Source organism: Pseudomonas sp. GL-R-26 (assembly GCF_019947365.1).
In the GTDB taxonomy this organism is placed as follows: domain Bacteria; phylum Pseudomonadota; class Gammaproteobacteria; order Pseudomonadales; family Pseudomonadaceae; genus Aquipseudomonas.
In genome coordinates this window covers 56,813-114,483 of record NZ_JAGYGI010000001.1, presented here as the reverse complement: position 1 = coordinate 114,483, position 57,671 = coordinate 56,813, and the positions used below count along the sequence as shown (strand labels likewise).

Here is a 57,671-nt window from a genome sequence, read left to right as displayed (position 1 = left end):
GGCCGGTGTTGCCTTGATCGTCGACGACAAACCCGAACTCGGCAAACTCAGGGTTGTAGCTGTTGACGGTCACGGCCTGGAACGACAGCTCCGACTTGGTGTAGCGCAGGTTCTGCCGGAACTGCCAGACATCGTTCAGGCGGTGTTCGAAGGCATAACCCAGCGCGTAGTAGGTGCGGTCGTAGAAGTCGTAGTTCGGATCACCCAGGTTCTTGTGGTGGGAGATATCGCCGAACGGCATGTCGATCTTGGTACCCTGGATCGGATAGAACTGACTGGTGATACCGGTATCGTCACGGGTGAATTGCGTGAGCAGGGTGAACCTGGTGTCGTCGTCGATGTTCCAGGTCAGGCTTGGTGCAATGTTGTAGCGCTTGTCATCGATGTGGTCGATGGGCGTGCCGCCGTCGCGCAGTACGCCGCTGAGGCTATACAGGAACTGGCCTTCGTCGTCGATTTTGCCGGTGCTGGCGAAGTTGATCTGACGATGATTGTCGCTGCCGTATTGCAGTTGGATCTCGCTGCTGGCTTCAGCGCTTGGGCGGCGGCTGACCATGTCCAGCAGGCCGCCCGGCGGTGTCTGGCCGTACACCGAGGAGGCCGGTCCGCGAAGCAGCGCCAGGCGGTCGAGGTTCCAGGTTTCCTGTTTCGGGTTGGAGTACACGCCTTTTGGCAGTGGCAGGCCGTCGAGGAATTGAGTCGGCTCGAAACCCCGCACGCGCAACCAGTCGGCGCGGGTGTCGCTGCCGAAGCTGCTGGAGGTGATGCCCGGCAAGTAGCGCACGGCATCGTCGAGGGTGTGCGCGTTGCGGTCGTCCATCTGCTCACGAGTGACGACCGAAATCGAACGCGGCGCCTCGACCAGGGCGGTGTCGGTCTTGGTGCCGGCGGCGGTGCGCTTGGCCAGGTAGCCCTGTACCGGGCCCCAGGCGCTTTCAGTGTCTTGCACGCCGATCACGCTGGTCGCCGGCAGGTCCATCACACCCTCGGGCACGGCCACCAGGGTGTAGGTGCCTACACTGCTCTGCTCCAGTTGCAGGCCGGTGCCACGCAGAGCTTCGCGCAGGGCGCCGGCTGCGTCGAACTGGCCTTTGACCGGCGCCGAGGTCTTGCCCGCCGCCAGGGACGGATTCAGCGAGAGTGCCAAACCGGCCTGGCTGGCGATCTGGTTCAGGGTGTTGGTCAGTGGCGCAGCCGGCAGGTTGTAGGCGCGGACGCTGGATGCTTGTTCAGCGGCGACCAGTTGGCTGCTGGCCAACGGGGTGCAAAGGGCAATGGCGACCGTCAGCAAACTGCGGCGCAACAGGGAGTCTAGCGAACGAGGCATACAGCGGCTCCTGAATGGAAACATTTCTCAATTGCCTATGTGCCGAACGAAAATCAAAAAGTGATAGGGCTGGATGAAAATAATTTCGATTCAGTAATTCAATTGGCATCGAGGAACTTCAGGCATGCGCATTTAGTGGCGAGGGGGCTTGTCGGATCGCCGCACCGTCCCGTCCGGCTGCGAAGCAGTCGTAAAATCAGCCAAAGCGGTTTAACTGGAAAATGCGGGGCCGCTTCGCGACCCAGCGGGAGCAAGCTCCCTCGCCACAAGGGGCTATGTGCGGGTTCAGGGCTTGGTATCAGCCTTGGCCACGACCTTTACCCACCATGGCGTGTGCTGTTCGATCTGCACCGGCAGGGTTGGCAGCAGGGCGTTGAGTGCCAGGTCGGTGTCGCGCAGCGGGAAGCTGCCAGTGATGCGCAGGTCGGCCACTTCCGGTGCGACCCCGACGTATCCGTTTCGATAGCGGCCGATTTCATGCACCAGATCTTCCAGCCGCGTGTTGTCCACCACCAGCATGCCGCGGGTCCAGGCATCTGCGCCGAGGCTGACGGCCAGAACCGGGCCCAGGCCGTTGTTGCGGATCAGCACCTGTTGACCTTCGCGCAGAATCTGTTCGTCAGGGTTGGACTCAGGGTGAACCGCCACCGCCGACTGCAATACGCTCAAGCGCGTTCCATCTTCCTCGCGCTTGACCAGAAACCGCGTACCCAGCGCGCGCATGCTGCCTTCGCGGGTTTCGACGATGAACGGCCGGGGATCGCCATGGCCGGTTTCAACCAGAATTTCGCCTTCCTGCAGCACGATGCGCCGCTGCTTTTCATCGAAACGCACATCCAGCGCGCTGTGGGTGTTGAGATTGACCAGCGTGCCGTCAGCCAGGCGCAGGGTGCGCTGCTCGCCAACGGCGGTGCGCTGGTCGGCCAGCCAATAGTCGATCGGCAGGTAACGATCCCCGGCGAACAGGGCCAGGCCGATCACTGCAACGATGCTGGCGACACCGTTACCAAGCTTGCGCACTCGCCGGCGAATACCTTCGCGCGATTGCAGCAAGGCCGTGCGGGCCGGGCCGCTGGCCACGCTGAAACGCTGGTCGAGCATACCCAGCTGGCGCCAGGCGCGGGCGTGCTCTTCGTGGGCCGCGTGCCACTTGGCGAATTCTTCGCGCTCTACCGGGTTGGCGGAGTCCATGGACAACTGCCAGGCAATCGCCGCGTCCAGCACGCTGGCCGATACCGGTTTGGAACTGACCGGGTTCATGTCGGCTCACCATACAGCGCGATATAGCACTGGCGGATGCCTTGGGCCAGGTACTGGCGCACCCGCGGCACCGAAACCCCCAGGCGCTCGGCGATGTCTGCGTGGCCGAGGCCATCGAGACGGTTGTAGAGGAACGCCGCCCGGGCCTTGCTGGAAAGCTTGCCGAGCAAACGTTCGATGTTTTTCAGGTCTTCGAGGATCATTTGCTGTTCTTCCGTCGACGGTTGCTCGGCTTCGGGAATCAGCATCAGCTCGGTGAGGTAAGCCTGTTCCAGCGCGGCGCGACGGAAATAATCGAACAGCAGGCCCTTGGCGATCGCCACCAGAAACGCCCGAGGCTCGCGCGGGACCTTCAGTTCCTCACGGCCCAGCAAACGCACGAAAGTGTCCTGGCTCAGGTCTTCGGCCCGCTGCGGGCAGGCGACGTTGCGTCGAAGCCAGGCCAATAGCCAACCGCGATGGTCGCGATATAACGCACCGACGAGCTCACTTTGAGGGCTTGGAACTGACGACACGCCGCATCACCGATTGGGAAATATTAACTAACGAGAATGGTTCGCGATTGTGGCAGAGGCGAGGGAGGTAAGCAATTGGCGTTGGTCGGGTGGGAACTTGGCGACGGCCCCTGTAGGCGCGAGCAGGCTCGCTCCTACAGTGATTGCTTATAGGTCAGAAGGACGGCGCCTGCTGCCGGCGCTTCCACTGATTCAAGCGCTGTTGCAGATTCAACGGGCTATGAATCTGTTGCTGTCGCGCACGGCTGAACAGGATCAGCATCAGTTCGGCGGTGGCCAGGGCGTCGGCGCTGGCGTGGTGGCGCTCGAAGACTTCGAGCTTGAACCAGTCGATCCAATCGTCCAGCCCGGCCTCGCGAATGTGCGCCTGGGGGCATAGCAGCGGCGCAATGTCCGCCACATCCAGAAACGGATGCTGCAATTTGAAACCCAGGTGATCTTTCAATGCACGGCCGAGCATGTGCTGGTCAAACGGCGCGTGAAAGGCCAGCACCGGACTGTCCCCGATGTACTCCATCAGGTCGAGCAATGCTTCTGTCGGTTCGCTGCCCGCCGCAATGGCGCTGGGGCCAATGCCGTGGATCAGCACGCTGGGGCCGAGTTTCACTTGCGGATATTGCAGGGTGCGTTCGAACTGCTGGCGAAAGTCGATGGCCCCGTCCTCGATCACCACCGCGCCGATGGACAACACGTGGTCCTTGCTCAGGTTCAAGCCGGTGGTTTCCAGGTCGAGCACCACCCAGCGTTGCTCGCGCAGGCTGCACTGCGCCAGATCGGCAGCCGTCGGTAATTGCTCCAGCCGATGTTGCAAGTGAACTGGGAGGGTGGGGCTCGGCGGGCGCAGCCACGAAAACAGGCTCATAACTGATACCGCAAGGTCAGGCTGCTTTGCAGGCGTTGTGCCTGGCGCAGGGACTCACGCAGGATGCGTCGGTCCAGATGATTGAGGCTGTCGGGATCGACCCGATTCGAATAGGGAAAATTCTCCCGGGTCTGTAGTTGGTGCTGCTGCATGCGGGTCTGCTGGATGAAGTGATAGGCCTCTTCGTACGCGGCGCCGTCCAGGGGATCGATGACCTCCTTGTCGACCAACTGGCGAAAACGCTCCAGCGTGTTGTTCGCTTCGATACCGTGGACCAGGGCCAGTAACCGGGCGCCGTCGACAAAGGGTGCCAGGCCCTGGATCTTCAGGTCCAGGGTGGCCTTCTCGCCATTTTTGCGCGCCAGCACGAACTCGCGGAAACGCCCTACGGGCGGGCGATTGCGCAGCGCATTCTCGGCCATCATGCGCTGGAACAAACGGTTGTCGCCGACCTGATCGAGAATGCCCCGACGCAACTGCTCGCAGCCTTGCTCGCTGCCCCAGACCACGCGTAAATCGAAATAGATGCTCGAGCCCAGCAGGTTCTCCGGGGTTGCCTCGCGGATAAACGCCGCAAAGCGCCGCGCCCATTCGGCCCGGGACAGGCACAGCTCGGGGTTGCCGGCCATGATATTGCCCTTGCACAAAGTGAAGCCGCACAGCGCCAGGCTCTGGTTGATCTGCTGGGCGATGGGCAACAGCTTGCCGCGAATCTCGGCGGCATGGGCCGCATCCCTGGCTTCGAACAGAATGCCGTTGTCCTGATCGGTGTGCAGGGTCTGCTCGCGCCGGCCTTCACTGCCGAAACACAGCCAGCTGAACGGCACGCCGGGGTCGCCTTTTTCGGCGAGGGTCAGTTCGATCACCCGGCACACGGTGTGGTCGTTGAGCAAGGTGATGATGTGGGTGATCTGCGTCGAAGACGCGCCGTGGGCCAGCATGCGCTCGACCAGTTGACCGATTTCGCCCCGCAGCGCCACCAGGTTTTCCACTTTCTGGGCATTGCGGATAGTGCGCGCCAGGTGCACCAGGTCGACCCGTTGCAGGGAAAACAGGTCGCGCTCGGAAACCACGCCGCACAAGCGCTGGTCCTTGACCAGGCAGACGTGGGCGATGTGACGCTCAGTCATGGCAATCGCCGCGTCGAAAGCACTGTGATCCGGCGACAGGAAAAACGGTGCCCGGGTCATGTGTCCTTCGATGGCCTCGTTGAAATCACTGCTGCCGTTGGCCACGGTCTGGCGCAGGTCGCGCAGGGTGAAAATCCCCAGTGGCGCCTTGAGTTCATCGACCACCACGATGCTGCCGACTTGCTGTTCATGCATCAACGTCACGGCTTCGCGCAACGGCGTCTGCGGGCTGCACGTTACCGGGTGGCGCATGGCCAATTCGCCCAGTCGGGTATTGAGCGAATATTGGGTGCCCAGGGTTTCCACGGCTTTTTGCTGCACTTGCTGGTTGACCTGATCCAGCAGGCTGCTGACGCAGCGCAGGGCGAAGTTGCGGAAGGTGTCCGATAGCGAAAACAGGCGGATGAACGCCGGCTTGTTCAGTTGCAGGCAGAAGGTGTCCTCGCCGGCCAGGTGCTCGGTGCGGGTCGCCCGTTCACCCAGCAACGCCGCGAGGGGGAAGCACTCGCCGGTGGTGATCTCGAAGACCGTTTCGGTGCCACCGTTTGCCGTATGCGGACGCTCGCCCACGACCCGGCCTTGCTTGACGATATAGAAATGCTCGACCGGCCCGTCGGCGGGTTTGATGATGCTCTCGCCGGGGGCGTAAAAACGCAGCTGACATTGCTCGACCAGATACGCCAGGTGAGCGTGTTCCATCTGGTTGAAGGGCGGGAAGCGCTGAAGGAATTGCAACGTGCCCTGGATGTTCTGCAACACCGCGGTTTTCCCTGCCTGTGTGAAGGCGTCCGCTTTACTCATAACCATTACCGCAGTCTTTTTTGAATTGTTGTAGTCGGATGACCCAGACATGGTCGACCCCTGTGGCCGGGGTGCCCATTGGACGTAAGTCTAGGTAGGCAGTTCGCACCCTGAAGTGTCGGAAGAAGCCTACGCAAGTGTGCGAAAAACCTCACGGCCCCCCTATTGGAAAATTATCCGACGGAGTGCACATTGATGGTCTGCTTAGCGATGTCTCACAACTGTGCTAGGGAATTGAACTGAACATGTAGAGAAAGCCATGTCCGACCACGATATTTTGAGCGACGCCGAGCGCGAAGCGCTGAGTGCCGTCATGCTGGAACCTGACCTGCCACCGCAACGGGTGCTGATCGTCGATGACGATAAAGACGCCCGGGACCTGCTGTCAGAGATTCTGGCACTGGACGGTATTCGCTGCCTGACCGCGGCCAGTGGCGAAGCGGCGCTCAAGATGCTGGAGGAAAAACCTTCGATCGGACTGGTGATTACCGACCTGCGCATGGGCCACATCGATGGGCTGGACCTGATCCGACAGGTGCGCGAGTCGGTACGGGCGGCGTTGCCGGTCATCATCGTCTCGGGCGATGCCGACGTGAAAGATGCGATCGCCGCGATGCATTTGAATGTGGTGGATTTTCTGCTCAAGCCGATTGATGCCGGCAAGCTGCTGGAACTGGTCAAGCATGAGCTTGGGATTGAGCCTTAGTCCAAGCCAGTTAACCGAGCCCAAAAAGAAAAAGCCCTGATCTTTCGATCAGGGCTTTTTCATGTCCGGCGCAGAGGCTCAGTTACAGGCCATTGGCAGCCTTGAACTCACGACGACGACGGTGCAGGACCGGCTCGGTGTAGCCGTTCGGCTGCTTCGTGCCTTCAACCACCAGTTCGACCGCCGCCTGGAAGGCGATGTTGCTGTCGAAGTTGGGGGCCAGCGGACGGTACAGCGCGTCGCCGGCGTTCTGACGGTCAACCACCGGCGCCATGCGCTTGAGGCTTTCCATGACCTGGTCTTCGGTGACGATGCCGTGACGCAGCCAGTTGGCGATGTGCTGGCTGGAAATACGCAGCGTTGCACGGTCTTCCATCAGGCCGACGTCGTTGATGTCCGGCACTTTCGAACAGCCGACGCCCTGGTCGATCCAGCGCACGACGTAACCGAGAATGCCCTGGGAGTTGTTGTCCAGTTCGTTCTTGATCTGTTCGGCGGTCCACTGCGGGTTCACCGCCAGCGGGATGGTCAGGATGTCGTCCACCGACGCATGGGCACGCTTGGCCAGTTCGGCCTGACGGGCGAACACGTCAACCTTGTGGTAGTGCAGCGCGTGCAGGGCAGCAGCGGTCGGCGATGGTACCCAGGCGGTGTTGGCGCCAGCCATCGGGTGAGCGATTTTCTGTTCGAGCATCGCCGCCATCAGGTCAGGCATGGCCCACATGCCTTTACCGATCTGCGCGCGACCTTGCAGGCCGGTGCTCAGACCGATATCGACATTGGAGTTCTCGTAGGCGCCGATCCATTTTTCCGCCTTCATGTCCGCCTTGCGCACCATCGGGCCGGCTTCCATGGAAGTGTGGATTTCATCGCCCGTGCGGTCGAGGAAACCGGTGTTGATGAACACCACGCGCTCGCTCGCCGCCTTGATGCAGGCCTTGAGGTTGATCGTGGTACGACGCTCCTCGTCCATGATCCCGACTTTGAGGGTGTTGCGCGGCAGGCCCAACACGTCTTCGATGCGACCGAACAGCTCGTTGGTGAACGCCGCTTCTTCAGGACCGTGCATCTTCGGCTTCACGATGTAGATGGAGCCGGTGCGGGTGTTTTTGCGCGAGGTGTTGCCGTTCAGGTTGTGCATCGATGCCAGGCAAGTCACCAGGCCATCGAGAATGCCTTCCGGTACTTCGTTACCGTCTTTGTCCAGAATCGCATCGATGGTCATCAGGTGACCGACGTTACGCACGAACAGCAACGAACGACCGTGCAGGCTCAGTTCACTGCCATCGACCGCGGTGTAGGTGCGGTCGGCGTTCATGGTGCGGGTAAAGGTCTGACCGCCTTTAGCGACGTTTTCCGACAGATCGCCCTTCATCAGGCCGAGCCAGTTGCGGTAGATCACCACTTTGTCATCGGCGTCGACGGCGGCAACCGAGTCTTCGCAGTCCATGATGGTGGTCAGCGCGGCTTCCATCAGGATGTCTTTGACGCCGGCCGCGTCGGTCTGACCGACCGGGGTGCTGGCGTCGACCTGGATTTCGAAATGCAGGCCGTTGTTTTTCAGCAGGATCGCAGTCGGTGCAGCGGCATCGCCCTGGAAGCCGATCAGTTGCGCGTCGTTGCGCAGGCCGGTGTTGCTGTCGCCTTTGAGGGCGACCACCAGTTTGCCGTCGACGATCTTGTAGCCGGTGGAATCGACGTGGGAGCCGGCCGCCAAAGGCGCGGCTTCGTCGAGGAAGGCACGGGCGAAAGCGATGACCTTGTCGCCGCGTACCTTGTTGTAGCCTTTGCCTTTTTCCGCGCCGTCGGCTTCGCTGATGGCGTCGGTGCCGTAGAGCGCATCGTACAGCGAGCCCCAGCGGGCGTTCGAGGCATTGAGCGCGAAGCGGGCGTTCATGACAGGCACCACGAGCTGTGGGCCGGCCATGCGGGCGATTTCTTCATCGACGTTTTGCGTCGTTGCCTGGAAATCGGCCGCTTCTGGCAGCAGATAACCGATGTCTTGCAGGAAGGCTTTATAGGCTTTCGGGTCGTGCACCTGGGCTGTCCCAAGAGCTCGACGCGCCTGGTGCCAGCCATCGATACGAGCCTGGAAATCATCGCGTTTGGCGAGTAGGGCTTTGTTCTTCGGCGCCAGGTCATGGATGACCTTGTCGGCACCGGCCCAGAACTTATCGGCGGTGAGGCCGGTACCGGGAATGGCTTCGTTGTTCACGAAGTCGAACAGGACTTTGGCGACCTGCAGGCCACCGACTTGAACGTGTTCAGTCATTGCTTGCCTCACTCTGCTCAGCTATTTCGCTTTTCAGCTCTTCAATTTAACAATGAAGCCTTTGGCCATTTAAACCACAAACCCCTCTACCAGTACATGCCCATGACAGGCGGCTGGGTTGGGACCAATCAACGGCTTGGGGCCTTGCTGACAGGGCTTTCAGGGTTGCGAACGTGCCTGCGGCAGACATCGATCCAGCGTTATGTAGTGCGCGCTGCGGCATACTACATGATGAATTGCGGTTGTGAAAATTAGACTAATTACGTCGTTCTGCGACCCCATGACGCATTGCGGTCACGTCGGGGAGCGTGATGTTCTCAAAAAACTATTAGATTGTTCCAGTTAAATATCAAAAGTTGTACACGATTTGTTGGGTCAGTCAGATCGGCGGTGCCTTCATTCGCGAGCAGGCTCGCTCCCACTAAGGCCCGCGCAACCCTTGTGGGCGCGAGCCTGCTCGCGAAGGCGCCTGACCTGTCGGCGCAGGTCCAACCCTTGCCTATACTTGGTTCTCTATAACAAAAGTCATGACAAGAGGGCTGTGCCATGGACCACCTCGTACTCACTGTTTTTGCTCCGGACAAGCCCGGGCAAGTCGAGCGCATTGCCCAATGCATTGCCGAGCACGGCGGCAACTGGCTGGAAAGCCGCATGTCGCGCATGGCGGGACAATTCGCCGGGATTCTTCGGGTTGGGGTGCCGGCCGAGGCCTACGACGAACTGGTCGATGCCTTGCAGGGCTTGTCCGCCCATGGCATTCGCGTGTTGATCGCTGAAAGCGGTATCGAACAATCCTGCACCTGGAAACCGATCGCCATGGAACTGGTGGGCAATGATCGCCCGGGGATCGTGCGTGACATCACGCGCTTGCTGAGCGAGCAGGGGGTGAGTCTGGAGCGGCTGGTCACCGAAGTGCGTCCGGCACCGATGAGCAGCGAGCCGTTGTTCCATGCCGAAGCGATTCTTGCGGTCCCGCTGACGCTGTCGCTGGACGTACTGCAATCGCGGCTGGAAACCCTGGCTGACGACCTGATGGTCGAGTTGGTGCTGCGCAGTGAACCCTGATCAGGTTATCCAAGTTAAACGTGCACCCGCCTGTGGATAACCTGTAGAGACACCCCGCCAGGCCACGCCGACCGGGGTTCTTCATGTTTTGATCAAAAAACAAGCAGTTTCAGATACTTGCACACAAACGGCGGGGATCACGCTGTGGATAACCTTGGGAAGGAATGATGCAGGCCACGGGAGACGTGGCCTGTAGGTGTTTGTATGTTTTTTGATCAGCTGCGGCGGCGCAAACTTATCCACGCATCGATGCTGTAAACCGCCAGGCCGGCCCAGATAAACATGAACGCTACCAAGGTGCTGGACGACAGGTGCTCGCCAAACAGCAGGACCGCTTGCAGCAGAACCAGGGTCGGCGCCAGGTACTGGAGAAACCCCAGTGTCGTGTAGGGCAAATGCCGTGCGGCAGCGTTGAAGCAGACCAGCGGCACCAGCGTGATCGGGCCGGCGGCGACCAGCCACCAGGCTTGGGAGGTGGTCCAGAATTCGGCCTGGGCGCTGCTGGCCGTCGGATTGAGCAGCAACCAACCGAGGGCAATCGGTACCAGCATCCAGGTTTCCACCACCAGCCCCGGCAGTGCCTTGACCGGTGCCTGCTTGCGAATCAGGCCATAGAAACCGAAGGTCAGTGCCAACACCAGCGACACCCATGGCAGGCTGCCGACTTGCCAGACCTGTTGCGCCACACCGACAGCCGCCAGCCCGACGGCAATCCATTGCATGCGCCGCAGCCGTTCGCCAAGGATCAGCATGCCCAGCAACACGTTCACCAAGGGGTTGATGTAGTAACCGAGGCTGGCCTCCAGCATGCGTCCGTTGTTCACCGACCAGACGTAGGTCAGCCAGTTGGCTGCTATCAGCGCACCGCTCAGGGCCAGGATCGCCAGCCGTCGTGGATTCTCCCGCAGCTCGCGCCACCAGCCGGGATGCTTCCAGACCATCAGCAACAAGGCGCCGAACAGCGCTGACCACAGCACCCGGTGGATGATGATTTCCACGGCGGGCACACTGGCGATGGCTTTGAAGTAGAGGGGGAAAAGTCCCCAGATGATGTAGGCACTCAGGCCCAGAATGTACCCGCGACGCGGGTTGGCGGCTTGCATGCAGAATCCTTGCTTAGGCAGCTAACAAAGAGGGGATTGTAAGGAGATTTGTCTGCGAATGTCCTGACTGAATAGGTTGGGTATTTGTGAACACAAACAACTGTGGGCGCGAGCTTGCTCGCGATGGCGGTATGTCAGTCAAAGTTGTGCTGAATGTATCGCCGTCATCGCGAGCAAGCTCGCTCCCACAGGGGGGCAGGGTGGGTCAGAACAACTTCAGTGGCTCTTCGTTAAGAGCCGCCAGTTGCTCGCGCAACGCCAACACCTGATCCCCCCAATAACGCTCGGTGCCAAACCACGGGAAACTGCGGGGGAATGCCGGGTCTTCCCAGCGGCGGGCGAGCCAGGCGCTGTAGTGCATCAGGCGCAAGGCGCGCAGCGGTTCGATCAAGGCCAGTTCACGCGGGTCGAAGTCGTGGAATTCGTTGTAGCCGTCCATCAGTTCCGACAACTGGCTCAGGCAATCCTGACGATCGCCGGCGAGCATCATCCAGATGTCCTGTACCGCCGGGCCCATGCGGCAGTCGTCGAGGTCGACGATATGGAACATTTCGTCACGGCACATCATGTTGCCCGGGTGGCAGTCCCCGTGCATGCGGATGTTCTGGTGCGGTGTGTTGCTGTAGGCATCTTCCACGCGCTTGAGCAGATCGCGGGCCACCGATTCGTAGGCCGGCAGCAGGCTGCGGGGGATGAAGTTGCCGTCGAGCAGTGTGGCCAGCGAGTCATGGCCGAAGTTTTTTACCGCCAGCGCTTCACGGTGCTCGAACGGCCGGGTCGAGCCGACCGCATGCAGGCGCCCGAGCAACTGGCCCAGGCGATACAGCTGGTCGAGATTGCCCGGCTCCGGTGCGCGGCCGCCACGGCGGGGGAACAGGGTGAAGCGGAATCCGTTGTGTTCGTGCAGGGTTTCACCGTTGTGGATCAACGGCGCCACAACCGGCACCTCGCAGTCGGCGAGTTCGGCGGTGAACTGGTGCTCTTCCAGAATCGCTTCGTTGGTCCAGCGTTGCGGCCGGTAGAACTTGGCGATCAGCGGCTCGGCGTCTTCGATACCGACCTGATAGACGCGGTTCTCGTAGCTGTTGAGCGCCAGGATGCGCGCGTCGCTGAGAAAGCCGATGCTTTCAACGGCGTCGAGCACGAGGTCTGGTGTGAGGGTTTCAAACGGGTGGGCCATGCTGACTCCTGCGCGCAGCAGGCTGCTGCGTCCGGCCAGGCATGGTAGCGCAGACGGCGCGGTTTTAGGGGGCGGGCTTGAGATGTGCGTTGTTTGCGCTGACGCTATCGCGAGCAAGCTCGCTCCCACAGGTCATGCGCCAGACTTGAAATCGCGCCAATCCTGTGGGAGCGAGCTTGCTCGCGATGAGGGCCTGTCAGGCGCCGACGATCCCGCCATCTTCCCGCGAAATCGCCATCACCGAAGACCGCGGCTTGCCGTTGGGCAGGTGCTCGGGGAAGGTCGAGCCGCCGTTTTCACCCGGATGCTGAATCCCGACAAACAGGGTCTTCTGATCCGGCGAGAAGCTGATCCCCGTCACTTCACAACCTACCGGGCCAACCATGAAGCGGCGAATCTCGCCGGTTACCGGGTCGGCACAGAGCATCTGGTTGTTGCCCATGCCGGCAAAGTCTCCGGCGTTGCTCGAATCACCGTCGGTGAGAATCCACAAGCGTCCGGCCTTGTCGAAGCCCAAACCGTCCGGGCTGTTGAACATGTTCTGCGGCGTGATGTTCGACGATCCGCCTTTTGGTGTACCGGCGTGAACCCCCGGATTACCGGCGACGACGAACAGGTCCCAGGCAAAAGTTTTCGAGCCGTGATCGTCACGCTCAGTGCGCCAGCGCAGGATCTGCCCGTAGACGTTCTTCTCCCGCGGGTTCGGCCCGCCCACCGGTTGCCCGTCTTCGCCGCGTTTGGCGTTGTTGGTCAGCGTGCAGTAGACCTGGCCATCCTTGGGGTTGACCACGATCCATTCCGGGCGGTCCATTCGCGTGGCCTTCACCACGCTGGCAGCCAGGCGGGCGTGGATCAGCACTTCGGCCTGATCGGCAAAGCCGCTGCTGGCGTCGATACCATTTTTACCATGGGTCAGTTCGATCCATTCACCCTGGCCTTTCGGGTGATCGACGTTGCCGTCACCGGCATCGAAACGCGCCACGTACAGGGTGCCGTGGTCGAGAATGTCGCGGTTGGCCTTGGGGTTCTTGTGGTCGATCTTGTCGCGGCTGACGAATTTGTAGATGAACTCACCGCGTTCGTCGTCGCCCATGTACACCACGGCATGGCCGTCGCCGGTTTCGGCCAGGGCGGCGTTTTCGTGTTTGAAGCGCCCCAGGGCCGTGCGTTTGACCGGCGTCGACTTCGGATCGAACGGATCGATCTCCACTACCCAGCCATGACGGTTGAGTTCGTTGGGGTTCTTCGCCATGTCGAAGCGTTCGTCGTGGGGGTGCCAGTTGATTTCTTTGCTGGTGGCCACCACGCCGTAGCGTTTCTGCGCCGGGTCGAATTTCTGCTCGGCGTTGCTGCTGCCGAAGCAGTCGGTGAAGTTCTCTTCACAGGTCAGATAGGTGCCCCACGGCGTCTTGCCGTTGGCGCAGTTCTGGAACGTACCGAGGACGTTCTTGCCGTGCGGATCGGCGCTGGTTTTGAGCAGGGCATGTCCGGCGGCCGGGCCGCTCAGGGTGATGGGTGCGTTGCCGTGAATGCGGCGGTTGTAGCGCGAGCCCTGGACGAATTGCCATTGGCCGTTCTTGCGCTGCACTTCAATCACCGACACACCTTCGCAGGCCAGCGCCTTGCGCACTTCTTCCGCCGATTGCGGCATGCCGCCGTGGGCGTAGAGGTAGCGGTAGTTGGTGTATTCGTTGTTGATCGCCATCAGCGCCCGATCTTTTTCGCCCGGAAACTCGAACAGGCTCATGCCGTCGTTGTTGTCGCCGAACTGGACTTCCTGATGTTCGGCGCTGCCGTTGCCGCTCGGGTCGAACGCCGGACCGTCCTTGTGCAGTGGCTGGCCCCAGCTGATCAGCACCGAGGACTTGTAGCCCGCTGGCAGGGTGATGGAATCGCTGGTGGCGGCGGCAATGCTGTCGAAGCCCAACAACTGGCTGTTGCCGGCGCTGACACTGGCGGCCATCACGCTGCGGCTCAGCAGGTTGCCACCGAGGAACATCGCAGCGCCGCATAGGGCACCCGCGCTGATGAAGCCGCGACGGCTGAGGCCGACCATGTTTTCGAGGTCGGTGGACTGGTTTTCTTCAAATAGGCTCATTTCAGGCTCCCTGCGGATTTTGCAGACACCTTAAAGATGAGTAATGAACCTTTTGTTGCAGTTCTGCTTACAGTGGCGTGCCCAGCAGAACCCTGGACGGCGAGAACTCGACGCGCACCGGCTTTCCGCAGGTCAACCCCGATGCTTGCAGATGACTCGGTTCGGCCAAGGCGCATAGGGTCAGGCCATTGGGCAGGGTGATGCGCACTTCGCTGGGGCCATCGTCGGCGTCGAGAATTTTTTCGATGCTGCCCCTGAGGCAATTGTTTCCAGGCGTTTCGGCGGAATCGCTTTCCAGCACGTCGAGCCAGCCGGCCTTGATCAATGCCACAACTTCGGTGCCGATTTGCAGCTCCAGGCGCTCGGTGCTGTCGTGGGTGATTTGCGCGTCGACGATCACGCCATCGGCGACTTTGAGGCGAATCAGGTCGTTGCGCCCCTGAGGTTCAATCGCTACTACCTTGCCGTGCAACTGGTTGCGCGCGCTGGTGCGCAGCATCAGGCGCCCGAGCAGATCCAGATCGCTCGCGTCTTCGGCAGCTTCCAGCACCTGGGCCTGCAAGGCTTGCAGCTTCTGGTACAGCCGCAGCACCCGCTCCCCCTCGTTGGACAGGCGCGCACCGCCACCGCCCTTGCCGCCGACAATCCGCTCCACCAGCGGCTTCTGCGCCAGGTTGTTCAGCTCATCGATCGCATCCCAGGCGGCCTTGTAGCTCAGGCCTGCGCTTTTGGCCGCGCGGGTGATCGAGCCTTGTTCGGCGATGTGCTGCAACAGGGCGATGCGCTGCGGACGGCGGACAATGTGCTGGGACAGCAAGGTTGGCAAAGACATGGCAAGTCGCTTTGGGTGGTGACGATGATGAGGACGTTGGTCGCTTGGGCCGTGCGAGTCAAGTCAGGGTGTCTCGCCGGGTTTGGGCGTGCGGGCCAGGCAATAGACGTCGACTCTCACCGCCCCGGCGTCCATTAGCAGGCGAGCCAGGGCCTGGGTCGTGGCACCGGTGGTCAGTACGTCGTCGACCAGGGCCAGGTGCCGGCCTTTGACGACTGCGCCGGGTGCCAGGGAGAAAGCGTTGCGCAGGTTCTTTCGTCGGGCTTCGGCGTTCAAGGCCTGTTGGGCGTCGGTGTCCTGGGTGCGCAGCAGCAACCGTTCGTCGCAAGGAATATCGAGACTCGCACTCAACCAGTGAGCCAGCATCGCCGCCTGATTGAAGCCGCGCTGGCGCAGGCGCCGGGTGGCCAGCGGCACCGGGATCAGCGCATTGGGGCGCTGCAGATCGCCTTCGAAGCGATGTTGCAGGTATTGAGCAAGAAGTTCGGCGAGCAGGCGACCGAATGGCCACTTGGCGTTGTGTTTGAAGCGGGTGATCAGGCTGTCTACCGGAAAGCTGTAGGTCCAGGGCGCAATCACTTGCTCGAAGGCCGGTGGCTGCTTCAGGCAATGGCCGCAGGTGAGGCCCGCGGCCGGGAGCGGCAGGGCGCAGGTCAGGCAGTGATCGCCGAGCCAGGGCAACTCGATTTCGCAGGCCGTGCAGACGGGAGGGATGCCGTCGGCCGCTTCATCGCACAAAAGGCATGATTGTTTGTTTTTTAACCAGATGTAAACCGGTCCTTCGTATCGTGGTTGACAGCGCATCGCTCTTCCTTAAATATGCCGAAACATCTGTGAAGCGACTGTGACATTCCATTATCCAGCCGCCTGCCAAAGCATAATTCAAAGGAAACGCCCATGAGTGCCAGCACCACTGCAACCCTGCGTCATGACTGGACTTTGGCCGAAGTCAAAGCACTCTTCGTTCAGCCATTCAATGACCTGTTGTTCCAGGCGCAGACGGTGCACCGTGCGCATTTCGACGCCAACCGCGTCCAGGTGTCGACCCTGCTGTCGATCAAAACCGGCGCCTGCCCGGAAGATTGCAAATATTGTCCGCAGTCCGGTCACTACAACACCGGCCTGGAAAAAGAAAAACTGATGGAAGTGCAGAAGGTCCTCGAAGAGGCCGCTCGCGCCAAGGCCATCGGTTCTACCCGTTTCTGCATGGGCGCGGCGTGGAAGCATCCGTCGGCCAAAGACATGCCGTACGTGTTGAAGATGGTCGAAGGCGTGAAAGCCCTGGGCCTGGAAACCTGCATGACCCTCGGTCGCCTGGATCAGGATCAGACCGAAGCGCTGGCCAAGGCCGGCCTCGACTACTACAACCACAACCTCGATACGTCGCCGGAGTTCTACGGCAGCATCATCACTACCCGCACCTACGGCGAGCGCCTGCAAACCCTGGCCTATGTACGTGAGTCGGGGATGAAAATCTGCTCCGGCGGCATTCTCGGCATGGGCGAGTCGCTGGACGACCGCGCCAATCTGCTGATCCAGCTGGCCAATCTGCCGGAGCATCCGGAGTCGGTGCCGATCAACATGCTGGTGAAAGTCGCCGGTACACCGCTGGAAAATGCCGACGACGTCGACCCGTTCGACTTCATTCGCATGCTCGCCGTCGCGCGCATCCTGATGCCGCAATCCCACGTGCGCCTGTCCGCCGGCCGCGAAGCCATGAACGAGCAGATGCAGGCCCTGGCGTTCTTCGCCGGTGCCAACTCGATTTTCTACGGCGAAAAACTGCTGACCACTGCCAACCCGCAGGCCGACAAGGACATGCAACTGTTCTCGCGTCTGGGCATCCTGCCGGAAGCTCGCGAAGAGCACGCCGATGAAGTGCATCAGGCGGCGATCGAGCAGGCGCTGGTGGAGCAGAAGAGCAGCGAGCAGTTCTATAACGCGGCCGTCTGAATCCAACATTTATTCCTCTAAAGGAATGCAAAACCCTGTGGGAGCGAGCCTGCTCGCGAATGCGGACTGACATTCAACATTGATGTTGGCTGACTAGACGCCTTCGCGAGCTGGCTCGCTCCCACAGGGGACATGTGTCATTTGATAGTCGAGGCCTGCATGTCTTTCGATCTCGCCGCACGCCTTGCCGCCCGTCGTGCCGAAAACCTCTACCGCCAGCGCCCGCTGCTCGAAAGCCCACAGGGGCCCCAAGTGGTGGTCGATGGCCAGCCGTTGCTGGCGTTCTGTAACAACGACTACCTGGGCCTGGCCAATCATCCGCAAGTGATCGAAGCCTGGCGTGCCGGCGCTTCGAAGTGGGGGGTGGGCGGAGGGGCATCACACCTGGTTATCGGTCATAGCTCCCCGCACCATGCCTTGGAAGAAGCGTTGGCCGACCTGACCGGTCGCCCGCGCGCGTTGCTGTTCACCACCGGCTACATGGCCAACCTCGGCGCGGTCACTGCGCTGGTGGGGCAGGGTGATACGGTGCTCGAAGACCGGCTCAATCATGCGTCGCTGCTCGACGCGGGGCTGTTGTCCGGCGCGCGGTTCAATCGCTACCTGCACAACGACCCGGTGAGCCTGGCCAAACGCCTGGAAAAAGCCACCGGCAATACGCTGGTGGTCACCGACGGCGTGTTCAGCATGGACGGTGATATCGCCGACTTGCCTGCGCTGGCCCGAGAAGCCAAGGCCAAAGGCGCCTGGTTGATGGTCGACGATGCCCATGGTTTTGGACCGCTGGGCGCCAACGGTGGCGGCATCGTCGAACACTTCGGCTTGAGCCAGGATGACGTTCCGGTGCTGGTCGGCACCCTCGGCAAGGCGTTCGGTACGGCGGGTGCCTTTGTGGCTGGCAGCGAAGAGCTGATCGAAAGCCTGATCCAGTTCGCCCGCCCCTACATCTACACCACCAGCCAGCCTCCTGCGCTGGCTTGCGCCACGTTGAAAAGCCTGGAACTGCTGCGCAGCGAACACTGGCGCCGCGAGCATTTGCAGACGCTGATCCGCCAGTTCCGCAAAGGTGCCGAGCAGATTGGCCTGGAACTCATGGACAGCTTCACGCCGATCCAGCCAATCATGATCGGTGACGCGGGGCGTGCGGTGCGCCTTTCGCAAATGCTGCGCGAACGCGGGTTGATGGTGACCGCGATTCGCCCGCCGACCGTACCCGCCGGCAGTGCCCGTCTGCGGGTCACGCTGACGGCTGCCCACAGCGAGGTTCAGGTACAGCTATTGTTAAATGGACTGGCCGATTGTTTTCAGCAACTGAAGCCGGAGCCAAGCCATGCGTGATCGTCTGATTCTGCTGCCCGGCTGGGGGCTTGGCGTTTCACCGCTGGAGCCTCTGGCGGCGGCCTTGCGCGGCCTGGATGAGCACCTGCGCGTCGAGATCGAGCCGTTGCCGGAGCTGGGGTCGAGCGATCTTGAAGAGTGGCTCGATGAGCTTGATTCGACGTTGCCGCAAGACGCCTGGCTTGGTGGTTGGTCATTGGGCGGCATGCTCGCCTGTGAGTTGGCGGCCCGGCGTGGCGATCGCTGCTGTGGTGTGTTCACCCTGGCCAGCAACGCTTCTTTTGTCGCCCATGATCAATGGTCAAGCGCCATGCCCGGGGAAACCTTCGATGCGTTTCTGGCGGGATGCGAAGCCGATCCGCGCGCGACGTTGAAACGCTTTTCACTGCTCTGCGCCCAAGGCGCCGAAGACCCCCGCGGATTGTCGCGGTTGTTGCTCGGCGGCGCCCCGAATACCGCCGCGCCAGTGCTGCTCAGTGGTCTGCAAGTGCTCGCGCAACTGGATACACGACAGGCACTGCAATCGTTCCGCGGTCCGCAACTGCATCTGTTCGCCGGCCTCGACGGGTTGGTGCCGGCGGAAGCGGCGGGCGAATTGTTGGCACTGCTGCCGGATGTCGAAATCGGTCTGATTGAACAGGCCAGCCACGCGTTTCTCCTGGAGGATCCCCACGGTGTGGCGGGGGCGATCCAGGCCTTTTTGCATGAGTCCGGTGATGACTGATTTATCCCTTCCCAACCTGCCCGGCGCCTTGCCCGACAAGCGCCAGGTTGCAGCATCATTCTCCCGCGCGGCGGCCAGCTACGACAGCGTGGCCGAGTTGCAGCGTGATGTGGGCAGACAATTGCTCGGGTGCCTGCCGCAGGACTTCGTACCGCAGCGTTGGCTGGACCTTGGCTGTGGCACCGGGCATTTCAGTCGTACCCTGGACGAGCAATTTCCGGGCAGCCATGGTGTGGCGCTGGACATCGCCGAAGGCATGCTCAACCACGCCCGGCCACTGGGCGGTGCCGCGCATTTCGTGGCCGGTGATGCCGAGCGTTTGCCACTGCAGGATTCGACCTGCGACCTGGTCTTCTCCAGCCTGGCCGTGCAGTGGTGCGCGGACTTCGACTCGGTGCTCAGTGAAGCTTTTCGAGTGCTGAAGCCGGGTGGCATTTTCGCGTTTGCTAGTCTGTGTGTAGGGACGTTGTTTGAATTGCGTGACAGCTGGCGCGAAGTCGACGGCATGGTGCACGTCAACCGCTTCCGGGAGTTTGGTGTTTATCAGCAGTTGTGTGCGGCCAGCGGCTTGAATGTGGTCAGTCTGCAAAACCTTGCGCACGTGCTGCATTACCCGGATGTGCGTTGCCTGACCCATGAACTCAAGGCGTTGGGTGCGCACAATCTCAATCCCGGGCGGCCGGGTGGCTTGACCGGCCGGGCGCGGATTCTGGGTCTGATCGAGGCTTACGAACAGTTTCGTCAGGCCCAGGGCCTGCCGGCGACTTATCAAGTGGTGTACGCCGTCTTGGAGAAACCCTTATGAGCGCAGCCTATTTCATCGCCGGTACGGATACCGATGTCGGTAAAACCACGGTCGCTGCGGGGCTGTTGCATGCGGCGCGTTCGGCGGGTTTGAGCACGGCGGCGGGCAAACCGGTCGCGTCCGGTTGCGATGTGACGCCCAAGGGCCTGCGCAACGCCGATGCGCTGGCCTTGCTGGCGGAGTGTTCGCTGCCGCTGACCTATACACAGGTCAATCCGATGGCCTTCGAACCGGCCATTGCCCCGCATCTGGCGGCGCGAGAGGCGGGTGTGGCGCTGACGGTGCAGTCGTTGCTGACGCCGATGCGGCAGATTCTGGGCATGCAGGCGGACTTCACCCTGATCGAAGGCGCCGGCGGCTGGCGCGTACCCTTGGCGGATCAGGACAATCTGTCGGACCTGGCCATCGCATTGAAGCTGCCGGTGATCCTGGTGGTCGGTGTACGCCTGGGGTGTATCAGCCATGCCTTGTTGACCGCCGAAGCGATAGCCCGGGACGGTTTGCAACTGGCGGGATGGGTGGCCAATATCATCGACCCGAAGACCTCGCGGCTGGAAGAAAACCTGGCTACCCTTGCCGAGCGCCTCCCGGCGCCGTGCCTGGGGCGTGTGCCTAAACTCAAGGCCGTTACGGCCGAGGCAGTGGCCGAGCACTTGCAACTGGACCTGTTGGACTGAAGTTTGTCGCATGGGGGTTTTGCCTATGACAAGGCACTGTGCCATTAGTGTTTTTGACGGGTGTTTTGCCGGCCACTCTGCTTCAATGGCCGCTGTTGATCCTTTGAAAGGACGAGTTCTCCCATGGAAATCTCAGGAAACACCGCTTTTTATGCCGGTCTGAGCACCATTCAGACAGGGCAGAACCGTGTCGATCAAGCCGCCGGGCAGATCGCCAACACCACCATCGAGCGTTCGGTCACCAGCCAGTCCTCCGAGGCACAGGTCGATCGTCTGCGATCGGTTGATCGCAGCCAGCAATCGGACCTGGCCAGCAACGTGGCCGAAATGGCCCAAGGCAAGATTCAGGCGGAGCTGGGCGTGAAAGTCGCCAAGGCAGCCGACGAAGTGCTCGGGACGTTGATCGATACCTACGCCTGATTATTTACAGAATCCGCACCCTCCAGCGCCGCGCCTGTTCGCGGCGTTTTTCTGCGTAAGTCTTTCTTGTTCAACTAATCTTTTCGGTGCGGCGGGCTGCTTCGCAAGCGCGGCTGCGTTGTCGCGTGCCTGTGTGTCCAATCCTGCGATGACGAACGGCAAAAGATCGACGCTTGACAAGATTTGGGCGTAAACGTATGTTTCAAACAACTGTTTGATCGCAACAACAAATCCATGCGGTCGTTCATTCCCGGTTACATCAGCAGAGGTTTATCGCTATGCCTGACTACAAGGCCCCCTTGCGTGATATTCGCTTCGTTCGTGACGAGCTGCTCGGCTACGAAGCGCACTATCAGAGCCTTCCGGCTTGTGCCGACGCAACTCCGGACATGGTTGACGCCATTCTCGAGGAAGGCGCCAAGTTTTGTGAGCAGGTACTGGCTCCGCTGAACCGCGTGGGCGACATCGAGGGTTGCACCTGGAGCGAGTCCGGCGTCAAGACCCCGACTGGCTTCAAGGAAGCCTACAAGCAATTCGTCGAAGGTGGCTGGCCGAGCCTGGCTCACGACGTAGAGCACGGTGGCCAAGGCCTGCCGGAGTCCTTGGGTCTGGCGATCAGCGAAATGGTTGGCGAGTCCAACTGGTCGTGGGGCATGTACCCAGGCCTCTCGCACGGTGCGATGAACACCATCTCCGAGCACGGCACCCCTGAGCAGCAAGAGGCTTACCTGACCAAGCTGGTTTCCGGCGAGTGGACCGGCACCATGTGCCTGACCGAGCCGCATTGCGGCACCGACCTGGGCATGCTGCGCACCAAGGCCGAGCCTCAGGCCGACGGTTCCTACAAGGTTTCCGGCACCAAGATCTTCATCTCGGCCGGTGAACACGACATGGCCGATAACATCGTCCACATCGTACTGGCCCGCCTGCCGGATGCACCGGCTGGCACCAAAGGCATCTCCCTGTTCATCGTGCCGAAGTTCATGCCGAACGCCGATGGTTCGGTTGGCGCGCGTAACGCTGTGTCCTGTGGTTCCCTGGAACACAAGATGGGCATCCACGGCAACGCCACCTGCGTGATGAACTTCGACGGCGCCACCGGTTTCCTGATCGGCCCGGCGAACAAAGGCCTGAACTGCATGTTCACCTTCATGAACACCGCACGCCTGGGTACCGCGCTGCAAGGCCTGGCCCACGCCGAAGTCGGTTTCCAGGGCGGCCTGAAATACGCTCGCGACCGTCTGCAGATGCGCTCGCTGACTGGCCCGAAAGCGCCGGACAAAGCCGCTGACCCGATCATCGTGCACCCTGACGTACGCCGTATGCTGTTGACCATGAAGGCATTCGCCGAAGGCAACCGTGCGATGGTTTACTTCACCGCCAAGCAGGTCGACATCGTCAAGTACGGTGTGGACGAAGAAGAGAAGAAGAAAGCCGACGCACTGTTGGCGTTCATGACGCCAATCGCCAAGGCCTTCATGACCGAAGTCGGTTTCGAATCGGCCAACCACGGCGTGCAGATCTACGGCGGCCACGGCTTCATCGCCGAGTGGGGCATGGAGCAGAACGTCCGCGACAGCCGCATCTCGATGCTGTACGAAGGCACCACCGGTATCCAGGCACTCGACCTGCTGGGCCGTAAAGTGCTGATGACCCAAGGCGAGGCTCTTAAGGGCTTCACCAAGATCGTCCACAAGTTCTGCCAGACCAACGAAGGCAACGAAGCGGTTCAAGAGTTCGTCGCTCCGTTGGCTGCACTGAACAAGGAATGGGGCGAGCTGACCATGAAGGTCGGTATGGCTGCCATGAAAGATCGCGAAGAAGTTGGCGCGGCCTCCGTGGACTACCTGATGTACTCCGGTTACGCCTGCCTGGCCTACTTCTGGGCTGACATGGCACGCCTGGCTGCCGAGAAACTGGCTGCCGGCACTTCCGAAGAGGCGTTCTACACCGCCAAGCTGCAGACTGCGCGCTTCTACTTCCAGCGCATCCTGCCGCGTACCCGCACTCACGTCGCAACCATGCTGTCGGGCGCCAACAACCTGATGGACATGAAAGAAGAGAACTTCGACCTGGGCTACTAAGCCTTAACTTCAAAAAAGCCGCCGCTTCCTCCGGGAGCGGCGGTTTTTTTTGCGCGGTGGTCAGGCCTTGCTCACCATGGCGTCGGGTCGAGAGGGCCGACGCCAGTCGGGGTGCCCACGCCTTCTCCGTTACGTATGAACGGCAGGTGCCAGAAGTCGTTCGGGACGACGGGATCGCCAGGCTTGACGCCTTCCGGAAAGATGAACTCGAACACCGGCGCCACATACTGTCCGGCAATCAGTCCATTGGCGACGGTCAGCCTGCTCGCGTTCTGGATGCAACTGTCCACGCCGACCTGGGACAAGCTTAGCTGTGGAACGCAAAGTGACCGCGCAACGACGCGCAAGGTACGTGTCGGCTGGCTAAGTAGCCCGGTGGGCGCTTTGGTCGCGCGTAATCTGGCGCGTTGTGGCTGTGGGCCCGTGTTCTGTGTGGTAATACCGCCCGAGGCTCCCAGGCAACTGGCCGCAAGGCCCAGCGCAGGGTTGCACTCACCTGTCATCTCATAGGGTGTCGCCCAGCGATTGGTTTGCACACCTGTCGATGGATTGACATCGATCAGATAGATGTCGACCGGGGTCTGGATGTCGGTGGTGGAGGCTTCAAGGAAAATCCGGTCCTGCGTCTCCTGGGCTACTCCGTTGATGGCCGTTGCGGCCGGGTCGGCCGTACCGATGCCAAACTCCCCGATAGCCAGGTAGCTGGGCTGCGAACCAGGCTGAGTGTAGATCCCGACATTCGCCTCGATCGTGTGTGCAGAGATGAAGTCCGGGAGGCCCGTTGTTGCTGACTTGAACAGAGTACCGGACCAGCTGATGAAGTCGCCGACTTCGAAGGGTGCCTGTTGTGTCGGGTCGGAGTCCGTCGCCGTGCGTGTAGCATCGCTGAATCTCTTCATGACGTACTGGCTGCAATAGACCTGCCCCACCGCTGGACCCGAGAGCTCTCCACTGGCCGGAGGCGTGACGCCGGCCTGGCTGAAGTTGCGGCAGTTGTTGGTCGTGGTCGGGGTGACCACTTTTGGCCGGTTTTTCTGTGGGCAGAGCGCATCGTCCCCGGAAATCGTGCGCGGCACGCACATCGGGTAGCCGGTGGCGGCATGGATGGTCGGGTTGGCATCATCGACGGAGAAGCGTGGGTCGGGGCTTTGGGCACGGCCAAAACGTCCAGTCGGATCGTTGATCTGAATGATCGTGGGTTGCGTCGGGTTCCCGCTGTCAACTTCGAGGTTGCCATTGGTGTAGTCGATCCGGGTGATGATACCGCTACCCGCATTGACTGATTGCTGGGAGACAAAGATCAGCCCGGCAATTTGCTTGTTGGAGACAGTATTACCTACCACATGGATCTCGAACGAGGGGTAGGCTGCCGGTGATTTTCCGAGCGCCAGCGTTCCACCCCTGACGAAGTCGGCCCAGGTCAGGGTATTGGCCGGCATCTGCATAACGGTGTTGCAAGGGACAACAATCGTGACGCCGTTCAACTGGACGGTCCCCCCAAAGCGGCCCGGGTTGCTGGTATTGGGGCAATTCGCATTGGTGGTGTCCAGGGTCATGTTTTGGATAAAACCGGTAACGTCAAACCCATGAATCGCAGTCGGGTTTGTAAAAATCGGATCGGGCAGTGTGGGTGTCGTGAACGGCGAGGGCAAACCCGGGGGCTTGGCAGTCCCGCCGCCACCGCCACCGCCAGCTCCGTTTTTGGCAAATGCATCTCCACCACCAATGGCCAGTGCGACAGCGACGGCACTGGCGAGCAGAGCATGGCGACTGAAGATGCGGTTGAATCGTTTGTGAGGCAGCAGCGGTATGGCGAGCGTTTTTTCGAACAAAGATAAGCTCATGGCTCACTCCAGAATCTTGCAGGACCAATTGCCGGCCGATCGAGATCGCGGATCTGCTGATGCGCTGAATCCTGCGCAAGAAAAACGCAAAGCCGTGAGTGTCGAATGGGGGCTCGATCCGGCGGGATAAGTGCCTGTGTACTGTCGTCACTTGCCGTTCGGATGCTTTCACCTGCGTTGCGTTGGCCGGTTACGGACGCAAACGCGAGAGACATTTCCTTGAGCCTGAGGGGCTCATAGCAGTAGTCGTGCCTGATTGGTTAAGTCGCTTGTTAGCCAGCAAAAATGCGGGCTGCGCTGATGTTGGTGGTATACACATAGTTATATGTTAAGTGGTTAACGCCAAAGTGGGTGGGGATATATACCCAAGTTTGGAGTGGTGTGAAAAATTTTAGTAAGTGTCTCCATTGGTTTTGATTGAGAAGTGTTGCCTGTTAAATACTACTAAGGTCTTATGTGTGCAGGAAGGGGTGTTGAAGAAGATGATGAAAGAATAGGCTTGTATTGGCGGTATGAATAAAAAAGGTAATAGCTAGCGCAGTACAACTTGCGCACGAATGGATTTTATATGCCTGATAGACGGTTCTATTGGCTGGCGATGCGGTTTTTTACAGGTGTTTTTTAAAGTACCGCTTTCACCGGGGTGTTTGGATTGGCAAATACTCTGCCAGGTTCAAGAAACGCAGTCTGGTGGCGTGATGCCCTTTAAATGCTGGCTTTAGAGACCGTTGGTGATCGCCTGATGCGGGCTGTTTGGGGAATTACACCCAATAATGGGGTGAGGTTTAACCATAACTGAGGAATAGTGCGCAGTTCCTGTTGTTTGTAGGGTTTATTGATTTGGCTTAAATAAAAATATTGAAATTTTCATGTTGAAATATTTTATTGCGGCTAGAGTTGCATCAAGCGCTACCCCAGTGGTGCGAAATATCATTCTTTAAAATGGCCCGAGCCACGAGAGTGCTTTGCCAGTCAGGTCTCGCATTGCCCATGCAACTTCAAGTTGATGTGGTTACTCCAGCGAGCAGCAAGATTCATGGCGATGAACTCATCTCGCAACAGGGCAACCGCGGAGCCTGACTACTCCGTACTGAATCGGGAACGTCGTCATGTTTAAGTATTTGAGCATCTTTCGAACCACCTGCTTGCCCCGTGCGATGTTGATGACACTCTTTGCCATGGGCCTGCCCGTCATGAGCGTTTGGGCCGCAGACCCGGTCGTTCCGGCCGTGCCGGACGTGCCCAGCCTGCAGTCACTGCGCGGCATGACGCCTCCCGACCCTTCAGGAACCGAAGGCGGGCGCAAGGTCGACCTGATGGCCGACTACGTGCTCAATCGCTCAGCGGCCGTTTTCCTGGGCAAGGCACTGTTCTGGGACATGGAGATCGGCAGTGACGGCTCCACCGCTTGCGCGTCTTGCCACTTCCACGCGGGTGTCGATCATCGCACCACCAACCAGATCAACCCGGGCCAGGCGAACACCAACGCGAACGTCTCGTCGATCTTCAACAAGCCGTTTACCGCGTCGGATATTCCGGGCGACGTGCCGAGCTACACCACCAGGTCCGGTGGCAAAGGCGGTCCGAACTACCTGCTGAAGAAAAGTGACTTCCCGACCCACGTGCTGGCCGATCCGCTGGATCGCAACTCGGCGATTGTCTATTCAAGCGATGATGTGATCGGCTCCCAAGGCGTGTTCGACGCCAACTTCGTCAAGCCCAATCAGTCGCGGTTCGACAAGTGCATTCAGCAACCAGACGGTATCTTCCAGGTGGGCGGTATCAATGTTCGCCGTAGCACAGGGCGTAACGCACCGACGGTGATCAACGCTGCGTTCAACGTGCGCAACTTCTGGGATGGCCGGGCCAACAACGTATTCAACGGTTTCTCACCGTTCGGCAATCGCGACCCTGACGCCGGGATTTTCGTGACGAGCGATCGCAGTGGCGTGGCGACCAAAGTCAGGCTGGCGCTCAAGGATGCTTCCGCCGCCTCGCAAGCGGTAGGGCCGCCCGGCAGCCCGGTGGAAATGTCCTGCGGTGGGCGTACCTTCGCCGACATTGGCCGGCGCATGCTCGATACCTTGATACTCAAACAGCAACGGATCTCGTCAACCGACTCAGTACTCGGGCCGGTGTCCCGCGGCCGTCGGCCGACTTACCGTGAACTGATCAAGAACGCGTTCCAGCCGCGTTTGTGGAATGCCACGCAGCAGGTCTTGTTGGGCGACGCCCCCTACACCCAGATGGAGGCGAACTTCCCGCTGTTCTTCGGGCTGGCGATTCAGATGTATGAGTCCACGCTGATCTCGGACCAGGCGCCGCTGGATGCTTATTTGCAGGGCGATCATGCGGCCATGAACGACCAGCAGGTCCAGGGCATGAATCTGTTCCTGGGCAAGGGCAAGTGCGTCAGTTGCCACGGCGGCGCGGAATTGACCAACGCCGGCAGCCGCTTGCTGTTCCATCCTCGGGAACGGATCGAACGCATGGTCATGGCCGACAACCTCACGACGCTCTATGACAACGGCTTCTACAACACCGGGGTGCGTCCGACCTCGGAAGACCTGGCGCTCGGCGGGGCGGATGCCTGGGGCAATCCGTTGTCTTTCACTCGCGAGTACAACACCGTACTCCAGGGCGGCCAGATCCCTGACCCGCTGGAAGTTGATGTGTGCACCTTCGAAGTGCCTTTGAGCCCGGCCATCCCTTGTGATGCGACGCTCAAGCCCAATGTCGGTTTTCGCGATGCGGTCGATGGCGCCTTCAAGACACCGACCTTGCGCAATATCGCGTTGACCGGACCGTATTTCCACAACGGCAGTCGCGCAACGCTGCAACAGGTGATGGAGTTCTACAACCGCGGCGGCGACCGGCGTGGTGAAGATGCCAGCAACACCAGTGGCTTCGAGCACCCGGCGGTCAACCAGCACAACGGCTCGAACCTCGATCCGGACATGACTCGGCTGAACCTCACCCCGGTTGAAGTGGATGCGCTGGTCAAGTTCATGGAAGTCGGGCTGACCGACCCTCGGGTCGCGTGGGAACGGGCGCCGTTTGACCATCCATCGCTGGTACTGCCACAGGGCGAAAAGGGTGATGAAAACTCGGTCGGGCAAAAACCGGCCAGTCCGAAGATCACTACCCGGCAGGCGCAGGACGCCGAAATTGAGCTCAATCCGGTCGGTGCCGAAGGTCGCGCAGCGCTGGAAGGGCCGCTGCAACCGTTCAACAACGACCTGTAACTGTATTTGCCCTTGCGTCACTGGCGGCTGATGGCTGCCAGTGACGACTTTTTACAAATACCTCAGTATTTCACTCAGTAAATCGGGGGGGCTGCCGTTAAAGTGGTGGGCACATTGCCATCTATTGATCTGACGGGTCGGAGCTTTACCCTTGCCGCGCTCATCTGCTGTACGTTTCAGTCATTTCCTGCCGTCATTAGTACTGTTACTGGCGGGGCTTGCGGCTGCTTACATCAAGGATCTGAACGTCTTCTTCACGTCGCTGTTCAACGTGCTGCCTACCCTGGTGCTGTTGCTCGGTGGTGCCTATTGCGCGGTGTACCGACGCCAGCGTGAACTGTTTCTGATGGTCACGGTGTACATCGCCTACTTCCTGCTCGACACCCAGACCGACTATTACCGCGACAACGGCAAGGTGCGTGACGATGCCGCCGTGGTCTTTCATTTGTGTTGCCTGCTGCTGCCGCTGCTGTTTGGCGTGTTCGCGGCGTGGCAGGAACGTACCCATCTGTTCCAGGACATGGTGGCACGCTTCGCGGTTTTGCTCGCGGTCGGCAGCGTGACGCTGGCGCTTGAGCAAAGTTATCCACACGCGCTGCTGATCTGGCTGTCGGAGATTCGCTGGCCTGCCTTGCATGGCGCCTGGATGAGCCTGATCCAGTTGTCCTATCCGGTGTTCATTGCGGCGTTCCTGCTGCTGGCCTGGCAATACTGGCGCAACCCGCGCCCGCTCCATGCCGCGCAATTGGTGGGGCTGCTCGGGTTGTTCTGGATGTTGCCGAAAACCTTCATCCTGCCGTTCACGCTGAACATCATGTGCAGCCAGGTGATGCTGATGATCGCCGCCGCCGTTGCCCACGAAGCCTATCAAATGGCCTTCCGCGACGAACTGACCGGGCTGCCGGGCCGTCGTGCGCTGAATGAACGCATGCAACGGTTGGGGCGCAACTACGTGCTTGCCATGAGCGACGTCGACCACTTCAAGAAATTCAACGACACCCACGGCCACGACGTCGGCGACCAGGTGCTGCGACTGGTGGCCAGCAAACTGTCGAAAATCGGCGGTGGCGGTAAGGCTTATCGCTACGGCGGTGAGGAGTTCGCCCTAGTGTTTGCAGGCAAGACCCTCGAAGAGTGCATGCCGCATCTTGAAGTGATCCGCGAGTCCATCGCCACTTACAACATTCAATTGCGAAACCAGGAAAATCGCCCGCAGGACGATCAGCAGGGGCGCCAGCGGCGTGCCGGTTCCGGTGCGTCGAGTGTGTCGGTGACGGTCAGTATCGGCGTCGCCGAGCGGATCGATCAGCGCACCCCCGAAGAGGTGCTCAAGTCCGCTGACCAGGCGCTCTACAGCGCCAAAGGCGCCGGGCGCAACTGCGTGATGGCGTTCGGGCAGAACCGCCGTGGCGCCGTGCGCATGGACGCCGCTACGGTTGAGTGATGATGGCGCATTCAGCGAGCGCAAAGTGATTGTGAGGCGTGGTCGGCAGCAGTAGGTTGGAGAAATCTGCCGACGGAGAATGACCATGCCCGAGTACAAAGCTCCCTTGCGCGACATGCGCTTTCTGATCGACCACGTCTTCGACTTTCACCGCAACTACGCCGCACTGGGGGCCACCGATGCCAGCCCGGACATGGTCAATGCGATCCTCGAAGAAGGGGCGAAGTTCTGCGAAAACGTACTGTCGCCGCTCAACCGCAGCGGCGATGAAGAAGGCTGCCATTTCGACAATGGCGTGGTCACCACACCCGCGGGCTTCAAGCAGGCATTCGCTCAATATGTCGCGGGCGGCTGGCATGGCCTGGCGGCGGATCCGCTTTACGGTGGTCAAGGGTTGCCGATCTCTCTGGGCCTGGTGATCAGCGAGATGGTGGGTTCCAGCAACACCTCATGGGGCATGTACCCCGGCCTGACCCACGGTGCGATGTCGGCGATCCACGCCCATGGCACCGAGGCGCAAAAGCAGACCTATTTGAAGAAGCTCACCGCTGGCCAATGGACCGGCACCATGTGCCTGACCGAAGCCCATTGCGGCACCGACCTGGGCATTATCAAGACCCGCGCCGTACCTGCGGCCGATGGCAGCTACGCGATCTCCGGCAGCAAAATCTTCATCTCCGCCGGCGAGCACGACATGAGCGCCAACATCATTCACCTGGTGCTGGCCAAATTGCCGGATGCGCCGGCCGGGACCAAGGGCATTTCGCTGTTCATCGTGCCCAAGTTCCTGCCCGATGCGGCGGGCGAAGCGGGCGAGCGCAACGGCGTGTCCTGCGGCTCGATCGAACACAAAATGGGCATCAAGGCCTCGGCCACCTGCGTGCTGAACTTCGACGAGGCCAAGGGCTTCTTGATCGGCGAGCCGAACAAGGGCCTCAACTGCATGTTCACCATGATGAACCACGCGCGGCTGGGTACCGGCATGCAGGGGCTGTGTCTGGGGGAGGCGAGCTTCCAGGGCGCGATCAAATACGCCAACGACCGTTTGCAGATGCGCTCGTTGACCGGCCCGAAAGCGCCGGAAAAAGCCGCCGACCCGATCATCGTGCACCCTGATGTGCGGCGGATGTTACTGACCATGAAAGCCTTCAACGAAGGCAACCGCGCGCTGACCTACTTCACCGCGCAGTTGCTCGACGTTGCCCACCTGAGCCCGGATGAAACAGCGCGCCAGGACGCCGAAGATTTGTTGGCGTTTCTCACGCCGATCTGCAAAGCCTTCATGACCGACACCGGTCTGGAGGTGACCAACCACGGCATGCAGGTGTTTGGCGGCCACGGGTTCATTCGCGAATGGGGAATGGAACAACTGGTGCGCGACTGCCGGATTGCGCCGATCTATGAGGGTACCAACGGCATTCAGGCGCTGGACTTGCTGGGGCGCAAGGTGCTCGGCAGTCAGGGCAAGCTGTTGCGCGGCTTCACCAAAATCGTCCACAAGTTCTGCGCGGCGAACGCCGAGCATCCACAACTGGCCGGGTATGTGGCGCAGCTCAATCAACTGAACCAGCAGTGGGGTGAGTTGACTACCAAGGTCGGTATGGCAGCGATGAAAAACCCTGACGAAGTCGGTGCCGCGTCGGTGGATTACCTGATGTACAGCGGTTACATCATCCTCGGCTACCTGTGGTTGCGCATGGCGCTGGTGGCTCAGGCGCAGCTCGATGCGGGCAGCGACGATGGCGATTTCTGCCGGGGCAAACTGGCGACCAACGAGTTTTACTTCAAGCGTCTGCTGCCACGCACTGCCGCTCATCGTGCGGCCATAGAGGCGGGTAGTGATTGTCTGATGCAACTGCCGGCGGAGTTGTTTGCGCTTTAGTCATATAAATCCGTTACAAAGAAGCTCGCCTTGCGCGGGCTTTTTTGTTGATGACTAAAAATAACAAAATGGTCATGAGTTGACCCTATGTGTCGCAAAAGTTGTTGGGTTACACTCCGACCCAACGAAAATACTCTTCCTGTGAATCACCTGTATAGATCTTGCGAGGTTTGCCATGGCTGACTACAAAGCGCCCCTGCGCGATATGCGCTTCGTCCTCAATGAAGTTTTCGAGGTCGCCAAACTCTGGGCCGAACTGCCTGCACTGGCTGAAACCGTGGATGCAGAAACGGTCGAAGCCATCCTGGAAGAAGCCGGCAAAGTCACCAGCAAAAGCATCGCACCGCTGAGCCGTGCCGCTGACGAAGAAGGTTGCCATTGGGCGGACGGTGCCGTCACCACGCCGGCAGGTTTCCCACAGGCCTATCAGACCTACGCGGAAGGCGGCTGGGTCGGTGTCGGTGGCGATCCGTCCTACGGCGGCATGGGCATGCCCAAAGCCGTTTCGGCCCAGGTCGAAGAAATGGTCAACTCCGCCAGCCTGTCGTTCGGCTTGTACCCGATGCTGACCGCTGGCGCTTGCCTGTCGATCAACGCCCACGCCAGCGAAGAGCTGAAAGCCGCGTACCTGCCGAACATGTACGCCGGCATCTGGGCCGGTTCCATGTGCCTGACCGAGCCGCACGCCGGTACAGACCTGGGAATCATCCGTACCAAGGCAGAGCCTCAGGCCGACGGTTCCTACAAGGTCAGCGGCACCAAGATTTTCATCACCGGTGGCGAACACGACCTGACCGAAAACATCATCCACCTGGTGCTGGCCAAGCTGCCGGATGCACCGGCGGGGCCGAAAGGCATTTCGCTGTTCCTGGTACCCAAGTTCATGGTCAATGCCGATGGCAGCCTGGGCGCGCGCAACCCGGCGAACTGTGGCTCGATCGAGCACAAGATGGGCATCCAGGCGTCCGCGACCTGCGTGATGAACTTCGATGAAGCCGTGGGTTACCTGGTCGGCGAGCCAAACAAGGGCCTGGCGGCGATGTTCACCATGATGAACTACGAGCGTCTGGGCGTCGGTATTCAGGGCCTGGCCACGGGCGAGCGCTCGTACCAGAACGCTGTGGAATACGCCCGTGACCGTCTGCAAAGCCGTTCGCCGACCGGTGCACAGAACAAGGACAAAGTCGCTGACCCGATCATCGTCCACCCGGACGTGCGTCGCATGCTGCTGACCATGAAAGCTTCGAACGAAGGGGGCCGTGCGTTCTCCACCTACGTGGCGATGCAACTGGACACCGCCAAGTTCAGCGAAGACGCCACCACCCGCAAGCGTGCGGAAGACCTGGTGGCATTGCTGACCCCGGTGGCCAAGGCGTTCCTGACCGACCTCGGCCTGGAAACCACCGTACACGGCCAGCAGATCTTCGGCGGCCACGGTTACATCCGTGAGTGGGGCCAGGAGCAACTGGTGCGTGACGTACGCATCACCCAGATCTACGAAGGCACCAACGGCATTCAGGCGCTGGACCTGGTCGGGCGCAAGATCGTCGGTAGCGGCGGGGCGTTCTACAATCTGTTCGCCGACGAGATTCGTCACTTCACGGCGACCGCCAGCGCGGACCTCGCCGAGTTCACCAAGCCGCTGAACGACGCGGTGACCACCCTCGATGAACTGACCGCATGGCTGCTTGACCGAGCGAAGAGCAATCCGAACGAAATCGGCGCGGCGTCAGTCGAGTATCTACAGGTGTTCGGCTACGTGGCGTACGCCTACATGTGGGCCCTGATGGCCAAGGCGGCTTTCGGCAAGGAAGCGCAAGACGATTTCTACGCCAGCAAACTGGGCACGGCGCGGTTCTATTTCGCCCGCCTGCTGCCGCGCATTCACTCGTTGAGCGCGTCGGTGAAGGCCGGTAGTGAATCGTTGTTCCTGCTGGATGCAGGACAATTCTGATGAAGTAACGTTATGTAAGCATTCTCTTACATAACGTGCTGCTGTTCTCCCATAGATGCAAATTGGATCCACAGCTAATCTACTTCTCATGGACGTAGCGCAGGAAGCGCAAAGCAACAACAGGGACACGTAGGATTCTGCCAGGACGGTGGAGTGAAATGGATGTCAGGGAAACAGTCTGCAAAGCCCCGCTTCGGCGGGGTTTTCTTTTGCCTGAAGAAAAGTTTTCAGCTTGTCCCATCCAGCGTCTGCACGCTGTTCAGGCGTCCATCCGGGCCGTTTATCACCTCTTCCAGCAATGTCCGCAGCAATGCCAGCGAGGCCTGTTGCCGTTGCACATCCCGACACACCAAACCGACTTTCAGCGGCACTCGAGGTTCGCTCAGGGGTTTCCACAGCAATTCGTGGTTGCCATGGGTCTTTTGCGAGCGTCCGGGCAATACCGTCGCCAGGCGCGTGTGGGGCAGGCTGTCGAGGATGCCGGCCATGTTGTTCAGTTCGGCTTGCACCTGTGGACGACGACCAAGGCTTGTCAGCTGTGCCTGCCAGATCTGCCTGATCTGAAACTCTTCGCCCAGCAGTAACATCGGCAGTTCGGCAGCCTGACTCATGGACACTTTCTTGAATTCACGCAGCGGATGCTCTGCCGGGATGACCAGGGTCAGTTCATCTTCGTACAGCATCACGCCATGCAAGCCAGGCTGGCGGGGCGGCAGGTAGCCGATGCCGATATCCAGAGAACCGTTGAGCAGTCGCCGCTCGATTTCCAGCCCGGTCAGTTCATAGATCTGCACCACCAGATGCGGCTGCGCCTTGCGCACCCGCTCGAGCATCTGCGGAACGAGGCTGGTGTGCACGGTCTGTAATACACCGATGGCCAGGGTGCGCAGCGCCTGACCCTTGAAGTTGCCGAGCGCTTCCCGTGCCCGTTGCAGACCATCGAGCAAAGGCAGTGCGTGGTTGTACAGCGTATGGGCCGCGAGGGTCGGCAACAGGCGTTTGCTGCTGCGCTCGAACAGGCTCACATCGAGGTTTTGCTCGAGGTGGCGGATTTGCTGGGACAGCGCCGGCTGGGAGATGGACAGGCGTTCGGCGGCCCGGCCCACGTGGCCTTCTTCATAGACCGCGACGAAATAACGCAGTTGCTTGAAATCCATAAGTATTACTTATCGAAAATGCTGGGAAATCGAAATGGCTGAATGCCTCACCTGAGCCTAGTCTAACCGCATTCACAGGGCTTACAGGGCCACAGAGCGCGATGAATACCCTTTGCTTCGATGGTATTTACATAGGTAAGGCAAAAAACCTCAAAAGGGTTTTTTTCAGATGAACCTGTTCAGTCTGCGCCGCAGTCCTCCCAGTCTTGATGATCTGGTCTTGGACGCCTCCTGGCCATCCCAAGGCGTTAACCTTTCCAGCGAGTACTTGATGCCCAGTGTCGAGCGGCCGAAACAGGTGTTTGTGCGTGGCCAGGGTTCATGGTTGTGGGACAGTGATGACCGTGCGTACCTGGACTTTTCCCAAGGCGGCGGGGCCAACTGCCTCGGTCATAGCCCTTCGGTACTGGTCAATGCAATCACAGCCCAGGCTCAGTCGCTGATCAATCCGGGTTTCGGTCTGCATAACCGCGGCATGCTTAGCCTCGCCGAATATCTGTGTGCCAGCACCGGCAGTGATCAGGCCTACCTGCTCAATACCGGCAGCGAAGCCTGTGAGGCGGCGATCAAACTGGCGCGCAAATGGGGTCAACAACATCGCGGCGGTGCATCGCGAATCATTGTGGCCAACAACGGATGCCATGGCCGGAGCCTGGCGACGATTTCGGCGTCGGACAGTTCGACATTGATCAACCGATTCGAGCCGCAATTGCCAGGCTTCAGTCGTGTCCCGTTCAATGATCTGCCAGCGTTGCATGCGGCCGTGGATGAACGGACCGTAGCGATCATGCTCGAGCCGATCCAGAGCGAAGCCGGCGTTATCCCGGCCACCGCGCACTACCTCAAGGGCGTCGAACGCTTGTGCCGTGAACTCGGTATTTTGTTGATCCTCGACGAAGTGCAAACCGGCATCGGCCGTTGTGGCACCTTGCTCGCGGAACAGTCCTGCGGCGTCACGGCGGATATCGTCGTGCTTGGCAAAGGCTTGGGCGGCGGTGTGCCATTGGCCGCGCTGCTGGCGCGGGGCAAAGCTTGCTGTTTCGACACTGGCGAGGTGACTGGCACTCATCACGGTAATGCGTTGATGACCGCGGCGGGACTTGCGGTGCTCGATACCGTGCAGGACAAGGATTTCCTCAAACACGTCGCAGAAGCCGGGCAACACCTGCGTGAAGGATTGACGCGTCTGGCCCATCGTTACGATCACGGCGAGTTGCGCGGACAAGGGCTGCTTTGGGGGCTGACGCTGTCGGACGACTCCGCTGACGCGGTGGTCAAGGCCGCGCTGTACGAAGGCTTGCTGCTCAATGCCCCGCAACCCGACTGCCTGCGCTTTACCCCTGCGCTTAATGTCAGCAACGCCAACATCGATGAAATGCTCCTGCGCCTGGCGCGGGCCTTCTCCCGAGTACGCACCGCGCAATTGCAGTGCCGCAAAGGGATTGCCGTCTGATCAGACGCGCCCTGCACACATTCCAGAACCGTCTCGCGGTAATACGCACGCCCCACGCCCGACACTTTTGGCGTGGGGCGTTTTTTTTGTGGCCGGGTTTTTCCAAAGGCAATCTCGGCTTGAGCGGTTGGCGCATCAATGGCTTTCTAGCGTGAATCGGCAGGGACTGCCGGTGCCAGCGAAACGGCGTTGCTGTCGCGTTGGTTTTGAATTCTATACCACCAAGTGGTATGTTTTATGGAAGGGATGCCGATGTCACCAAGGCTGTTCAAGACAAAGCGCTTCGCAATGCAGGCTGCCAAGGCCTGGATCGGTGATGACGAACTCCAGGAGGCATTCACCGAAATGCTCAATGGTCAGGCTGACAATTTGGGCGGCGGGGTCTGGAAGAAGCGTTTGAATGCCAACCGCCATCGCTCGATTATCCTGGCCAAGGGCGGTGCTCATTGGGTCTATCAGTTCCTGTACGCAAAGAAAGATCAGAGCAATATCAGTCCCAGGCATTTGCTCGACTTGCGAGCGTTGGCCAAGACATATGGTGGACTGACCGAAATGGAAATTCAGCGTTTGCTGGATGCAAAGGAGTTTGTGGAGATACCAAATGAGTAAAAAATTCAAAAGTGAGCTATCGGAATCGATCCACGAATCGGCTAGTGCCTTGTACGCCATAGGTGCAATCAGCAAGGCGACCATGCGTGAATTTGATGAGTCTTGTCTTGCAAGGGTGCCGGATGCGATTCCCGCGCAGGAGATCAAGGCATTGCGCGAGCGCAACAATGTCAGTCAACCGGTGTTTGCGCGCTACCTGAACACCAGTGCTTCCACGGTCAAGCAATGGGAAGCAGGGGATAAACACCCCAGTGGCATGGCGCTGAAGTTGCTGAGTATCGTGCGCAAACACGGTCTGGAGATACTGGCCTGAGGAATCGGGCTGAACCCTGACAAACGGCACAGGTCGATTAGCTGTAGGGCTCGAACGAGTCCACCCCAATCAGGAGCTGTCCCATGGACTTTATTCGCATCATCATCGCCATCCTGTTGCCGCCACTGGGTGTGTTTCTGCAAGTAGGATTCGGCGGGGCGTTCTGGCTGAATATTCTGCTGACGTTGTGCGGTTACATTCCTGGGATCGTGCATGCGGTGTACATCATCGCCAAGCGCTGAGCTGAGCTGAGCGTCGGCAGGTAGACCGCCTTCGCGAGCCTGCTCGCGATTGAGACGCCACCGTTTCGGCAATGAGCGCGGGCTTCAGTCCACTGAATCCATCACCCGCCGATAAAACAACCACTCCTGCTCCAGCGCATGGGCCTGGTTACCGGCCTTGCGAAAGCCATGGCGTTCGTCCGCGTAGTAATGCGCTTCGACCAGGATGCCGTTGTCTTGCAGCGCCGTGACCATGTCGCGGGTCTGCTGCGGGACGACCACGGCATCCAGTTCTCCTTGAAAGAAGATCATCGGCACGCGGATGTTGCCGGCATGCAGCAGCGGCGTGCGGGCGGCGTAGCGTTCGCCATCCAGTTGCGGATCGCCGATCAGCCAGTCCAGATAGTCGCTTTCGAATTTGTGGGTCGCGCGCCCCAGCGCCACCGGATCGCTGACCCCATACAGGCTGGCGCCGGCGCGGAACACGTTGTGAAAGGCCAAGGCGCAAAGGGTGGTGTAACCGCCGGCACTGCCGCCGCGAATGAACGCCTTCTCGCCATCGATCAAGCCGTGTTCTTTGAGGTAGCTGACCACGGCGCAGGCGTCTTGCACATCCACATCGCCCCAACTCAGGTGCAGTGCCTGGCGATAGGCCCGGCCATAACCGCTGCTGCCACGATAATTGAGGTCGGCCACGGCGAAGCCCCGCTGGGCCCAGTACTGGATACGCGGATCGAGCATCGGGTAGCACGCCGAGGTCGGTCCGCCATGGACGAACACCACCAATGGCGGTTTCGCCTCGCCGGTCATCGCCGGGTAGAAGAAGCCGTGTGCTTCGCCTGAGCCGCTTGGGTAGCGCAAGGTTTGCGGGCGGCTGATCTGTTCGGGGGCAAGCGGTGCGATGCCGCCGGCCAGCACCTGCACTTGCCGGCTCTGGCGGTCGATGGCGATGACGGCGGTTGAACTGACGGGCGACGCGGCGATGCAATAGATGAACTGCTCATCCACGGCGAGATGGCGGAAGCGGCTGTAGTCGCCGGTGAAGTCAGCGCTGGAATCGCCGCCTATGCCCAATCGGCCAAACCCGCCCTCGGTCCAACTGGCCAGATAACTGTCGTCGCTGAGCGGTAACCAGGTGCTGCCGCCGAGTTGCCAGGGCGCGGGACCATGGTCGGCGCTGGCACTTGGCATTGGGTTCAAGCCTTTTTCAGATTCTTTCCATGGCTGCCAGTAACCCGCTCGATCCGTCAGGCAATACAAGCGACCGTCGGCATCAAACCGCGGTTGTTGCACAGACTCTTGAACGCCGTCGCCCGCCACACAACGAGCCTCGGCAAAACCGCCGTTGGCGAGGCGTTCGGCAACCATCAAGCGGGTCGCTGTCCATGGCTGATCCGGGTGACTCCACTCGATCCAGGCTAGGCGCCGGGCATCAGGGCTCAGCGTCGGTGCCGCGTAGAAATCAGCACCCTCGGTCAGCAGGTGACGTGTGCCATCCGACAGATCGATCGCCACCAGTCGGTGTTGGTCGCGATGCTCCTCGACCGCCAGCACTTGCCCGTTGGCGAACTGCAGATCGCCATAACGGCAGGCTCCAGAGGTCAGCCTTTCGGGCGCTTCGTCTTGCAGTGATTGCCGATACAACTGTTGGTCGGCCTCGTTGACGAAAACGATACCGTCGTCGGTAAGACAAAACGCGCCGCCACCATATTCGTACACCCGACTGCGCACACTGAACCCCGGTGGCGTCAGGCATTTCGCTGCACCATCGCGCCAATGCCAGATCCGGCACGCTGCGTCTTCGGGACGGTACTCGTTCCAGAACAGGCCCTGCCGACCGACCTGCAGTTCGGCAAAATCGATACCGGCGGCCACGGCTTTGGCAGCGCTGAAAGGCTCAGCTTTTGGCGATGAGGCGTGAGTTTCGTTCATTGCGAAAGGCCAGTTGGTCGATGGTCTGGGTGGCGTGTTCGGCTTCTTCGCGGGCCTTGAGGATCACGCCGTGTTGTGGCGACTTGCTGCACACCGGGTCGGCATTGCTGGCATCGCCGGTGAGCATGAACGCCTGGCAGCGGCAGCCGCCGAAGTCTTTTTCTTTCTCGTCACAGGAGCGGCACGGCTCGGGCATCCAGTCATAGCCACGAAAGCGGTTGAAGCCGAACGAGTCGTACCAGATGTGCTGCATGCTGTGGTCGCGCACGTTGGGAAACTGCACCGGCATCTGTCGGGCACCGTGACAGGGCAGGGCGGTTCCGTCTGGCGTGACCGTCAGAAAAATACTGCCCCAACCATTCATGCAGGCTTTCGGGCGTTCTTCGTAATAGTCCGGGGTGACGAAAATCAGCTTGCACGGATGCCCTTCAGCTTCCAGTTTGGCGCGGTATTCATTGGTGATGCGTTCGGCGCGCACCAGTTGCTCTTTGGTCGGCAATAACCCGACGCGATTGAGTTGCGCCCAGCCGTAGAACTGGCACGTGGCGAGCTCGACGAAGTCCGCTTCCAGGGCGATGCACAGCTCGATGATGCGGTCGATCTGGTCGATATTGTGCCGATGGGTGACGAAGTTCAGCACCATCGGATAACCATGGGCCTTCACCGCTCGGGCCATTTCCAGTTTCTGCGCAAAGGCCTTTTTCGAGCCGGCCAGCAGATTGTTCACCTGCTCGTCGCTGGCCTGGAAACTGATCTGGATGTGATCGAGTCCGGCCTTCTTGAAATCGCTGATTTTCTGCTCGGTCAGGCCGATGCCGGAGGTGATCAGGTTGGTGTAGAAACCCAGTTTGCGGGCTTCGGCAATCAGCTCGGCGAGGTCCTGGCGCACCAGCGGTTCGCCACCGGAAAAGCCCAGTTGCGCGGCGCCCATTTCCCGCGCTTCGCGAAACACTTTGAGCCACTGTTCGGTACTCAGCTCTTTGCCTTGCTCGGCGAAATCCAGCGGATTGGAGCAGTATGGGCATTGCAGCGGGCAGCGATAGGTCAGCTCGGCGAGCAGCCACAGCGGCAGGCCGATCTCGGGTTTGGGTGGTACTTGCACCGATGAATCAGGCAAGTTCGATCCAGTGCTGCGCACGGGCAACCTCCATGAATTGCTCGATGTCGTCACCGAGCTCGGGCACGCCGGGGAACTGTCGGTCGAGCTCATTGATGATGGCCGCGACATCCCGTTCACCGTCAATCAAACCGCCGATCAGCGCGGCACTCTCGTTGAGCTTGATCATGCCTTCCGGGTACAGCAGCACATGGCCTTTTTGCGCCGGTTCGTACTGGAAACGGTAGCCTGGGCGCCAGGTCGGGGTCTTGCTGCGATCGAAACTCATAAGGTGATTCCTTTGTGCCAGACCCGTTCCCCGGTCACGCTGTGATACGGCGGGCGTTTCAGTTCGTAGGCCATGCTCATGGCATCGAGCATGCTCCAAAGAATGTCCAGTTTGAACTGAAGAATTTCCAGCATGCGCTCCTGGCCTTCACGAGTGGTGTAGTGCTGCAACGTGATCGCCAGACCATGCTCGACATCACGCCGTGCCTGGCCCAGGCGCGTGCGGAAATACTCGTAGCCGGCCGGGTCGATCCATGGGTAATGCTGGGGCCAACTGTCCAGGCGCGATTGGTGGATCTGCGGGGCGAACAGTTCGGTCAGCGAGCTGCTCGCCGCTTCCTGCCAACTGGCGCGGCGGGCGAAATTGACATAGGCATCCACGGCGAAGCGTACGCCTGGCAGCACCAGCTCCTGGGAGCGCAGCTGGTCCGGGTCGAGGCCCACGGCCTGGCCCAGGCGCAGCCAGGCTTCGATGCCGCCGTCTTCACCGGGCGCACCGTCGTGGTCGAGCAGGCGCTGAATCCATTCACGGCGGATCTCGCGGTCAGGGCAGTTAGCGAGGATCGCCGCGTCCTTCAGGGGGATGTTCACCTGATAGTAGAAACGGTTGGCGACCCAGCCCTGGATCTGTTCGCGGCTCGCCCGACCTTCGTACATCGCCACGTGATAGGGGTGATGGATGTGGTAATAGGCGCCCTTGGCGCGCAGGGCCGCTTCGAATTCTGCGGGGGACATTGGGGTGTCGGTCATTGCGGTTCTCCGGTGTACAACCGTTGAAATCTTGGGTGTCTGGTCGGACGCTTTCGCGGCGGTGCGGCGATCCGACAAGCCCGCTCCCACAGGGTTACGCGGTCAACTGTGGGAGCGAGCTTGCTCGCGATAGGGCCATCCGCTACAACACAATACTCATGCCGTCATACGCCACCTCAACCTGGCGCCGATCCAGCTCTGCGCGCTCCGGCGAATCCTCATCAAGAATCGGGTTGGTATTGTTGATGTGGATAAGTACTTTGCGCTGGTTGGGCAATTGCTCAAGCACTTCGAGCATGCCTCCGGGGCCGTTCTGCGCCAGGTGCCCCATCTCCCGACCGGTGCGGGTACCGACGCCGCGACGCTGCATTTCATCGTCATCCCACAAGGTTCCATCCACCAGCAGGCAATCGCTGCCGGCCATGATTTCCAGAAGCGCTGCATCCACCTTGCCCAGGCCCGGTGCGTAGAACAGTTTGCCGCCGGTGTTGAGGTCTTCGACGATCAGACCGATGTTGTCGCCTGGATGCGGGTCGAAGCGATGCGGTGAGTAGGGCGGTGCAGCACTGCGCAAAGGCAGCGGAGTGAAGCGCAGGTTCGGGCAAGCTGGGACGCTGAAACTTTGATCGAGTTCGATGCGATTCCAGGTCAGCCCGCCATTCCAGTGGTTGAGCATGGTGAACAGCGGAAAACCGGTGCTCAGGTCTTCATGGACCATGTCGGTGCACCAGACCTGATGCGGGCAGCCCTCACGCAGCATGAGCAGGCCGGTGGTGTGGTCGATCTGGCTGTCCATCAGGATGATCGCGCCGATCCCGGTATCGCGCAGGGCGCGGCCCGGCTGCATCGGGGCGAAGCCCTGGAGTTGGGCGCGGATGTCCGGAGAGGTGTTGCACAGCACCCAGTTCACGCCGTCGTCGGAAATCGCGATGGACGATTGCGTCCGCGCCTTGGCCCGCAGGCTGCCGTTGCGAAAGCCCGCGCAGTTCACGCAGTTGCAGTTCCACTGGGGGAAGCCGCCGCCGGCAGCGGAACCTAGAATCTGGACAAACATGGACGCTCCATCATTTCAACGCTGAAAATAAAACGCCTCGGGATAACCGAGGCGTTAGCTGCAGTCTGCCAAGGCAGATTAGCGGCTGGCGAAGTACATGGTGACTTCAAAGCCGATACGCAGGTCGGTGTAGGCAGGTTTGGTCCAGGCCATAAATTGAACTCCTTCAGGTAAGGTGGGACAGCGCTATCTATAGGTATAGTCCACCTCAAGTCAGAGATGTTCCAGATAGTTAGGTTGCTATGTTACTCAAAATTTCAAAGAAATTGCCCGTGAAAATTTGAGAAAGCTCCTTGCAGCCCCGGTAATGATCATTTTGCCGCTTGCCATGACGCGCCAGGGGCAGCGCTGTTGGCAAGGCACAGCCAGCCGCCTTCGGCCTGATTCAGGCGTTGGGCCGCAGCCAGCAGAGCGGTCCGGTCAATGCGCACAATGGCCTCGGGTAATTGCGTCAGATATTCCGACGAACGGCCAGCCAGCTTGCCCTGCCAGAGTAATTCGGCCGCTTGAACCGTGGTGAGCGCCGCGCTGGAAAACTGGTCCGCCAAGGCCTGGCGTTGAGCGCTGAAGGTGGTGTCGTCGAGTGCGTTGATCAGTTCCGGCAATCGATTCAGGAATTGCTTGATGTGTTGCAGCAGCTCCGCAGGTGCAACGCTTGGCGATTGCACGCCAAACAGCAACCCGGTTTGCCCGTGAATCTGCCGCAGGGCGCTGAACACCGCATAGCCGAGTTGCAGCTCCACCCGCAGGCGTTGGTAGAACGGTGTCTGGCAGGCATGCGCGAGCAAACGCCACGCGGCTTCGTCGGCCATTTCCTGGGTGGCTGTCGGACAGAACAGCAGCAACGCGTGCTCACCGGAAGCGGTATCGACAGTGCTCCACAGATGCTGTGCAAGGATCGATGAGGGCGGCGTCAGTTGATTGTCCGGTGTGCCGGGTATGCGGCTCAAGGCCAGGCCCATGGCCGCTTGAGTCTGAGCCGATAACCCGATGGCCAGCCCATCCCATCGCGCACTCGACCAGAGTGACTGCATGTCGTCCGAGTTCGCGGTGTGCCCGAGGCAGTGATCGGGCAAGGCCTTGAGCAGTTGTCGAATCGGTATGAACGCCACGCTGGTCGATTCGGCTTGTGGGACAGCGGCATCGGGTTTTGTCAGTTCTTTCAGCACATACTCCATGACGCTGGGCATCGGCTCCTGTAGCCCGTTCAGTTTGAGCAGCCATTCGTTGCCCGACGCACTGAAGGACAAATCCACACCGGCTTGGTGCGCGTCTTCGCGTAACGGTTGCAGGTGGTTTTCCAGCCGTGATTGAAGGTGGCTGCCGGGAGCCGAGTCCAGACGCCAGCGCAGATAAATCGCACCTTCAACACCGTTATCCGGCCATGCCTGGCTGAATTGCATCGGCGAACGTTCACGACGGCTGCGCGAGCGGTCCTGGGCAAACGTGCGCAGGCCGCGGTGGGCGCTGGTCTGGCCGCGAATCAATCCGGCGTTGGCTGCCGCTGCTTCGGAGTGCAGGAACGGGTTGGGTGCCGGCAATTGCCATGGGCCGCCGAAGTTATCCACAGCGCCGATTTGTTGGAGGATTTGCTTGAGGGCTGTAACGCCCTGCTCGGTTAACCCGAATTCACGTTGTTCGCTGTCCAGTCGAGCCAGTTGCAAGGCACTGCTGATTTGCTGCTGGCGCTGGAGCAGGGTGGCGTACTCTTCGCGCAATCGGTTCCAGTCTTGCTTGGCAAAGAAACCGAGCCAGTCCATCAGGCGTTCGCGGATGCCTGGTGCCGAGTCGGCGGCGGGCAGGGTGAATTCGATATGCAGCAAGGCTTGCCTGGCGAACTGGTACAGCGGCTGGGCTTTCAGGTGATCGGCCAGCCCGCGCTCGCGCAGGTCCGCCAACAAGCCTCCGGGTTTTTCCAGATTCAGCCAGTGGCACAGGAATGCCAGCGCTTCGGCAGAGTTGTCAGGCAGTGTTTCGAGGGCAAACAGCAGGTCCAGACGGCCTTCGCCAGCCTGTTGATAACTTTTGTTCGGCGAGTCCATCAGCTGTGTAGGCGCTTGTTGCGAGACTGTTTCGCCTTTGGCAATGACGCTGCCAAAGGCTTCGGCCATCGCTTTCAATTCATCGAGGTTCTGCGGCCCGGCCAGGCTCAGGGTCATTTGCCCGGTCTGGTAATAGCGCTGATAAAAATCCTGCAAAGCCTGCTGACAATCGGCTTGATCCACTGGCAGGCTGTCACGATTGCCGGCATGAAAACCCCGTAGCGGATGAGCCTCGGCGAGGCCATTGAACAGCGCAAACTGCTGCTGCGCCTCGGCATCCTGCGACCAGGCGACAAATTCCGCCTGCAAAACTTCCCGTTCCCGCTGCTGGTCGTCCGGATTCATACGTGGATGAGCGAGCATGTCCGACAGACGCTCCAGTCCACCGGCAAATGCCTGGATCGGCAATTCGAAAAAGTAATCTGTGGTGCGCTCGCTGGTCCGCGCATTCACTTGCCCGCCATGGCCCTGGACGTAGGCCATCAGCCCTTGGTCCGCAGGAAAACGCTCAGTCCCCAGAAACAACAAATGCTCAAGAAAATGCGCCAGGCCAGGCCATGCCAGCGGCACATCATGGCTGCCCGCGGCGACCCGCAACGCTGCTGCGCAACGCTTCAAATTCGGGGCATGACGCAGCGTCACCCGCAGACCATTGGCCAGGGTTTCAGTAGGGGGGCGAGGGTGATTCAGCGCGGGCATGGGCACTTCCAGAACAGTGAAGTGCCAATGCTAGCGGATTAGGGGGCGTTCTCAATTAGTTTCCGCGCCGCGCCGGGTCTGCTGTTGTGCAGGGCAAGGCGCGAGAAGCGTGGTTTGGTTGTTCCAAATAAGCTTCGAGCAACGCGGCCCTGCACAACAGCAGGCCCGGCCCTTCGGGTTGTGCCTTAAAGCGGGCCAGGCTGCGTTGCAGGCCTTGGAAAGGGAACACCATTCCCAGCGGCCTGCGCCTTGCCTGGCCCACTTTAAGGCGACAACGCGACGGGGAAACTAATTGAGAACGCCCCCTAGGACTAGCGCTTGTTCAGGTCGCCGTAAAGCTCGGGACGACGATCGATCAGGTAGCGATTGGCGGCACGGGAATCGACCATCAACTGACGATCCAGCTCACCGACAATCAGCGATTCATCCAGTCCCGCCTGAGCGATACGGCTGCCATCCGGCGCAGCGATGCTGCTCTGGCCGCAGTAGTGGATCTCGCCTTCATGGCCGCAGTAGTTGGCGTAAGCCACATAGCATTGGTTTTCGAAGGCGCGGGAGCGCACGGTGACATCGGCGACGAAATCGAACGGAATCATGTTCGCGGTCGGCACCAGGATCAGCTCGGCACCGGCCAGGACCAGGCGCCGGGCGTTTTCCGGAAACTCCAGGTCGTAGCAGATCAGGAAACCGAGCTTCCAGCCGTTGAGCTCAACGATGGGAAAGTCGTCGGAACCTGCGCTGAACATCGAGTGATCCAGATCGCCGAACAGATGGGTCTTGCGGTAGTTGCAGATGCGCTCGCCGTTAGCGTCGATCAATTGCACGGCGTTGTAGATCTGGCCGTCGGCGGTGCGCTCGGGATAGCCATACAAAATGGCGATCCCGGCAGCCTTGGCAATGCGCGCAATCTGCTGTGCCGACTCACCGTTATGCACCTCCGCCAGTACGCTGACGGCATCGACGCCGATGTTGTAGCCGGTCAGGAACATCTCCGGCAGCACCAGCAGATCGGCACCTTTTGCCTCCAGCGCAAGCTGCTGCAAGCGTTGCAGGTTGCCGGCGACATCCAGAGGCAGCGGTGGGCATTGGTAAAGGGCTACGCGCATTTCGGATTCCTCTTACTCGGGCAGGGCGATCGGTCCGATCTCGTTGAATACATCTCCTGGACCCGGATTCTCGGCGTGAGTTGCACCGCCGAAGTGTTTCATGATGCCCCATACCGCGTTGAGCGAGGTCTGTACCGCGCCCTCAACCCAGGCCGGGGTCCACGAAACGTCGTCACCGGCGATGAAGATCCCGCGCTGCTCGGCAGGCATGTCGTCCTGCATGAAGTGCGCGTACATACGCTGGTTGTAGCGGTAGTGGCCGGGCAGGGCGCCTTTGAACGCGCCGAGGAAATGCGGGTCGGCTTCCCACGAAACGGTGATCGGGTCGCCGATGATCCGCGCGGCGATGTCGACTTTCGGATAGATCTTCTTCAACGCATCCAATGCCAGCTTCACGCGTTTTTCCACCGGCTGCGGCAGCATTTTCAGCGCGTCGCTCATCCACGAGTACGACAGGCAAATCACGCCGGGCTTGTCGTCGCCGTTGTCGAACAGGTAGGTGCCACGGGTCAGGCGATCGGTGAGGGTCATGCTCATCAGGTCGCGGCCGGTTTCCGGATCCTTGTCCTTCCAGAAAGGGCGGTCGACCATCACGAAAGTCTTCGACGACTGCATGTAGCGGGTGCGGTCCAAAGCCATCCACATCTTTTGCGAGAACAGGGTTTCGTCGCATTCGATCTGGGTGGTCAGCAGCCAGCTCTGGCAGGTGGTCAGCACGGCGGCGTATTCGCGGGTGTCGCCCCAGTTGTCGGTGACGGCGAAACGGCCGCCCGGCGCGTGGGCAATTTTCTTCACACCCGTGCGCGGTGCGCCGTTGTGCAGCGAGCTGAGGCTGGTACCCGCTGGCCAGTGCGCGCAACGCTCCGGCACATGGCGCCAGATGCCTTGTGGCACCTGTTCCACGCCACCGACCACCAGGTGCTGGTGATCGTCGCAATTGGTCATCACCACACGGAAGATTTCCAGCATCGAGTTGGGGAAGTCCGAGTCCCAGCCGCCGGTACCGAAACCGACCTGGCCGAACACTTCGCGGTGATGGAACGAGAGCTTGGCGAAGGCCTTGGAGGTGGCGACGAAATCGTAGAAGGTGCGGTCATCCCACAGCGGCACCAGGGTGTTCCACAACTCTTTCAGACGTGGCACATCGCGGTCGCGGATGGCTTGCTGGATATCGGCGAACTGCGAACCGGCTTCCAGGGCATCGGCCCAGGCGTCAGCCACTTCCTGGAACAGCGCAGGAAGGTCCGACAGCTTCTGTGCGTAATGGGTCTGGCCTTCGAGGTCGATCACCGTGCTGCCCGACGCGGGTGTCAGCGGGTTAGGGAAAGGTTTGGTTTCCAGACCGAGTTTGTCGACGTAGTGATAGAACGCGGTGGACGACACTGGAAAACGCATGCCACCTAGCTCGGCAATGATGCCTTCAGCGCCGTTGAACGCCTGGGAGCGCAGGCGGCCGCCCATTTTCGAGGCTTCGTAGACGACCGGTTTCAGGCCCAGCTTCATCAGCTCATACGCCGCCACCAGGCCGGCGATCCCGCCGCCGACAATCGCCACTTCGGCACCGTGATTGTGCTCGGGAATGCTGCCCAGGCCGGCCGGGTGTTCGATCCAGTCGTCGAAGGCGAAAGGAAAGTCCGGGCCGAAAATGGTGACTGGCTTTTTACCGTCTGCAGGATGGCGATTGTTCTTGTTCATGGTTGACCTTGCTGGCGACCCGACGCGGAATGCGCATCTGAGTATAGGAAAAGATGCCAGCCATTCTAGAGAGCACAGAACACGTTAATAAGACGCAAAGTGTCGTCATTTTGATATTTTATTGGTCAGTATGACGATCTTGATGTGCACACTGACCACTGTGGGAGCAAGCTTGCTCGCGATAGCGCCAGTTCAGTCACCGATGAACCCGGGCCTGAAAACTCAAACCGGCTGCCCCCGATCAATCTTGCTACTCAAGATGATCGACGTCGTGGTCTTCTCCACCCCATCCACACTGCCAATCTGATCCAGCAACTGATCCAGCTGCTCCGGCGAATCGGTGCGCAACCACGCCACATAATCAAATTCGCCACTCACCGCACACAACTGCTGCACCTGCGCCATCGCACTCAGGCGTCGCAACACCTCCTTACCGGAGCGCGGTTGCACGGTGATCCCCACATACGCCTGCAACCCGCCATCCACCACGCGCTGGCCGAGGCGCACGCCGTAGCCGGTGATCACCTTGGCCTTTTCCAGCCGCGCCAGGCGCGAAGTGACGGTGGTACGGGCGATGCCCAGTTGCCGGGCAAGCATGGCCACGCTCTCGCGGGCGTTGATCTGCAGGGCGGCAATCAATTGGCGGTCGATTTCATCGAGAACAGGCGTGCGAGTGTCAGGCAAAGGGTTATCTCCAGCGGCATGGATCAGTGCGCAAGCATGTTACAGGCAGTTCCTGCAGGACGCTCGCGACGGAGATTTGATCTAGCCTCAATACCGTTCATGACATTTTTGCCTGCGACAAATTGCCATAAGTAACTAGGTAGTACATTATTCCGGCCTTGTCACAAATGGGGAAAATTTCCGACATGAACAATTCTGGGGCTGCCGCCGGCAGCAAATGGTTGCTGGCGGGGCTGGGTGTGCTGATTGCACTGATCGGGCTCGGCCTGGCCGGTGGCGGTGGCTATCTGATCGCGCTGGGTGGCAGCTGGTATTTCCTGCTGATGGGGCTGGCGATGCTGGCGTCCGGGTTGATGATTGCCCGGCGCAAGCCGCTCGGCGCCTGGCTGTATGGTGTGGCGTTGGTCCTCACTGCGATCTGGGCCGTTTGGGATGCGGGCCTCGAATACTGGCCGCTGGTCTCGCGGGTACTGACCTTCGCCGTGATCGGTCTGGTGGTGGCGTTGATCTATCCGACCCTGGTCCGCGCTTCGGGCGCGACCGGCGGGCGTGGCGCCTACGGTCTGGCTGGCATTCTGGGCGTGAGCGTCGTTGCGACGATGTCCTACATGTTCGTGCCGACCCACGTGGTCAAGGCCACCACCGAACCTGCGGTAACGCCGGTCACTCCAGGCACCGAACAGAAAGACTGGGCCCACTGGGGCAACACCACCGCCGGCAACCGCTTTGCCGCGCTGGACCAGATCACCAAGGGCAACATCGACAAATTGCAGGTCGCCTGGACCTTCCGCACCGGTGACATCCCGCAAAGCACCGGCGCCGGCGCCGAAGACCAGAACACTCCGCTGCAAATCGGCGACACGGTCTACACCTGCACCGCTTACGGCAAAGTCTTCGCCCTGGATGCCGACACCGGCGCTCAGCGCTGGAAGTTCGACCCGCAAGGCACCGCGCCCAACTGGCAGCGCTGCCGTGGCCTGGGCTATTCCGAAACCCCGGCGTCTTCGGACAATCAGCCAACCGCCTGTACGAAACGTCTGTTCCTGCCGACCGGCGATGCCCGTCTGATCGCCATCAACGCCGACACCGGCAAGCCTTGCGAAGAATTCGGCAACAAGGGCACCGTTGACCTGACCACAGACATGGGCGAAGTGAAGCCCGGTTACTACCAGCAAACCTCGACCCCGTTGGTCGCTGGTGACGTGGTGATCGTCGGCGGCCGCGTGGCCGATAACTACTCCACCGGCGAACCGCCGGGCGTGGTCCGTGCCTATGACGTGCGCAGCGGTGAGCTGGTATGGGCGTGGGATCCGGGCAACCCAAACACCACCAAACGCCCTCCGGCCGGTGAGACATACACCCGTGGTACGCCGAACGTCTGGTCGGCCATGTCCTACGACGCCAAGCTCGGTCTGGTTTACTTGCCAACCGGCAACGCCACCCCGGACTTCTTCGGCGGCCAACGTACCGAGTTCGACGACAAGTGGAACTCGTCCATCGTCGCCATCGATGTGAAGACCGGCCAGGTGCGCTGGCACTTCCAGACCACTCACCATGACCTGTGGGACTTCGACCTGCCGGCGCAACCGCTGCTGTACGACGTGCCGGACGACAAGGGCGGCACCCAGCCAGCCCTGGCGCAAGTCACCAAGCAGGGCGAGATCTTTCTGCTTAACCGCGAAACCGGCGTGCCGATTGCTCGCGTCGAAGAGCGCCCGGTGCCGCAAGGCAAGGTTCCCGGCGAACGTTACTCGCCAACCCAACCGTTCTCGGTGGACATGCCGTCAATCGGCAACAAGACCCTGACCGAATCCGACATGTGGGGCGCCACGCCGTTTGATCAATTGATGTGCCGCATCCAGTTCAAAGGCATGCGCCACGAAGGCGTCTACACCCCGCCGGGAATGGATCGCGCCCTGCAATTCCCGGGCTCGTTGGGCGGCATGAACTGGGGCAGCGTCTCTGTTGATCCGAACACTAACTACATGTTCGTCAACGACATGCGCCTGGGCCTGGCCAACTACATGATCCCGCGCGACAAGATCAAAGCCGGGGCCAGCGGTATCGAAATGGGCGTGGTACCGCAGGAAGGCACGCCGTTCGGCGCCATGCGCGAACGCTTCCTCTCGGCGGCCGGCATTCCGTGCCAGAAACCACCGTTCGGCACCATGTCGGCCATCGACCTCAAGACCCACAAACTGATGTGGCAAGTTCCGGTCGGCACCGTGCAGGACACCGGCCCGCTGGGCATCCGCATGCACCTGCCGATCCCGATCGGCATGCCGACCCTCGGCGCATCGCTCGCCACTCAGTCGGGCCTGCTGTTCTTCGCCGGCACCCAGGACTTCTACCTGCGCGCCTTCGATACCGGTAACGGCAACGAAATCTGGAAATCGCGTTTGCCGGTGGGCAGCCAGTCCGGGCCGATGACCTACGTTTCACCGAAAACCGGCAGGCAGTACATCCTGCTGACCGTGGGCGGTGCGCGTCAGTCGACGGATCGCGGGGATTATGTGATTGCCTACGCTTTGCCCAAGTAAGGGCTGAAGCTTGAGTCAGAAAAGCCGCGCCATTGCGCGGCTTTTTCATGGGCGAAAGAGCCAGTGTGGAAATCGGCTAGGATTGAGGCAGTCGAGGGTGCGAGGCGAAGGACATGACAACGAAGCTACCTGCTGCTGTACGGGACCGTGCCTTGCAGATCGCCCATCACGAAATGGGGCACTACGTGGTGGCTCGCGCCCTGGGGTTTGAAACGGGCGGCGTGACCCTGACAGTGACCAAGGATCTGCGGCACCAGGGAGGAGCCTCCATTACCCTGGTGCGCCCAATTTCGTCGATGGAAGCCATGAAGGAACATCTGGAAGCCCGGATGATGGTGCTCCTGGCTGGCGCAATGGCGCAGACACTGCCTTCAAAACCTTCAGCCGCCAAACGCGTCGATAAGCCCAAGGCCACCGCCATCCTCAAAGGCGAGCAAGGGGCGGAACAGGATTACGCAAAAATCAGGGAGCTTCAGCATCTGTTGCGCAACGTCGCCTGCCCGGATACTGATCCAGCGTCGTCTGAGCGCATTTCGGCGGAGCTTAAAGCGATGACTGATCGGGTGTGGGGTCGGACTCAAGAAATCATCGAAGATCAAGCTGGGACGATTGCCGAATTGGCTGTGGCGCTGGTGGACGGCATGGCTCTTGTGGAGCAATGGGGGCGGGCGGCGGATACGTATGAGGTTGTGTTCCCCGGGCCGATGCTGGAACAGTTGCGGGCGGTGCAGGCTATCCCTTCATTACGTGTTTGGACTGACAGTTGCAGTGATGTTGTTCAGCACTGGAAGTAGGCTCTATCAGTCCCAAAAAGGGAACGCTCGGTCCCTTTTTGGGAATTTTCCGGTCCTGTGAAAAGTGTTCTATTGATTTGCATCCGCTCTCGTTTGAACAGGTCGCCGCGTCAGCACCTTCACCACATCATCAATCACCGCTTTGCTCATCGTCGTCAGGTAATGCGCGGCCCAGGCGTGGCGGTCGGAGTCTTGGGCGTAGGCGGCGTCCACGGTGAGGGACTTGGCGAGGAACAACAGGTCGGAGGCTTGGGCCAGAGCGTCGGCGATGGGGACGTCGCGGCAGACATGGAACAGCGGTTGATTCGAGAGATACAAGAAGGGTGTGAAACCAACGGTTTTCAGTTCTGAGGGTGTGGATGTGCTCATGTTCAAACTCCTAATTTTTAAGGAGCTGTCACATTCGTTTCCAAGCGAATGGGTGGCAGCTGCGCGCAGGTTGGAAAACCGGGAAACTAGGAAACCGGCACGCCCGAGGGCGTCCCGCGCACAGCCGCCATAACTCAATATCGTGATGGGCAGACTGTTGCGTCCAATTTCGACGGGTTTCCAAGCCCGATCGCTGAATGGTCAGCGACGTCCGGAGACTATCCCGTCGAAGAAAAGCGCAACAAGGCAGCAAAGTGCCCAAAAGCAAGATTCGGAGTTTGCCTACAAGGTTTACGGACGTCATCCGATATTGCGACACCCTCTGTAAACGAAGACTGGCGCGACGAGCGATTTTCCAGGCCGGTGCATCCTCTGAGTCGTTGAGCCAAACGCCTGGTTCCCGCGTTGTCATGAGGACGCTGAAGCAATTGGCGAAACGGCAAACCCTCTGCGAGTAACCATCGTTAACAATTGACAGAGGAGTCAGGGTGGTTGGGCACCTCTGAAGCTCATACATTTATTCCTTTGAGGTTATATTCCTTTGGTGGCATATTTGTATGAAATGGGACGTCGAATACACGGATGAATTTGAGGCCTGGTGGGATCACCTGAACGAGTTCGAACAGGACTCGGTTCAGGCCACAGTGATGTTGCTGGGCGAGGATGGCCCACACTTGGGTTTTCCACATACCAGCGATATCAAGGGTTCACGGCATGGCAACCTTCGTGAGTTAAGGGTGCAGCACGCTGGCAGGCCGTACCGTGTGCTGTACGCGTTTGATCCACGGCGCAGCGCGATTCTGCTGATTGGCGGTGATAAAACCGGCCAGGCGCGTTGGTATACGGAACACGTGCCACTGGCCGAACGTCTCTACGACGAGCACTTGGATACATTGAAGAAAGAGGGCTATGACAATGGCTAAAAAATTTGCTGATTTGGTGGCGCGTCGCTCTCCAGAGTCTCAAGCACGTGTTGAGGCCTTGCATCAGAAGCTACGAGCACAAATGCCGCTGCACGAGTTGCGCCAGGCGCAAGCGTTGAGTCAGGACACACTGGCCAGGACACTGCATGTCAACCAGGCGGCGATCTCCAAGATGGAGCGGCGAACGGACATGTACATCAGTACTTTGCGCAACTACATCCGCGCCATGGGAGGCGAACTGGAAATCATCGCCACCTTCCCCGAGGGCCAGGTAAAGATCGAAAACTTTGCCAACTGAACGATTAAAAAGTGGCTCTACGGTTTCGGGCAATTCAGATACGCAAAAGCCGCGCATTGCGCGGCTTTCTTGTTTGGTGGGCCCACACGGACTTGAACCGTGGACCAAAGGATTATGAGTCCTCTGCTCTAACCAACTGAGCTATAGGCCCTCAGTAGGTCGCGGATTATAGCGACGGTTTTGCGACTGTGCTATCCGAAAAAGCCTTTACGGCTGTACGAAGAAACGTCGCGGCGAATTCGTCGGGGGGGAGGGGCAGGCTGACGATGTAGCCCTGGATTTGTTCACAGCCCTCGGCGGCGAGGAATTGTTGTTGCGCCTGGGTCTCGACCCCTTCGGCAATCACGGTGAATTGCATGCTGCGTCCGAGGGCGATGATGGCGCGTACGATGGCCGCATCGTGGGGGTCGTCGGGCAGGCCGCGGACGAAGGACTGGTCGATCTTGAGGATGTCCAGCGGCAGGCGCTTGAGGTAACTCAAGGACGAATAGCCGGTGCCGAAGTCATCGATGGCCAGTTGCACGCCCAGTTGTTTGAGTTGATGCAGCACCGCCAGCGCCTCCTCTGCCTGGCTCATGATGAAGTTTTCGGTGATTTCCAGTTGCAGGAAGCCGGGGTTGAGGCCGTTGTCCTTGAGCAACTGTTCTATGCGGCCCACCAGGTTGGGTTGGCGCAGTTGGGCGCCGGCCAGGTTGACCGACAGCGGGCCGGGACTTTCGTACAGCCTGTGCCATTCGGCCATCTGCCGGCAGGCGGTTTCCAGGACCCAGTCGCCGATTTGCAGGATCATGCCGTTTTCTTCGGCCAGCGGGATGAAGTGTTCCCGCGGCACGTCGCCAAAAGTCGGGTGGTGCCAGCGGATCAGGGCTTCGGCGCCGACCAGACTGTAGTCTTCGAGGCTGATTTTCGGTTGGTAGCACAGGTGCAACTCGTTGCGTTCGATGGCGCGGCGCAGTTCGTGTTCCAGTGCCACGCGCTCGCTGGCTTGGGCGGTGAGGTCGCGGGTGTAGCTTTCGACACGGTTGCGGCCCTTGGCCTTGGAGCGGTACATCGCGGCGTCGGCGTTCTTGATCAGTGTGGCAACGTCGCAGCCATCCTTCGGATAGAGGCTGGTGCCGATGCTGGCGCTGATGAAAAACTCGTGTTCGCCGGCCTGGAACGGCGCGGCGAAACAGTTGAGCAGTTTATTGGCGATGTGGTCGGCATCGCTGGATTGTTGCAGGCCCGGCAGCAGGATAATGAACTCGTCACCTCCCAGGCGCGCCACGGTGTCGATGTCACGCAACTGCTCCTTGAGGCGCACGGCAATGCCCTTGAGCAGAAGGTCGCCGACCGGGTGGCCGAGGCTGTCGTTGATGTGCTTGAAGCGGTCGAGGTCGAGGAACAGCACTGCGCCCTGGCCGCCGTTTTCCTGCTGGCTGTTGAGCGCGGTCAGCAGGCGGCTTTCGAACAGCGTGCGGTTCGGCAGGCCGGTCAGCGGGTCGTGGTGCGCCTGGTAGTCGAGTTTGGCCTGCGCGTGCTTGAGGCTGGAAATGTCGGCGAACACCGCGACAAAGTGGGTGATGAACTTCTCCCGGTTGCGCACGGCACTGATGGTCAGCCAGCTCGGGTACAGCTCGCCATTCTTGCGCCGGTTGGAGATCTCGCCTTGCCAGTGGCCTTCGGCGGTCAATTGGTGCCACATGGCCGCGTAGAACGCGCTGTCATGCAGGCCCGAGGCGAGCAGGCGCGGCGTGTGGCCCAAGGCTTCGCTTTCGCTGTAACCGGTGATTTCGGTGAACGCACGGTTGACCGCGCTGATGTGCTGTTGGGTATCGGTGATCAATACGCCTTCGGCGGTGCTTTCGAACACGGTGGCGGCCTGTTGCAGTTTTTCCTGCATCAGGTGCCGATCGGTGATATCCCGGGCGATGGTCAGCATGCAGTCTTCATCGCCAATCGGCAGCGGACGGCTGGACACTTCGCAGAGGCGGATCTGCCCGTCGCTGCGGCGGATATGGCAGCTGAAGTCGCGGACAAAACCGTCCCGGTGCAGCAGGTCGAGCATTTGCTTGCGTTCATTGAGGTTGACCCAGATCCCCAGGTCCAGCGCCGAACGATCCACCGACATGGCGCTGTTGAAGCCGGTGATGCGGCTGAAACCGTCGTTGACCTCCAGCAGCAAGCCATCGCTTTGCCGCGACAGCAGCAATCCGTCGGGGGAAGCGTGGAAGGCCTTGGCGAACTTTTCTTCGGACGTTTGCAGCTGTTGCTGGGTTTCCTTGAGCTGGGTGATGTCCCGCACCACGACCACCAGCGCAGGTGTCATGTCGAGGTTAAACGGTTCGGCGGAGATCAGGCCGGTAAACACCTGGCCGTTGCTGCGACGAAAGGGCATTTCCAGGTTGCGGATGCTGCCGGCCTGCAAGCGTTGCAACAGGCCCGGCCCAACACCGGGAATCCCCCAGATGTTCAGGTTGGTGGCGGTCTGGCCAATGACGTCCTCGGCCTTGAGGCCGATCTGTTCTTCGAACGCTTCGTTGACTTCCAGCAGGCAGCCGTCGCTCAGGCGCGCAATCACCAGCATGTCCGGGCATTGCTGGAACACGGAAGCGAATTTCTGTTCCGACAGGCGTAGCGCTTCCTCGGTGCGCTTGGCGTCGGTGATATCGATCATCAACCCGCGCAGCACCGGCTCATGCCCGTGTTCGATCAGGCTGACGATATCGCGCACCCACAGACAGCGGCCGTCGGCGGTGATCACCCGGTAATCGAGGCGGTGATCGCGCCCGGCCAGCACTTCGTGATCGCAGAAGGTCTGGGCGCGGGTCAGGTCGGCGGGGTGAATGATGTTGCGCCAGAAGCCCGGAATCAGCCAGTGGGACAGGGGATAACCGAGAAGGTCTTCGGCATGGGGCGATACATAGCTGTAGGTGAAGTCGGTGACTTTTGCTTCCCAGGCGATGGCTGACAGGCTCTCCACCAGGCCGCGGTAGTGGTATTCGCTGCTGCGCAGTTCCTGTTCAAGGTTGACCCGGCGAGCGATTTCCGAGCTCAAGCGGCGGTTGATGCGGATAACCACCGCCAGCACGGTAGTCAGCAGCAGCAATCCGGGCAGGCCATACACCAGCAGGTCATTCCAGAAAGTTCGATGATCGAGGACGTTGCCGACCCAATGCTCCTGAATGGCGCTGATTTCAGCGGGGCTCATGTCCGCCAGGACTTTGTCGAGAATGCCGACCAGCATCTTGTTGTCGCGGGGTACAGCCATGGCCAGTTGATAGCGATAGGGGGTTTCACCGCTGACATACAACCCATCGAGCTTGAGCTGGCGCAGTCCCCAGACGCTGGAAGCCAGATCGCCCACCACGGCGTCCACTTCGTCGGTGGCCAGCGCCTGTAGCGCCGAGCTAACGTTGGGCACCGCCACCAGGTTCAAGTCGGGATGGTGGCTGCGCAGCAGTTCGTGGGGGGCGTAGTTTTCCACCACGGCGATTTTCAGGCCGTACAGGTCTTTCAGGTTATGTGGCTGGGGGCCCCCGACATGGGCCAGGATGACAATCGGAAAATCCAGATAGGGGCGAGTGAACGACAGGTATTTCTGGCGTTCAGGGGTCGACATGATGCCCGGCAGCAGGTCCAGTTTGCCCTTTTTGGCTTGTTCCAGGACGGCGGTCCAGCTCACCGGCTCGATGGGCGTGAGCCGGGTTGCCAGCCTTTTGCGGATGACCTCGATGTAATCCGCGGCAAGGCCCTGGTAGCGGCCCCCATCGTCACGAAACTCGAAGGGCGGCCACGACGCATCGACACCCAGGCGCAATTCCGGGTGAGCCGCCAGCCAGCTACGTTCATCGTCAGTGAGAGTCAGCGCGCCAGCCGTTGCGGTCCAGGTCATCAGCGACAGCAAAAAAAGCACGGTCGGCAGTCTGGGCATAACGGTCTCGTTATGGCTCGGGGGAATGTTTCGAGTGTAGACGGCTACAGGGAGGAGGGGGGAAGCGGGGAGATTTAATCTGTGCAAAGCAAAACCCCCGGCCTGGGCCGGGGGTTCTGTGATCACTCGTCGAGGAAGGAGCGCAGATGCTCGCTTCTCGTCGGGTGGCGCAGCTTGCGCAGCGCCTTGGCTTCGATCTGACGAATCCGCTCAC

47 protein-coding genes and 1 tRNA gene (2 of these 48 running past the window's edge) are annotated in these 57,671 nt (G+C 60.3%); 21 read left to right on the top strand and 27 right to left on the bottom strand.

Annotated features, from left to right (window positions below; genetic code table 11):
• From KGA96_RS00495 to KGA96_RS00475, 5 genes are all read right to left on the bottom strand, one after another.
• Positions 1-1,327, bottom strand: the 5' portion of a protein-coding gene (locus KGA96_RS00495; RefSeq protein WP_223511262.1) for a TonB-dependent siderophore receptor. 1,118 nt of this gene lie to the left of the window's left edge; the window shows 1,327 of its 2,445 coding nt (coding positions 1-1,327); its start codon is at positions 1,325-1,327; the stop codon falls past the left edge of the window.
• Between the two features lie 285 nt (positions 1,328-1,612).
• Positions 1,613-2,587, bottom strand: a complete 975-nt coding sequence (locus KGA96_RS00490; protein WP_223511254.1) for a FecR domain-containing protein — start codon at positions 2,585-2,587, stop codon at positions 1,613-1,615.
• Positions 2,584-3,102, bottom strand: a complete 519-nt coding sequence (locus tag KGA96_RS00485; protein ID WP_223465302.1) for an RNA polymerase sigma factor — start codon at positions 3,100-3,102, stop codon at positions 2,584-2,586. Before KGA96_RS00485 ends, KGA96_RS00490 begins: the two co-directional genes overlap by 4 nt.
• A gap of 154 nt (positions 3,103-3,256) precedes the next feature.
• Entirely contained in the window at positions 3,257-3,964 is a 708-nt protein-coding gene (locus KGA96_RS00480) for a PolC-type DNA polymerase III (protein WP_223511251.1), read from the bottom strand.
• Positions 3,961-5,901 (bottom strand): putative nucleotidyltransferase substrate binding domain-containing protein, encoded by a 1,941-nt coding sequence (locus tag KGA96_RS00475; protein ID WP_223465304.1) that lies wholly within the window; start codon positions 5,899-5,901, stop codon positions 3,961-3,963. Before KGA96_RS00475 ends, KGA96_RS00480 begins: the two co-directional genes overlap by 4 nt.
• Before the next feature lie 253 nt (positions 5,902-6,154).
• Between KGA96_RS00475 and KGA96_RS00470 the strand changes: the two genes are divergently transcribed.
• Positions 6,155-6,601: a response regulator gene (locus KGA96_RS00470; RefSeq protein ID WP_223511249.1), complete on the top strand. Its 447-nt coding sequence runs from the start codon at positions 6,155-6,157 to the stop codon at positions 6,599-6,601.
• A gap of 82 nt (positions 6,602-6,683) precedes the next feature.
• Here the strand turns inward: KGA96_RS00470 and KGA96_RS00465 are convergent, their stop codons facing one another.
• A complete protein-coding gene (locus tag KGA96_RS00465; protein WP_223511240.1) occupies positions 6,684-8,873 on the bottom strand; it encodes a malate synthase G in 2,190 nt (729 codons plus the stop codon).
• A gap of 546 nt (positions 8,874-9,419) precedes the next feature.
• On the opposite strand from KGA96_RS00465, the gene KGA96_RS00460 reads away from it, so the two are divergent.
• Positions 9,420-9,938 (top strand): glycine cleavage system protein R, encoded by a 519-nt coding sequence (locus KGA96_RS00460; protein ID WP_046039415.1) that lies wholly within the window; start codon positions 9,420-9,422, stop codon positions 9,936-9,938.
• 215 nt (positions 9,939-10,153) lie between these two features.
• On the opposite strand, the gene rarD is transcribed toward KGA96_RS00460, so the two are convergent.
• The 5 genes from rarD to KGA96_RS00435 all read right to left on the bottom strand — a co-directional run bounded on the left by rarD (position 10,154) and on the right by KGA96_RS00435 (position 15,955).
• On the bottom strand, positions 10,154-11,041 hold the full coding sequence (gene rarD / locus KGA96_RS00455) for an EamA family transporter RarD (protein WP_046039417.1): 888 nt from the start codon (positions 11,039-11,041) through the stop codon (positions 10,154-10,156).
• A gap of 205 nt (positions 11,042-11,246) precedes the next feature.
• Positions 11,247-12,221: a serine/threonine protein kinase gene (locus tag KGA96_RS00450; protein WP_046039418.1), complete on the bottom strand. Its 975-nt coding sequence runs from the start codon at positions 12,219-12,221 to the stop codon at positions 11,247-11,249.
• 196 nt (positions 12,222-12,417) lie between these two features.
• Complete coding sequence (locus tag KGA96_RS00445) at positions 12,418-14,319, bottom strand: PhoX family protein (protein ID WP_223511231.1); 1,902 nt, start codon at positions 14,317-14,319, stop codon at positions 12,418-12,420.
• A 67-nt stretch (positions 14,320-14,386) separates the two neighbouring features.
• Positions 14,387-15,151, bottom strand: coding sequence for a TOBE domain-containing protein (locus KGA96_RS00440; protein ID WP_046039420.1), 765 nt, complete (start codon positions 15,149-15,151; stop codon positions 14,387-14,389).
• 63 nt (positions 15,152-15,214) lie between these two features.
• Positions 15,215-15,955, bottom strand: coding sequence for a ComF family protein (locus tag KGA96_RS00435; RefSeq protein WP_046039421.1), 741 nt, complete (start codon positions 15,953-15,955; stop codon positions 15,215-15,217).
• A 93-nt stretch (positions 15,956-16,048) separates the two neighbouring features.
• On the opposite strand from KGA96_RS00435, the gene bioB reads away from it, so the two are divergent.
• The 7 genes from bioB to KGA96_RS00395 all read left to right on the top strand — a co-directional run bounded on the left by bioB (position 16,049) and on the right by KGA96_RS00395 (position 23,152).
• Positions 16,049-17,104, top strand: a complete 1,056-nt coding sequence (gene bioB / locus KGA96_RS00430) for a biotin synthase BioB (protein ID WP_110659825.1) — start codon at positions 16,049-16,051, stop codon at positions 17,102-17,104.
• Between the two features lie 159 nt (positions 17,105-17,263).
• Complete coding sequence (bioF, locus tag KGA96_RS00420; RefSeq protein ID WP_046039424.1) at positions 17,264-18,442, top strand: 8-amino-7-oxononanoate synthase; 1,179 nt, start codon at positions 17,264-17,266, stop codon at positions 18,440-18,442.
• On the top strand, positions 18,435-19,166 hold the full coding sequence (locus KGA96_RS00415; RefSeq protein WP_223511229.1) for an alpha/beta fold hydrolase: 732 nt from the start codon (positions 18,435-18,437) through the stop codon (positions 19,164-19,166). The genes bioF and KGA96_RS00415 overlap by 8 nt, the downstream gene beginning before the upstream one ends.
• Positions 19,159-19,971, top strand: a complete 813-nt coding sequence (bioC, locus tag KGA96_RS00410; protein WP_046039428.1) for a malonyl-ACP O-methyltransferase BioC — start codon at positions 19,159-19,161, stop codon at positions 19,969-19,971. The genes KGA96_RS00415 and bioC overlap by 8 nt, the downstream gene beginning before the upstream one ends.
• Positions 19,968-20,648, top strand: a complete 681-nt coding sequence (gene bioD, locus KGA96_RS00405; protein ID WP_046039429.1) for a dethiobiotin synthase — start codon at positions 19,968-19,970, stop codon at positions 20,646-20,648. The genes bioC and bioD overlap by 4 nt, the downstream gene beginning before the upstream one ends.
• 123 nt (positions 20,649-20,771) lie before the next feature.
• Positions 20,772-21,068 (top strand): hypothetical protein, encoded by a 297-nt coding sequence (locus KGA96_RS00400; RefSeq protein WP_046039431.1) that lies wholly within the window; start codon positions 20,772-20,774, stop codon positions 21,066-21,068.
• Positions 21,069-21,346: 278 nt separating this feature from the next.
• On the top strand, positions 21,347-23,152 hold the full coding sequence (locus tag KGA96_RS00395) for a phenylacyl-CoA dehydrogenase (protein WP_008051571.1): 1,806 nt from the start codon (positions 21,347-21,349) through the stop codon (positions 23,150-23,152).
• 71 nt (positions 23,153-23,223) lie between these two features.
• On the opposite strand, the gene KGA96_RS00390 is transcribed toward KGA96_RS00395, so the two are convergent.
• The gene (locus KGA96_RS00390) at positions 23,224-24,996 is read right to left on the bottom strand and encodes a hypothetical protein (RefSeq protein ID WP_223511227.1); all 1,773 of its coding nucleotides are present in this window, start codon (positions 24,994-24,996) and stop codon (positions 23,224-23,226) included.
• 1,109 nt (positions 24,997-26,105) lie between these two features.
• On the opposite strand from KGA96_RS00390, the gene KGA96_RS00385 reads away from it, so the two are divergent.
• From KGA96_RS00385 to KGA96_RS00370, 4 genes are all read left to right on the top strand, one after another.
• The gene (locus tag KGA96_RS00385) at positions 26,106-28,241 is read left to right on the top strand and encodes a cytochrome-c peroxidase (RefSeq protein ID WP_223465312.1); all 2,136 of its coding nucleotides are present in this window, start codon (positions 26,106-26,108) and stop codon (positions 28,239-28,241) included.
• A 151-nt stretch (positions 28,242-28,392) separates the two neighbouring features.
• On the top strand, positions 28,393-29,685 hold the full coding sequence (locus KGA96_RS00380; protein ID WP_046039434.1) for a GGDEF domain-containing protein: 1,293 nt from the start codon (positions 28,393-28,395) through the stop codon (positions 29,683-29,685).
• An 85-nt stretch (positions 29,686-29,770) separates the two neighbouring features.
• A complete protein-coding gene (locus tag KGA96_RS00375; protein ID WP_046039435.1) occupies positions 29,771-31,567 on the top strand; it encodes an acyl-CoA dehydrogenase C-terminal domain-containing protein in 1,797 nt (598 codons plus the stop codon).
• A 175-nt stretch (positions 31,568-31,742) separates the two neighbouring features.
• Positions 31,743-33,521: an acyl-CoA dehydrogenase C-terminal domain-containing protein gene (locus KGA96_RS00370; protein WP_046039437.1), complete on the top strand. Its 1,779-nt coding sequence runs from the start codon at positions 31,743-31,745 to the stop codon at positions 33,519-33,521.
• Positions 33,522-33,748: 227 nt separating this feature from the next.
• On the opposite strand, the gene KGA96_RS00365 is transcribed toward KGA96_RS00370, so the two are convergent.
• Positions 33,749-34,678, bottom strand: coding sequence for a LysR family transcriptional regulator (locus KGA96_RS00365; protein ID WP_223511217.1), 930 nt, complete (start codon positions 34,676-34,678; stop codon positions 33,749-33,751).
• A gap of 169 nt (positions 34,679-34,847) precedes the next feature.
• On the opposite strand from KGA96_RS00365, the gene KGA96_RS00360 reads away from it, so the two are divergent.
• From KGA96_RS00360 to KGA96_RS00345, 4 genes are all read left to right on the top strand, one after another.
• A complete protein-coding gene (locus tag KGA96_RS00360) occupies positions 34,848-36,131 on the top strand; it encodes an aspartate aminotransferase family protein (RefSeq protein ID WP_223511215.1) in 1,284 nt (427 codons plus the stop codon).
• Between the two features lie 252 nt (positions 36,132-36,383).
• Entirely contained in the window at positions 36,384-36,740 is a 357-nt protein-coding gene (locus KGA96_RS00355; RefSeq protein ID WP_046039441.1) for a type II toxin-antitoxin system RelE/ParE family toxin, read from the top strand.
• A complete protein-coding gene (locus KGA96_RS00350; protein ID WP_046039442.1) occupies positions 36,733-37,053 on the top strand; it encodes a helix-turn-helix domain-containing protein in 321 nt (106 codons plus the stop codon). Before KGA96_RS00355 ends, KGA96_RS00350 begins: the two co-directional genes overlap by 8 nt.
• A gap of 83 nt (positions 37,054-37,136) precedes the next feature.
• Positions 37,137-37,295 carry a YqaE/Pmp3 family membrane protein gene (locus tag KGA96_RS00345; protein WP_003228885.1) on the top strand — a complete coding sequence of 53 codons (159 nt, stop codon included), beginning with the start codon at positions 37,137-37,139 and terminating at the stop codon, positions 37,293-37,295.
• A gap of 84 nt (positions 37,296-37,379) precedes the next feature.
• Here KGA96_RS00345 and KGA96_RS00340 read toward each other — a convergent pair whose 3' ends face one another.
• From KGA96_RS00340 to KGA96_RS00295, 10 genes are all read right to left on the bottom strand, one after another.
• Entirely contained in the window at positions 37,380-39,206 is a 1,827-nt protein-coding gene (locus tag KGA96_RS00340) for a S9 family peptidase (protein WP_223465314.1), read from the bottom strand.
• Positions 39,172-40,308 carry a pyrroloquinoline quinone biosynthesis protein PqqE gene (pqqE, locus tag KGA96_RS00335; RefSeq protein ID WP_411741531.1) on the bottom strand — a complete coding sequence of 379 codons (1,137 nt, stop codon included), beginning with the start codon at positions 40,306-40,308 and terminating at the stop codon, positions 39,172-39,174. Before pqqE ends, KGA96_RS00340 begins: the two co-directional genes overlap by 35 nt.
• 7 nt (positions 40,309-40,315) lie before the next feature.
• Positions 40,316-40,591 carry a pyrroloquinoline quinone biosynthesis peptide chaperone PqqD gene (gene pqqD, locus KGA96_RS00330; protein WP_090451769.1) on the bottom strand — a complete coding sequence of 92 codons (276 nt, stop codon included), beginning with the start codon at positions 40,589-40,591 and terminating at the stop codon, positions 40,316-40,318.
• Positions 40,588-41,340: a pyrroloquinoline-quinone synthase PqqC gene (pqqC, locus tag KGA96_RS00325; RefSeq protein ID WP_008051584.1), complete on the bottom strand. Its 753-nt coding sequence runs from the start codon at positions 41,338-41,340 to the stop codon at positions 40,588-40,590. Before pqqC ends, pqqD begins: the two co-directional genes overlap by 4 nt.
• A 142-nt stretch (positions 41,341-41,482) precedes the next feature.
• The gene (gene pqqB / locus KGA96_RS00320) at positions 41,483-42,394 is read right to left on the bottom strand and encodes a pyrroloquinoline quinone biosynthesis protein PqqB (protein WP_223465315.1); all 912 of its coding nucleotides are present in this window, start codon (positions 42,392-42,394) and stop codon (positions 41,483-41,485) included.
• Positions 42,395-42,472: 78 nt separating this feature from the next.
• On the bottom strand, positions 42,473-42,547 hold the full coding sequence (pqqA, locus tag KGA96_RS00315; protein WP_003444522.1) for a pyrroloquinoline quinone precursor peptide PqqA: 75 nt from the start codon (positions 42,545-42,547) through the stop codon (positions 42,473-42,475).
• 158 nt (positions 42,548-42,705) lie between these two features.
• A complete protein-coding gene (gene pqqF, locus KGA96_RS00310) occupies positions 42,706-45,135 on the bottom strand; it encodes a pyrroloquinoline quinone biosynthesis protein PqqF (protein WP_223511213.1) in 2,430 nt (809 codons plus the stop codon).
• A gap of 311 nt (positions 45,136-45,446) precedes the next feature.
• Complete coding sequence (locus tag KGA96_RS00305) at positions 45,447-46,241, bottom strand: carbon-nitrogen hydrolase family protein (protein ID WP_223511211.1); 795 nt, start codon at positions 46,239-46,241, stop codon at positions 45,447-45,449.
• Positions 46,242-46,253: 12 nt separating this feature from the next.
• Entirely contained in the window at positions 46,254-47,936 is a 1,683-nt protein-coding gene (locus tag KGA96_RS00300; RefSeq protein WP_046039452.1) for a flavin monoamine oxidase family protein, read from the bottom strand.
• 222 nt (positions 47,937-48,158) lie between these two features.
• Positions 48,159-48,620 (bottom strand): Lrp/AsnC family transcriptional regulator, encoded by a 462-nt coding sequence (locus KGA96_RS00295; RefSeq protein ID WP_046039454.1) that lies wholly within the window; start codon positions 48,618-48,620, stop codon positions 48,159-48,161.
• 185 nt (positions 48,621-48,805) lie between these two features.
• Here KGA96_RS00295 and KGA96_RS00290 point away from each other — a divergent pair, with 185 nt between their 5' ends.
• Complete coding sequence (locus tag KGA96_RS00290; protein ID WP_223511209.1) at positions 48,806-51,160, top strand: glucose/quinate/shikimate family membrane-bound PQQ-dependent dehydrogenase; 2,355 nt, start codon at positions 48,806-48,808, stop codon at positions 51,158-51,160.
• Between the two features lie 113 nt (positions 51,161-51,273).
• Entirely contained in the window at positions 51,274-51,954 is a 681-nt protein-coding gene (locus KGA96_RS00285) for a peptidase M41 (RefSeq protein WP_223465320.1), read from the top strand.
• Between the two features lie 69 nt (positions 51,955-52,023).
• On the opposite strand, the gene KGA96_RS00280 is transcribed toward KGA96_RS00285, so the two are convergent.
• Entirely contained in the window at positions 52,024-52,323 is a 300-nt protein-coding gene (locus KGA96_RS00280; protein WP_223511207.1) for a DUF3077 domain-containing protein, read from the bottom strand.
• Positions 52,324-52,880: 557 nt separating this feature from the next.
• Here KGA96_RS00280 and KGA96_RS00275 point away from each other — a divergent pair.
• Both KGA96_RS00275 and KGA96_RS00270 read left to right on the top strand, forming a co-directional pair.
• The gene (locus tag KGA96_RS00275; RefSeq protein WP_046039458.1) at positions 52,881-53,246 is read left to right on the top strand and encodes a type II toxin-antitoxin system RelE/ParE family toxin; all 366 of its coding nucleotides are present in this window, start codon (positions 52,881-52,883) and stop codon (positions 53,244-53,246) included.
• Positions 53,239-53,544 carry an XRE family transcriptional regulator gene (locus KGA96_RS00270; RefSeq protein ID WP_008051594.1) on the top strand — a complete coding sequence of 102 codons (306 nt, stop codon included), beginning with the start codon at positions 53,239-53,241 and terminating at the stop codon, positions 53,542-53,544. The genes KGA96_RS00275 and KGA96_RS00270 overlap by 8 nt, the downstream gene beginning before the upstream one ends.
• A gap of 74 nt (positions 53,545-53,618) precedes the next feature.
• On the opposite strand, the gene KGA96_RS00265 is transcribed toward KGA96_RS00270, so the two are convergent.
• The 3 genes from KGA96_RS00265 to rpoD all read right to left on the bottom strand — a co-directional run.
• Positions 53,619-53,695 (bottom strand) — tRNA-Ile (locus KGA96_RS00265).
• A 15-nt stretch (positions 53,696-53,710) separates the two neighbouring features.
• Positions 53,711-57,457 (bottom strand): bifunctional diguanylate cyclase/phosphodiesterase, encoded by a 3,747-nt coding sequence (locus tag KGA96_RS00260; protein ID WP_223465324.1) that lies wholly within the window; start codon positions 57,455-57,457, stop codon positions 53,711-53,713.
• Between the two features lie 122 nt (positions 57,458-57,579).
• A protein-coding gene (gene rpoD / locus KGA96_RS00255) for an RNA polymerase sigma factor RpoD (RefSeq protein ID WP_046039462.1) crosses the window boundary here: on the bottom strand, positions 57,580-57,671 show its final stretch. 1,756 nt of this gene lie beyond the right edge of the window; the window shows 92 of its 1,848 coding nt (coding positions 1,757-1,848); its start codon lies off the right edge, out of view — the gene reads right to left on this strand; its stop codon occupies positions 57,580-57,582.

What these genes read in the sequence shown, in the direction of transcription:
- KGA96_RS00490 (WP_223511254.1), bottom strand. Translation starts at nt 2,587, where the DNA reads ATGAACCCGGTCAGTTCCAAACCGGTATCGGCCAGCGTGCTGGACGCG.
- KGA96_RS00480 (WP_223511251.1), bottom strand. Translation starts at nt 3,964, where the DNA reads ATGAGCCTGTTTTCGTGGCTGCGCCCGCCGAGCCCCACCCTCCCAGTT.
- KGA96_RS00475 (WP_223465304.1), bottom strand. Translation starts at nt 5,901, where the DNA reads ATGGTTATGAGTAAAGCGGACGCCTTCACACAGGCAGGGAAAACCGCG.
- KGA96_RS00470 (WP_223511249.1), top strand. Translation starts at nt 6,155, where the DNA reads ATGTCCGACCACGATATTTTGAGCGACGCCGAGCGCGAAGCGCTGAGT.
- KGA96_RS00465 (WP_223511240.1), bottom strand. Translation starts at nt 8,873, where the DNA reads ATGACTGAACACGTTCAAGTCGGTGGCCTGCAGGTCGCCAAAGTCCTG.
- KGA96_RS00460 (WP_046039415.1), top strand. Translation starts at nt 9,420, where the DNA reads ATGGACCACCTCGTACTCACTGTTTTTGCTCCGGACAAGCCCGGGCAA.
- rarD (WP_046039417.1), bottom strand. Translation starts at nt 11,041, where the DNA reads ATGCAAGCCGCCAACCCGCGTCGCGGGTACATTCTGGGCCTGAGTGCC.
- KGA96_RS00450 (WP_046039418.1), bottom strand. Translation starts at nt 12,221, where the DNA reads ATGGCCCACCCGTTTGAAACCCTCACACCAGACCTCGTGCTCGACGCC.
- KGA96_RS00445 (WP_223511231.1), bottom strand. Translation starts at nt 14,319, where the DNA reads ATGAGCCTATTTGAAGAAAACCAGTCCACCGACCTCGAAAACATGGTC.
- KGA96_RS00440 (WP_046039420.1), bottom strand. Translation starts at nt 15,151, where the DNA reads ATGTCTTTGCCAACCTTGCTGTCCCAGCACATTGTCCGCCGTCCGCAG.
- KGA96_RS00435 (WP_046039421.1), bottom strand. Translation starts at nt 15,955, where the DNA reads ATGCGCTGTCAACCACGATACGAAGGACCGGTTTACATCTGGTTAAAA.
- bioB (WP_110659825.1), top strand. Translation starts at nt 16,049, where the DNA reads ATGAGTGCCAGCACCACTGCAACCCTGCGTCATGACTGGACTTTGGCC.
- bioF (WP_046039424.1), top strand. Translation starts at nt 17,264, where the DNA reads ATGTCTTTCGATCTCGCCGCACGCCTTGCCGCCCGTCGTGCCGAAAAC.
- KGA96_RS00415 (WP_223511229.1), top strand. Translation starts at nt 18,435, where the DNA reads ATGCGTGATCGTCTGATTCTGCTGCCCGGCTGGGGGCTTGGCGTTTCA.
- bioC (WP_046039428.1), top strand. Translation starts at nt 19,159, where the DNA reads ATGACTGATTTATCCCTTCCCAACCTGCCCGGCGCCTTGCCCGACAAG.
- bioD (WP_046039429.1), top strand. Translation starts at nt 19,968, where the DNA reads ATGAGCGCAGCCTATTTCATCGCCGGTACGGATACCGATGTCGGTAAA.
- KGA96_RS00400 (WP_046039431.1), top strand. Translation starts at nt 20,772, where the DNA reads ATGGAAATCTCAGGAAACACCGCTTTTTATGCCGGTCTGAGCACCATT.
- KGA96_RS00395 (WP_008051571.1), top strand. Translation starts at nt 21,347, where the DNA reads ATGCCTGACTACAAGGCCCCCTTGCGTGATATTCGCTTCGTTCGTGAC.
- KGA96_RS00390 (WP_223511227.1), bottom strand. Translation starts at nt 24,996, where the DNA reads ATGAGCTTATCTTTGTTCGAAAAAACGCTCGCCATACCGCTGCTGCCT.
- KGA96_RS00385 (WP_223465312.1), top strand. Translation starts at nt 26,106, where the DNA reads ATGTTTAAGTATTTGAGCATCTTTCGAACCACCTGCTTGCCCCGTGCG.
- KGA96_RS00375 (WP_046039435.1), top strand. Translation starts at nt 29,771, where the DNA reads ATGCCCGAGTACAAAGCTCCCTTGCGCGACATGCGCTTTCTGATCGAC.
- KGA96_RS00370 (WP_046039437.1), top strand. Translation starts at nt 31,743, where the DNA reads ATGGCTGACTACAAAGCGCCCCTGCGCGATATGCGCTTCGTCCTCAAT.
- KGA96_RS00365 (WP_223511217.1), bottom strand. Translation starts at nt 34,678, where the DNA reads ATGGATTTCAAGCAACTGCGTTATTTCGTCGCGGTCTATGAAGAAGGC.
- KGA96_RS00360 (WP_223511215.1), top strand. Translation starts at nt 34,848, where the DNA reads ATGAACCTGTTCAGTCTGCGCCGCAGTCCTCCCAGTCTTGATGATCTG.
- KGA96_RS00355 (WP_046039441.1), top strand. Translation starts at nt 36,384, where the DNA reads ATGTCACCAAGGCTGTTCAAGACAAAGCGCTTCGCAATGCAGGCTGCC.
- KGA96_RS00350 (WP_046039442.1), top strand. Translation starts at nt 36,733, where the DNA reads ATGAGTAAAAAATTCAAAAGTGAGCTATCGGAATCGATCCACGAATCG.
- KGA96_RS00345 (WP_003228885.1), top strand. Translation starts at nt 37,137, where the DNA reads ATGGACTTTATTCGCATCATCATCGCCATCCTGTTGCCGCCACTGGGT.
- KGA96_RS00340 (WP_223465314.1), bottom strand. Translation starts at nt 39,206, where the DNA reads ATGAACGAAACTCACGCCTCATCGCCAAAAGCTGAGCCTTTCAGCGCT.
- pqqD (WP_090451769.1), bottom strand. Translation starts at nt 40,591, where the DNA reads ATGAGTTTCGATCGCAGCAAGACCCCGACCTGGCGCCCAGGCTACCGT.
- pqqC (WP_008051584.1), bottom strand. Translation starts at nt 41,340, where the DNA reads ATGACCGACACCCCAATGTCCCCCGCAGAATTCGAAGCGGCCCTGCGC.
- pqqB (WP_223465315.1), bottom strand. Translation starts at nt 42,394, where the DNA reads ATGTTTGTCCAGATTCTAGGTTCCGCTGCCGGCGGCGGCTTCCCCCAG.
- pqqF (WP_223511213.1), bottom strand. Translation starts at nt 45,135, where the DNA reads ATGCCCGCGCTGAATCACCCTCGCCCCCCTACTGAAACCCTGGCCAAT.
- KGA96_RS00305 (WP_223511211.1), bottom strand. Translation starts at nt 46,241, where the DNA reads ATGCGCGTAGCCCTTTACCAATGCCCACCGCTGCCTCTGGATGTCGCC.
- KGA96_RS00300 (WP_046039452.1), bottom strand. Translation starts at nt 47,936, where the DNA reads ATGAACAAGAACAATCGCCATCCTGCAGACGGTAAAAAGCCAGTCACC.
- KGA96_RS00290 (WP_223511209.1), top strand. Translation starts at nt 48,806, where the DNA reads ATGAACAATTCTGGGGCTGCCGCCGGCAGCAAATGGTTGCTGGCGGGG.
- KGA96_RS00285 (WP_223465320.1), top strand. Translation starts at nt 51,274, where the DNA reads ATGACAACGAAGCTACCTGCTGCTGTACGGGACCGTGCCTTGCAGATC.
- KGA96_RS00280 (WP_223511207.1), bottom strand. Translation starts at nt 52,323, where the DNA reads ATGAGCACATCCACACCCTCAGAACTGAAAACCGTTGGTTTCACACCC.
- KGA96_RS00275 (WP_046039458.1), top strand. Translation starts at nt 52,881, where the DNA reads ATGAAATGGGACGTCGAATACACGGATGAATTTGAGGCCTGGTGGGAT.
- KGA96_RS00270 (WP_008051594.1), top strand. Translation starts at nt 53,239, where the DNA reads ATGGCTAAAAAATTTGCTGATTTGGTGGCGCGTCGCTCTCCAGAGTCT.
- KGA96_RS00260 (WP_223465324.1), bottom strand. Translation starts at nt 57,457, where the DNA reads ATGCCCAGACTGCCGACCGTGCTTTTTTTGCTGTCGCTGATGACCTGG.